The sequence below is a fragment of the Methylobacterium mesophilicum genome (genome assembly GCF_022179445.1).
GTDB classification, from domain to species: domain Bacteria; phylum Pseudomonadota; class Alphaproteobacteria; order Rhizobiales; family Beijerinckiaceae; genus Methylobacterium; species Methylobacterium mesophilicum.
The window spans coordinates 166,176-221,704 of record NZ_BPQU01000005.1 but is presented as its reverse complement, the minus strand read 5'-3'; the positions used below and the strand labels follow the sequence as shown (position 1 = coordinate 221,704).

Sequence of the window (55,529 nt, the reverse complement as noted above, 5' to 3'; positions counted from 1 at the left end):
AGGGTCAGCCCGTGCCGCTCGCACGCCTCGCGCTGCAGCGGCCAGGAGCCGTGCTCGCGCCCGCCGCGCAGGGAGATGATCGTGCGCACGCCCTCCGCCCGGAAGCGCGCCAGCTGGTGAGGGCCGGGCTGGGCCGAGCGCCAGATCCGGCCCGTGCCGACCCGGTGGCGGTTGAGATAGGCCAGCCGGAACACGCCGTGATCGATCAGCAGCATGTTCGCCCAGGCTTTCAGCCGGTCGCCGGGGCCGGCGATCGGCCGCTCGAAGCGGGCGATCCGGGCCATGCGACGCGCGTAGCGCGTCTCGGGCTTGAGGAAGCGGTTGAACACGATGAGGCTGCCGCGGAGTCGGGAGCCGGCTCTAACAGCCCCCCGGAAGCCCGGCAATTCGCCCGTCGGACCGACCGATCAGGGCCTTTCGCCACCCATCGCCGGAAAGTTCCAGAAAAACGGCGTCGATCTTGCCTTCACTCCGCCCGGATCGGGATCGAACCTGGGCGGACCGCGCGGGTTATCCGCAGGTCGCAAGGGGGAAGGCCGGAAGCCCATGAGCACGCGCACCACGAGCATCCGCCGGGCTCGCGAGGCCGACCTCGGCAGCCTGTCGACGGTGTTCGATGCGTCGTGGCGCGAGGCCTATCGCGGCCTCATTCCCGGCGTGGCGCTCGAGCGGCTGATCGCCGGGCGCGACCGGGCCTGGTGGCGCAGCGCGCTACGCCGGGGCCGCCCGATCGCCCTGGTCGAGACCGGGGAGCGGGTGGTCGGCTACGCCGCCTACGGGCGCACCCGCAGCCGGGCGCTCGGCACGGAGGCCGAGATCGACGAACTCTACCTGATGCCGGAATACCAGGGCATCGGCCTCGGACGCCGCCTGTTCAAGGCGGTGCGCAACGATCTCGCCGATCATGGGCTGACCCAGCTCGGCGTCTGGAGCCTGGAGGAGAACGACCGGGCCGGTGCCTTCTACGAGGGTCTCGGGGGCCGGGCCGGGCCGCGGGTGATGGACCGGGTCGCGGGCGTCGCCCTGCCCAAGGTCGGATACCTGTTCAGCTAACGTTTCCTGGGACTCGTCGCCGGCCCCGCGCCGATACTGATTTGCATCGCCGGGCCAGGCATCTAAGAGGTCCGGGAAGCGGTGCAGGCCGCATCCCGGAAGCGATACGCCATGAACATCGACGCCATCCCGCTCGGCAAGAAGCCCCCGCACGACGTCAACGTCATCATCGAGGTGCCGCTCGGCGGCGAGCCGATCAAGTACGAGATGGACAAAGAGTCCGGGGCGCTGGTGGTCGACCGGTTCCTCTATACGCCGATGTTCTACCCCGGGAACTACGGCTTCATCCCCCACACCCTGTCGGGCGACGGCGATCCCTGCGACGTGCTCGTGGCCAACACCCGCGCGGTGCTGCCGGGCGCGATCATCAGCGCCCGCCCGGTCGGCGTGATGGTGATGCAGGACGAGGGCGGCGAGGACGAGAAGGTCATCGCGGTGCCCTCGCGCCACCTGACCAAGCGCTATGACCGGGTCGAGAACTACACCGACCTGCCCGACATCACGATCCAGCAGATCCAGCACTTCTTCGAGCACTACAAGGATCTGGAGCCCGGCAAGTGGGTGAAGTTCGTCCGCTGGGGCGACAAGGAAGAGGCCCACCGGCTGATCGAGGAAGCGATCGAGCGGGCGAAGAACAAGAAGTAAGTTTTTCCAGGCAGGCCGCTCCCACCCCGGAGCGGCCTGTCGCGCTCAGTCGTCGATGCGGCGCAGGCCGGCCTTGTAGCGTCGGGCGTTCTCGACGTAGCGCAGGGCCGCCTGCCGCAACCCCTCCACCGCCTCGGCGTCGAGGGTGCGCACGGCCTTGGCCGGGGCCCCGACGATCAGGCTGTTGTCCGGAAAGTCCTTGCCCTCGGTCACCAGCGCGTTGGCCCCGACGAGGCAGCCCCGGCCGATCCTGGCGCCGTTCAGCACCGTCGCACCCATGCCGATGAGGCTGCCGTCGCCGATCGTGCAGCCATGGACGATGGCGCCGTGGCCGACCGTGACGTCCGTGCCGATCGTCAGCGGGAAACCGGGATCGACGTGCATGATCACGCCCTCCTGCACGTTGGTGCGGTCGCCGATCCGGATCGGCTCGTTGTCGCCGCGCAAGGCCGCGCCGAACCAGATGCCGACATCGAGGCCGAGATGGACCCGGCCGACCACCTGGGCGTCCGGCGCGATCCAGACCCGGGCGGGATCGGCGAGTTCCGGAGCATGGTCGTCGAGGGCGTAGAGCGGCATGGTTGGCTTCCGTCGCGGGGCTGATGTCTCGGGAGCGACGCGGCCGACGATGGGCATCGCCTGTCGCCGGAATGGCACAGGTCCGGGTCGCCTGCCAGTGCTAGGCTCGAGCGGCAAACCGGGGGCGAGGCGCGCGCTTGAAGCGGATCACGGCATCGATCGGGCTCGCCGGCCTGCTGCTCGCGCAATCCGCCGTGGCGGCGGACTGGCATGAGGGCGTCCGCAGGGGCGGCTTCCGGGCCACCTGCGAGGACCTCGCGACGCTCTGCTTCGCGGATGCCTGCGGGGGCGATCAGATCGATGCCGCCGAGACCTGCCGGGCGCGCTGCCCGAGCGCCGTGATCCTCAGCGTGGTGCCGGCCGCCTGCCGGATCCCGGGCGCCGGGCCCGACCCGATCCTCCGACGGCGCGGCTGAGATGCCAACAGGATCCGATCCGGGCGCGCCCCAGGATCGACAGTCATTCTCCAGAAAAAAACGCGGCCCTGCGGCAACGAAACGCGGAACCCGGCATTGATTGATCTAGATCAGTTCACCCGTCGCCACGACAACGCGGACCGTTCCTCGCCTCAACGCGAGACCGGAAGCAAACATCATGATTGAAGACGATCTCAACCCGCCGCATGTTGGCCTGAACGCGGATCCCATTCTGTACGGGGTCGCGGCCGGGTTGGCGGTCCTGTTTCCGCCGGTGCTTCTGCACGGGCAGGATCCGGCCGATCAAGCGGTAGCGTATGCCAGCGACGCGGATCCGGACACGCACGACGCGGATTGAACGACGCCGCGCGCGTCACGCCCGCCACGGTCCCTGACCATTAGGCGGCGAGGCGCCCGATCAGCAGCAACGTCGCCAGCACCGGAGCGGTCGCCGCAAGCCAGAGCGCGCCGGAATGGAGTGCGGGCGGTGCGGTGAAACGAAGGCTCTGCGACACGCCGGGGCGCAGGATCGCCCCACGCCCGAACCCGATCTGGACTGCCATGCGCCGCCTCCTCGATGCACGAGGAAGAGGGCCCGATCGCCCTCAAGGACGTCTGAATCACCGGCGGCGTTCGTAGAGTGTGGTGAATCCGGGCTTAAGCGTACCGATCCCGCCGAACCGACGGTCAGAGCGCCCGGTCGAACTTCAATTCGCCGTTCGGGCTCTTCAGCACGAGCTGGGAGCCGACCAAGTCCCACACAGCCGCGGTGCGCAGGGCGACGAAGAACGCCTGCTCGGTGGCCGCGAGACCCTTGTCGCAGCTCTTCTTGGTGAGGGCGAGCGGGCCCACCGCGAGGTGCTGATCCTTCAGCGGGAAGGCGGTCGCCGCGAAGGTGTTGCAACCGCCGTAGCCGCGAGCGCGGTACTGCTTGTCGATGATGAAGCTCGGGCGGTCGCCCCCGGTGAACGGCTTGCCGTTGAGGCTCACCGCCGTCCAGGTCGAATCGAGCGGGAAGATCTTCTCGCTCGCCTTGGTGCCCGGCACGTATTGCGGCTTCTTCTCCTCCTCGCCGCCGGGGCGGCGGTTGCCGCGGCCGAAGCCCGTGGGGGCGCCGCCGCCCATCTGGGCTTGGGCCTGCGTCGCTGCAGTCAGGTCCACGGCCATCACGGCACAGGCCAGGGTGGCGATCAGCACCGCTCTCATCGTTCTGCCCTCATCGTGCGCGCACGGCGCCAAGTCCATCGTCCATCCGGGGGACGCGACGCCCGTCCGACTCCCCCCTGAGTCGCACGGCGCGGTCGCCCCGAATCCATACAGCCCCGCGCATGCGACGGAATTTCAGCACAATTATGGTCACGGCGCATCGCGCGGCGCCCGGAAACGATCGGCGACGGATATCGTTGTCGATCATCCCAACGGGACCAACGACGGGTGGAGGACGACGTGGCAGGATCGGACGAGGGCGGGCAAGCCGGGGCGAGCACAGCGGCGATGAGCCCGGCGCAGTCGCGGGCGGCCCGGGGACTGCTCGGGTGGTCCGAGGCGGAACTGGCCGCAAAGGTCGGCCTCGACGAGCGGTTCGTGCGCGATTTCGAGAGTGGCTACGGCGACCCGCCGAGCGGGCAGATCGAAGCCCTGCGCAGCGCGCTCTGCACGGCGGGCGCGGTGTTCGACGACGTGTCGAATCCCGGTGTCCACCTGGCGGCCCAGGCCAAGGCCGACGAGGGCGTCCGGCTCGGCGCGCTCACCACGGAGAACGACCGGTAACGCCTGCTTCGGACGGCGCCGCTCATGGCGCGTTCAGCCGCCGGGGCCGATAGCCGGAGGGCAAGACCTGCTCGCCGTCCCAGGAGCGATCCGTGACCGTTCACGCCAGCCCCACGATCCGCAACGGCGCCCCGGGCGCCTCCGCGACGGGGACACGCTGATGCGGGCCGACGCCTTCCTGGCCGCATCCGACGCGCTTCCGGTGGCGGATCTCGCCAAACTGGTGGAGCGGGGCGGCCTCGTCGTGGTCGCGCCCCATCCCGACGACGAGAGCCTGGGCTGCGGCGGCCTGATCGCGGCGGCCCGCGTGGCGGGGCGGCCGGTGCATCTCGTGGTCGTGAGCGACGGGTGCGGCTCGCACACCCATTCCCGCCTGTACCCGCCCGCGGCGCTGCGCACCCTGCGCGAGGCGGAGACGCTCCGGGCGGTGTCGATCCTCGGCCTCGCGGCAGAGGACGTGACCTTCCTGCGCCTGCCCGATGCGCATGTGCCGAGCGACGGCCCCGAGGCCGAAGCGGCCGCGCACGCGGTGGTGCAGGCCGCGGCCCGGTGCGGTGCCGGCGCGGTCTTCGTGACCTGGCGACACGATCCCCATTGCGACCACAAGGCAGCCGCCGCCATCGTCGGGCTGGCCCGGCGGCAGATGCCGGGCGTCGTGGTCTACGAATACCCCGTCTGGGGCTGGACCCTGCCGCCGGACACCGAGGTCGGCCCGGCACCGGAGGGCCTGCGCCTGGACGTCTCGGCACATCGCGAGACCAAGACCCGGGCGGTGGCCGCGCACGCGTCGCAGACCACCGACCTGATCTCGGACGACCCCCAGGGTTTCCGTCTCGAGCCCGCCATGATCGCGCGGCTCTGCGGCCCCTACGAACGCTTCGTCAGGATCCCCGCATGAGCCGGCGAACCGAGACCCTCCCGGAAGATTACTTTGCCGGCATCTATGCCAGCGATCCGGATCCGTGGAAGTTCACGAGTTCGGCCTACGAGCGGGACAAGTACGCCGCGACGCTGGCAGCACTGCCGAGGCCGCGCTACCGCGCCGCCTTCGAGCCGGCCTGCGCGATCGGGGTGTTCACCCGCGCCCTGTCCGAGCGCTGCGACCGGCTGCTCGCGGCCGATCCGGTCCTTGCCGCGGTCGAGGCGGCCCGCGCGCGCTGTGCCGACCGGCCGAGCGTGGAGATCCGCCAGGGCGCGCTCCCGGCGGACTGGCCGGAGGGCCGGTTCGACCTGATCGTGCTGGCCGAGTTCCTGTACTTCCTCGCCCCGTCCGATCTGGCTGAACTGGTCCGGCGCGCCGGCGACGCGATCGAGCCCGGCGGCGACCTGGTGCTGGTCCACTGGATCGGCGAGACCGACTATCCGCAATCGGGCGACGAGGCTGCCGAGAGCTTCATCGCGCAGGCAGCCCCGTTCGCGGGCCTGCTGCATCAGGCCCGGACCGACAAGTACCGGCTCGACGTGCTGCGCGCCGGAGACGCGGCGTGAGCACCACGGTCATCACCCTGAACAAAGGCCGGGGGGCGCACCTCGCCCGTCTGCTCGAAGGCCTCGCGCGCGGCGCCCCGCCCGACGCCTGCATCGTGGTCGAGATCGGCGGCGACGACGCACCCCTGCCGGACCTGCCGTTTCCCGTCGCGCGCGTCCCGTTCCGACGGGACGGCTTGCCGCTCGCCGCCGCGCGCAACGCCGGGCGCCGGGCGGCCCACACCGACACGCTGGTCTTCCTCGACGTCGATTGCATCCCGTCGCACGGCCTGGTCGCCGGCCTGTCGGACGCGGTGGCCCAGCATGACGCCTTGATCTGCTGCGAGATCGGCTACCTGCCCGCCGGCGCGGTCACCGATGGATGGCGGGAGGGCGACCTCCATCGGCTCGGCCATCCGCACCCGGTGCGCACTTTCCCGGGTCCCGGCCTGGTGGCGCCGGCACCGCAGCCCGGCCTGTTCTGGTCCCTGGCCTTCGCGGTGCGGGCCGCGACCTACGACCGGATCGGCGGCTTCGACGAGTCGTTCTCCGGCTACGGAGCCGAGGATACCGACCTCGCGTTCCGGGCCGATGCGGCCGGGGTACCGATCCTGTTCCTCGGCGGCCCGCGGGCATACCACCAGCACCATGCGAGCTACGATCCGCCGCTGCAGCACTTCCGCGACATCGTCGCCAACGCCGGCCGCTTCCACGCCCGCCACGGCGTCTGGCCGATGGACGGCTGGCTCGACGGGTTCGGTCGCCTCGGCCTGATCGCGGCCGACCGGTCGAACGGGATCGTGGTCTACCGCGACCCGACCCCGTCGGAGATGGCGGCGGCACGGCTGCCGGACACGCGGCCGTTCTGAGGATGTCTTGAACGTCTTGCGTCGCGACCGATCATGCCGGCCGCGACGCAGGGCAAATCGCCCCTCCCCGTGGGGAAGGGCAAAGGCGGCCTCACGCCTTCATGGCGTTCGCCTTCTCGATCAGCGCCTCGGCCATGCGGATCGACGCGATGTCGATCAGGCGGCCGTCGAGGGAGACGGCGCCGCGGCCGGCCTTGGCGGCCTCCTGCATGGCTTCCAGGATGCGGCGGGCCTTGGTGACCTCGGCCTCGGACGGCGTGAACACCTCGTTGGCGAGGTCGATCTGCGAGGGATGGATCGCCCACTTGCCCTCGAAGCCCAGCGCGGCGCAGCGCTTGGCCGCCGACTTGTAGCCGTCCGGATCGGAGAAATCGCCGAACGGGCCGTCGATCGGGCGCAGGCCGTAGGCGCGGCAGGCCACCAGCATGCGGTTCTGGGCGAACAGCCACGGGTCCTGCCAATGGGTCTGGCGGTTGCCGGCCTCGTCCTTGTCGGTGAGCACCGAGAAGTCGGCGTTGACGCCGCCGATCACCGTGGAGCGGGCGCGGGTCGAGGCAGCGTAGTCGGCCACGCCGAAGGACATCGCCTCGAGGCGCTTCGACGACTGGGCGATCGCCTCGACGTTGGCCATGCCGAGCGCGGTCTCGATCAGCACCTCGAAGCCGATCTGCTTCTCGCGCTTCTTGGCCTGCTCGATCTGGGTGACCAGCACGTCGATGGCGTAGACGTCGGCCGGCACGCCGACCTTGGGGATCAGCACCATGTCGAGGCGCGGGCAGGCTTCGACGATGTCGACCACGTCGCGGTACATGTAGTGGGTGTCGAGACCGTTGATGCGGATCATCATGGTCTTGGTGCCCCAATCCAGGTCGTTCAGAGCCTGGATGATGTTGGTGCGGGCCTTCTCCTTGTCGTCGGGGGCGACCGCATCCTCGAGGTCGAGGAAGATCACGTCGGCGGTCGACTGGGCCGACTTCTCCATGAAGGTCGGGTTCGAGCCCGGGACGGCGAGTTCGGAGCGATGCAGGCGCGGCTTGGCCTGCTGGATCAGCGTGAAGCTCATGGGTGTTTCTCTCTCCTGGTGACGGTTCTGGTGCCGCCGGGGTGCGTAGGGATCGCCCTCCGGGAACAAGATGGGTCAGGTGTCGGGCTCAGACAGGGCACCCCACCTCACCCGGTCGAGCCGAAGCCGACCGCGATGCAGTTGATCGACAGGAGCAGGGCGGATTTCACCGCCTCGCGCCGGTCCTCGTCGGTCTCGGCCCGGTAGCGGGCCAGCAGCTCGACCTGCTCGCGGCCGACCTGGTTGATCGTCGGCAGCCGGCCCTTCAGCCGGTCGCGGAACAGCGGGAAGCGCTCGGCCAGCTCGGTTCCGCCGCTCACCCGCAGCACCATCTCACGGGTGAGCGCGTACTCGGCCTCGATCATCGAGAAGATCCGGTCCCGGACGCCTGCGTCCTGGACGAGGCCCGCATAGGCCCGGGCGATGTCGAGATCGACCATCATCAAGGTCTTCTCGACCTCGTCGAGGACGAGGCGGAACACGCGGGATTCCTGGAACAGGCGGCGCAAGGTCGCCTCGCCGTCCGGGCCGCGCACCTCGAGGAAGCTCGCGAGCCCCGAGCCGACGCCGTACCAGCCCGTGATCACGTGCCGGTTCTGCGACCAGGCGAACACCCACGGGATCGCCCGGAGATCCGAGAGCGAGCGGGCGCCGAACCGGCGTGCCGGACGCGAGCCGATATTCAGGAGCGCGATCTCGTCCAGCGGGCTCGCCGACTGGAAGTAGTCGACCAGCCCGTCGGTCTGAAGCAGCCGGACGTAGGCCGCCCGCGAGGCGCCGGCCAACGCCTCCAGGGCGTCGTCGTGGCCGACACTCGCCCGCTCGCCGTCACCCGCCAGGGCGTGCTCGAACACCGAGGCGGCGAGCAGCTCCATCTGGTAGGCGGCGGTGCCGCGGTTGGCGTACTTGAACGAGACGACCTCGCCCTGCTCGGTGGTGCGGAACCGGCCGCGGATCGAGCCCGGCGGCTGGGCCATGATGCCCCGGTGGGTCGGCACGCCGCCCCGGCTCACCGAGCCGCCGCGGCCGTGGAAGAACGCGATGCCGACGCCGAGTTCCTGGCCGAGGCGGGTGAGCTTGCTCTGCGCCTTGTACAGCTCCCAGTTGGCGGCGACGAAGCCGCCATCCTTGTTGGAGTCGGAATAGCCGATCATCACCTCCTGGACGCCGCCCTGCCAGCGGGTCGAGCGGCGCACCACCGGAACGGTCAGGAGTTCGCGCATGATCGCCGGGGCGGCGCGCAGGTCGTCGATGGTCTCGAACAGCGGCACGATCGCGAGCGGACAGATCTCCGGGCGGATCTCCGGGCCGGCGGCATCGAGGAACACGCCGGCCTCCTTGGCCAGCAGGTAGGCGCCGAGCACGTCCTCGACGGAGCGGGTCATCGACAGGACGAAGGCGCCGAACGCCTCCCGGTCGAGGGTCTCGCGCATCTCGGCGACCAGCGCGAAGGTCGCCAGCGTCTCACGGGCTGCGTCGGGCAGGTTCTCGAAGGAGCGCTCGGGATCCCGGGGCCGCACCAGTTCGGCGTCGAGCCATTGCCGCCACGCCGCGGTGCCGAGCGCCGGCGGCTCGCCGTCGCCGTTGCGCTGGCGCCAGAGCGCCTGGAGCGTGTCGGTGGTCCGGGTGGTGTTCTCGCGCAGGTCGAGGCGGACCGTGGAGAAGCGGAAGATCTCGACCATGCGGCGGACCGGCCGGACCAGGTCGCGGCCGAGCGCCCCGCACTTCGCGTCGTCCAGCCCGCGCTCCAGGGTGCGCAGGTCCTCGATCAGGCCGTCGGCGCTGGCGTAATCGGGGCCGGACGGGTGCTGGCCCTCGTTGCGGGCGATGGTCGCGTCGAGCTTGCGCAGGACGCAGGTGAGATACTGGCGATACGGCTCGCCGGGGTTGCGCCGGGCGATGGCCCGGGCCTGCCCGCTCTCGGCGAGCTGTCGGTCGAGCTCCCGGCGGAACGTTTCCGGCAGCGGCAGCGCGCGCTCGGTGAGCGAGAGCGTCCGGCCGAGCTCGTGCACGCCGTCGCGGTAGCGGTTGAGCGAGGCCAGCGCGTTGCGGTGCAGGGCCTGCCGGGTGACCGCCGCGGTGACGTAGGGATTGCCGTCCCGGTCGCCGCCGATCCACGATCCGAACTGGAAGAACGGCGGCACCCGGAACTGCGTGCCGGGATAGGCCTCGGCCAGGGACTCCTCCAGGGTGTCCATGGTCTCGGGCAGCATCTCGAACAGGGTCTCGTCGAAGAAGTGCAGCCCCCAGGCGACCTCCCGCTCGACGGTGGCCTTCTCCAGGTGCAGCTCGCCGGTCATCCAGACCAGCTCGATCTGATCGCGCAGCTCGTTCATGAGCCCGTTGCGCTCACGATCCGTCCAGCGCGGCATCTCCAGCTCGCGCAGCACCAGGTAGATCCGCCGGAACTTCTCCAGCACGGTCACCCGCTTGCCCTCGGTCGGATGCGCGGTGAGCGTCGGCCGGATGCGCAGGTCGCTGAGCAGCGCCTGGATCTTTTCGGGTGGGATGCCCTGGGCGCGGGCGTCCGAAAACACCTTGGCGAAGGAGCCGCTGAGCGAGGCCCGCCCCTCCGTCCGCTCGACGTGGCGACGGCGCCGCATCGCGGTGTTCTGCTCGGCGATCGAGATCAGGTGGAACCAGATGCCCTGCACCTGGAGCGCGCGCGCCAGCATCTCCGGCGAGAACCGCGAGATGTCGGCCGTGCCGTGCAGCACCGCCTCGAGATCGGGGTCGTGCCGGCGGGCGACGTCGAGCAGGGCCTGGAACAGGATGTCGAGGGCCTGCTCGGCCGCGGTGCCGGTGATCACCGGAGGCGCGAAGGCGCTGGCCTCGGCGAGGCCGGGCGATGCGTGGAGGGTACGGGTCATGGAGCCACCTCGTGGCGCACGTTTTTGAGAAGCCGCCGCGATATCCCCTCCCCCCTCTGCGGGGGAGGGTGGCCCCCGAAGGGGGTCGGGAGAGGGGAGCGACGGTGCCGGAGAGGTCGCGACGGGCTTCGCATCCTGAAGCGTCGCGCTGCCCCTCTCCCGCCCCGCAACCGCGGGGCACCCTCCCCCGCAGAGGGGGGAGGGGTAAGAAGGCTACGCCGCCCGAGCGAGCACGTCGGCCACAGTCTGGCCGAAGGAGCCGGGATCCGGCGCCACGGTCAGGCCGTAGGAGCGCATGATCTCGGCCTTCTCGGCGGCGCTATCGCCGGCCGCCGAGATGATCGCCCCGGCATGGCCCATGCGGCGGCCCTTCGGCGCCGTGAGCCCGGCCACGAAGCCGATCACCGGCTTCGACATGTTGTCCCGGATCCAGGCCGAGGCCTCGGCCTCCTGCGGGCCGCCGATCTCGCCGATCATCAGCACCGCGTCCGTGTCCGGGTCGGTCTCGAACAGGGCGAGGTGGTCGAGGAACGACGAACCGTTGATCGGGTCGCCGCCGATGCCCACCGAGGTCGAGATCCCCAGACCCAGCTCCTTGAGCTGCGAGGCGGCCTCGTAGCCCAGCGTCCCCGAGCGGGAGATCACCCCGACATTGCCCTTGAGGTAGATGTGGCCGGGCATGATCCCGAGCATCGCCTTGCCGGGCGAGATGATGCCGGCGCAGTTCGGGCCGACCACCATGGTGCGGCGATCCCGCGGGTAGCGCATCAGGTAGCGCTTCACCCGCATCATGTCCTGGGCCGGGATGCCGTCGGTGATCGAGCAGACCAGCCGCAGGCCGGCATCGGCCGCCTCCATGATGGCGTCGGCCGCAAACGGCGGCGCCACGAAGGTGATCGAGGTGGTGGCGCCGGTGGCGGCGACCGCCTCCTTGACGGTGTTGAACACCGGCAGGCCGAGATGCGTGCGGCCGCCCTTGCCCGGCGTGACGCCGCCGACGACGTTCGTGCCGTATTCGAGCATCTCCTTGGCGTGGAAGGTGCCCTTGTCGCCCGTGATGCCCTGGACGATGATCGGGGTGGTCTCGTCGATGAGGATGCTCATGGCGTGGTGTCCCCTCAGCGGTTCTTCTTGGCGGCGTCGCAGGCGTCGACCGCCTTGCGGGCCGCGTCCGACAGGGTGTCGGCGGTGATCAGGTCGAGGCCGCTGTCGGCCAGGATCTTCTTCCCCGCCTCGACGTTCGTGCCGGCGAGGCGCACCACCAGCGGCACGTCGATCTTGACCTCCCGGGCGGCCTGGATGACGCCCTCGGCAACCCAGTCGCAGCGGTTGATGCCGGCGAAGATGTTGACCAGGATCGCCTTCACGTTGCGGTCCGAGAGCACCAGCCGGAACGCCGTGGCGACCCGCTCCGGGGAGGCGCCGCCGCCGACATCCAGGAAGTTCGCCGGCTCACCGCCCGCGTGCTTGATCATGTCCATGGTCGCCATGGCGAGCCCGGCGCCGTTGACGATGCAGCCGATCTCGCCCTCCAGCCCGATATAGCTGAGGTTGTGCTCGGCGGCCTGCGCCTCGCGGGGATCGCCCTGCGACGGGTCGTGCATGTCGGCGATGCCCGGCCGGCGGAACATCGCGTTGTCGTCGAAGGACATCTTGGCATCGAGGGCCAGCACCCGGTCGTCCTTGGTGACGACCAGCGGGTTGATCTCGAGCATCGTGCCGTCGCAGTCGCGGAACGCCCGGTAGGCGTTCATGATGGTCTTCACCGCGGCCGAGACCTGCTTGATGTTCAGGCCGAGCTGGAAGGCGATCTCCCGGGCCTGGAACTGCTGCAGGCCCACCGCCGGCTCGACGACGACCTGGATCAGCGCCTCCGGCTCGTTGGCGGCGATCTCCTCGATGTCCATGCCGCCGCGCTGGCTGGCGATGACGCGTACGCGCTCGGCCTTCCGGTCCAGCACGTAGCCGAGGTAGAGCTCGCGCTCGAACGGGTCGGCGGTCTCGACGTAGACGCGCTGGACCGGCTTGCCCTCGGGGCCGGTCTGGAGCGTGACCAGGCGCTTGCCCAGCAGCTCCTTGGCGGCGTCGCGGACCTCGTTGTAGGTCCGGCACAGCTTGATCCCGCCGGCCTTGCCGCGGGCGCCGGCGTGGATCTGGGCCTTCACGGCCCAGAACGAGCCGCCGAGTTCGGTGGCGGCGTAGACCGCTTGATCCGGGCTGAACGCGATGGCGCCCTTCGGGACCGCCACACCGAAGCTCGCTAGCAGCTCCTTGGCTTGGTACTCGTGGACGTCCATTCGGCGCCTCCTCCGCGGTCGTTGCCGCCGTTTGACGCTGTCTACTTTAGTTGAGTGAGAAGATTACGCCCGTCAAATTTTTTGATCCGCGGGTTCAGGTCGGCTTTTTCGCGGATGCGGTAGGAATCGCATCCACTATCGCAGCGCAGCATCGCAGAAAAACAGCGAGGCCGGGCGCGTGATGCACCCGGCCTCGACTGTCGAACCACTTGCGTCCGCCACGGCGGACGCGGCGCGTTTCAGTTCACCTTGACCTTCACCACCTCGTAGACCTTCTCGCTCAGCGCGCCTGCCTCGCCGAGCAGGCTTTCGAGTTCCTGGAGCCGCTCGTCGGCGAACGCCCGGTCCTCGAGTCCCTTGGCGTTGACGTAGACGTTGAGCGCCGCGCTGCGCAGGCCGGCATAGGCCGACAGCACCGCCACGCCGGCATCCGAGACCACGTTGAGATTGCCCTTCTCGGCGGTGATCGCCGCGAGGTCGATGACCGTGCGGCAGGCCCGGCAGCAGGCGAGCGGCACGTCGGTGGCGGTCCGGAGCGCGGTCTGGATCGCCGCGGCGCGGGCCGCCTTCTCGTCGTCGGTGCCCTTGGGCAGGCCGTAGGCGCCCATCACGGCGTCGAACGCCTGGACGTCCTCGCCGATCATGCCGGTGAGCACGACCCGCAGGCCCTCCGACCGGGCGAGCACGTCCTTCAGTTCGGCCTCGACCTCGACGTACTTCTTCTTGCCGATGGTCAGGTTGCAGACCATCGACACCAGGGCCGCCCCCATCGCGCCGGAGATCGCGGCCGCGCCACCGCCACCGGGGGTCGGGGCGGCGCTCGCGAGCTCCGTCAGGAAGGTCTGGATGGTCGCCGTCTCGGGCGCCTGCTGCGTGTCCGACATGGGCGTCCCTCCCGTCAGGCCATCTTCTTGGCGAGCGCGTAGATCTCCTCGGCATCGAGCACCTGCTCGGTGCTCTCGAAGAGCTGGCCCACGCAGGCCCGGTGCAGCTTGAGCTTCAGGCCGCCGATGCCGAGGGCGCCGAACGCCTTCTTGCCGTTGCGGTCCTTGCCCTTGTCCATCACATCGATGCCGCCGACGCCGGTCGGGGGCTGGGCGTTGTAGTCGGCCACGAACTCGATCGCCGAGTCCTGCGCCCAGGCGGCCTCCGGCAGCAGCTCGACGCCGATGGCGCCGGCGGTGAACACGAGGTTCTTGCCCTTCACGAGCGCGATACGCGAGGCCTCGTCGGGGGTCGCGGCGGCCTTCACGTTGACCTTGAAGCGCTTGTTGATCTGCTCGGCGGCGGCCTGGGTCTTGTCCAGCGCGCGGCCCGCGATGGTCACGTCCGCACCCTCGCCGGCCAGCAGCGCGGCCGAGCGCATGCCCACCGGGCCGGTGCCGGCCAGGACGACGGCGGACTTGCCCTGGAGCGAGCCGGCGGCCTTGGCCACCAGGGCGACGCCCGCGGCGGCCGTGGTGTTGGAGCCGTTCGAATCCAGCATGCACGAGACCCGGAACGGGCCGAAGAAGCGCTTCTTGACGGCGGTGAACAGTTCCTCGCCGGCCGCCATGCTGCCGCCGCCGACGAAGATCGCCGTCGACTTCTTCTCGGAGCCGCCGCGGGTGTAGATCGTGCCGTCGACCAGGGCGCCGACGTTCTCGGGGGTCACGCCGCCGTAGCCGGTGATGTGGTCGGCGCCGCCGTCGTAGCCGACCACCGTGTCGAACACGTTCGGCATCGCATCGGTGTCGAACAGGAACAGCAGCTTCTTTGTCATGCTTTTTGGACCTTATCCGTCGCGCCGGTGCGGCGCCGTCGTGATGGTGTCTCGATCCGTTCCCAATCTTGAGGGGAGCGGACGACCTAAATGTAAGAAACCGGATCCGCGCGTCTCCCTCCCCTCTGCGGGGGAGGGTGGGCCGGCCGTCAGGCCGGGTCGGGAGAGGGGAGCCCGGCTTCAAGATAAGGCAGAGCAGGTGTGAGGGCCGGAGCTTTCTCCTGCACCGCCGCTCCCCTCTCCCGACCCCCTCCGGGGGCTTTCCCTCCCCCGCAGAGGGGGGAGGGAGAGCCCGAGCCCTACTCGACCACGTTCTGCGGCTTGCCGGCGACGAACGCCTCGACGTTGTCGACGAGCTGGTCGGCCAGGATCTGCATCGCTTCCTTGCTGGCCCAGGCGACGTGCGGGGTGACGATCAGGTTCGGCAGGTCGGCCTCGCACAGGATGTTGCCGTCTTTGGGCGGCTCCTGCGCGACCACGTCGAAGCCCGCGCCCGCGATGGTGCCGTCCTTGAGCGCGGCCAGCAGCGCGGCCTCGTCCACCAGACCGCCCCGGGCGGTGTTGATCAGGATGGCGCTCTTCTTCATCCGCTTGAGTTCGGCGGCGCCGATCATCCCCTTGGTGTCGGGGGTGAGCGGTACGTGCAGCGTGATCACGTCGGACTGCGTCAGGATCGTCTCGAAATCGACCAGGCCGTCCTGCGGGAACACGTCGTAGGCCAGGACCTTCATGCCCAGCGCCTCGGCGCGCTTGCCGATCGACTTGCCGAGTGCTCCGTAGCCCACGATGCCGAGCGTCGAGCCGGCGATGTCGTAGATCGGGTAGTCGAAGTAGCAGAACTGCGTAGACTTCGCCCAGTCGCCGCGCCGCACCGAGTTGGCGTAGGGCACGATCGCCCGCCGGAGCGCGAACATCAGCCCGACCACGTGCTCGGGCACGGTGTTGAAGGCGTAGTTGCGGATGTTGACGACCGTGATGCCCTGGGCCTTGGCCTGAGCCTTGTCGACCACGTCGGTGCCGGTGGCGGCCACCGCGATCAGCTTCAGGTCGGGGAGCTGCTTCAGGGTATCGGCCCGCATCGGGACCTTGTTGATCAGCGCGATCTCGGCGCCCTGGAGGCGGGACACCGTGTCCTCCGGCGTCCAGGTCGATTCGTGCTCGACGTAATCGTGCGGGAAGTTGAACGGTCGGACCGTCGCGTCGAGGGACTCACGGTCCAGGAACACGATCTTCTTGGTCATAGATCCCCTCTCGGGCAACGGGCGGCTTCCTCGGGATTCTTGTTCTTACTTGCGCGCCGGGGCGGGGCCGGCAACCCGGCCCCGCCCCGGCAGCGTGCATGGATCACGCCTTGTGAAGCGGATTCTCGCGCAGGTAGCTGGAGGCGGCGGCGACGCCGGAACCCGGCGTGACCTTCACGCCGCAATCCAGCAGCGCCATCTCGGCACCCGCGATGGCGCCCAGCAGCGACAGCTCGTTCAGGTCGCCGATATGGCCGATGCGGAACACCTTGCCGGCGACTTTGGACAGGCCGCTGCCGAGGGACAGGTTGTAGCGCTCATAGGCGTGGGTGATCACCTTGGCGGCGTCGACGCCCTCCGGCACCAGGATGGCCGTGACCGTGTCCGAGTTCCACTTGGGCTCCTTGGCGCAGGGCTTGAGGCCCCAGGCCGCGACCGCCTGACGGGTCGCCTCGGCGAGCACGTGATGGCGGTGGTAGATGTTCTCCAGCCCCTCTTCCTTCACGATCTCCAGCGCTTCGCGCAGGCCGTAGAGCAGCGGGAGCGCCGGCGTGTAGGGGAAGTAGCCCGTGGCGTTGGTGGTGAGCTGGTCCTTCCAGGCGAAGTAGACATGGCCGAGCCGGTCGTTCCGGCCGGCGCCGCCCTCGGCGATCTTCAGCGCCTTGGGGCTGATGCAGATCAGGCCGAGGCCGGCCGGCAGCATGAAGCCCTTCTGCGACCCCGCGATGGCGCAGTCGACGCCCCATTCGTCCATCTTGAACGGCAGCGAGCCGATCGACGAGATGCCGTCCACGAACAGCAGCGCCGGGTGGCCGGCGGCGTCGATCGCCTTGCGGACCGCGCCGACGTCGCTGGTGACGCCCGTGGCGGTCTCGTTGTGGACGACCATCACGGCCTTGATGGTGTGGTCCTTGTCGGCCCGCAGGGCCTCCTCGATCTTCTGCGGATCGGCGCCGGTGCCCCACTCCTCGTCCTGGACGATGACCTCGAGGCCGAGGCGCTGGGCCATGTCGACCCAGAGGTGGCTGAACTGGCCGTAGCGCGCGGTCAGCACCGTGTCGCCGCGGCACAGGGTGTTGGACAGGGCCGATTCCCAGATGCCGGTGCCCGAGGACGGGAACAGGATGATCGTCCCGTTGGTCGAGCCGAACACCATCTTGGCGTCCTGGAACAGCGGCTTCGTCAGCTCGGGGAAGCTCGGCGAGCGGTGATCCTCGGACGGCACGTGCATCGCGCGCAGGACGCGATCCGGGATGTTCGTGGGGCCCGGGATGAAGAGATGGTTGCGACCGGGGCGCCGGGTTGCGGCCATGGTGTTTCCTCCAAAAACTCTGTTGCGCGCGGGCGGACCCGCGCCGGTTTGTTCAAACGTTTTCGGCGCCTTCGGCGGCCGTCTCGAGCTTCCTGCGCGCGGTGCCGGCGGGCGCGGCACGCGCCGCGACTCCCGAACGTCATCCGTGTCATCCGTGGATCGGGGGGCTCAGCGGAGCGGCAGGCGGCGTCTTGCCGCTCGCGTCGCGGCGCGCCCCCGCGCCGGTCGCCTCCGAAATGCCGTCCCGGTCTACGGCGCCTCGTCTCAAGGCACCCTGGCCGCCCTCGCCGCCTTCCAGTCCGCGTCCGGCCCGGCTCATGCCGAGCCACCGGTCGTCTGGTATTATGAGGCGGCGAAGCTGGGAAGCAAAACCGGAAAAACTTCGGGATCTCGGTAAAAAAATTTTTTGTGCATCGCAACGTCAGCTATCCGCGTTTGAGGACTTCTGCTGCGGCGCACCAAGACACCCCACAGCGATTCGGGCCCGCGTCATCAAACTGAGACGTGATCGCGCTCTGGATCCCGGCACCGTTCGACCGCCGGGAGGGTGACGTGGCCGAGGAAGAGGAGATGCCGGTCCGGGTCCGGACGCTGTTCCTGTCCGACCTGCATCTCGGGACGCGCGGCTGCCAGGCCGGGCTCCTTCTGTCGTTCCTGAGGGATTACGACGCCGACACGGTCTACCTGGTCGGGGACATCGTGGACGGCTGGCAGCTGCGCTCCGGGTGGTACTGGCCGCAGGAGCACAACGACGTCGTCCAGAAGCTCCTGCGCAAGGTCCGCAAGGGCACCAGGATCGTCTACCTGCCGGGCAACCACGACGAGTTCCTGCGGGACTACGTCGGCACGAATTTCGGTGGCATCGAGATCGCCGAGACCGCGATCCACGAGGCGGCCGACGGGCGGCGCTACCTGGTGATCCATGGCGACCAGTTCGACATGGTGGTGCGGCACTCGCCCTGGCTCGCCCATCTCGGCGACGGCGCCTACACGCTGGCGCTGACCCTTAACACCGTGATCAACCGGATCCGGCGGCGCGCTGGCCTGTCCTACTGGTCGCTGTCGGCCTGGGCGAAGCTGCGGGTGAAGAACGCCGTCAGCTTCATCGGCCGGTTCGAGACCATCCTGGCCGAGGAGGCGCGCCGCCAGGGCGCCAACGGGGTGATCTGCGGGCACATCCACCACGCCGCCGACCGGGCGATCGGCGACCTGCGCTACCTCAACACCGGCGACTGGGTCGAATCCTGCACCGGCCTGATCGAGCATTACGACGGCCGGATCGAGGTGCTGCACTATCCCAGCATCCTGCGGGCGCGCGAGGCCGAAGCCGCACCGCGCCCCGTGGCGGGCCGGCGCGCGGTGGCGTGAGGAACCCACGCGTGAAGCTCCTCATCGCCAGCGACGCCTGGCACCCGCAGGTCAACGGCGTGGTCCGCTCCCTGGAGCAGATGGTCCGCCGGGCGCCCGAGCACGGCTTCGAGACCACGCTGCTCTCGGTGGCCGACTTCCGCTCCCTGCCCCTGCCCGGCTACCCGGAGATCCGCCTCGCCATGGCCGGGCGGGACCGGGTGGCGGAGCGCTGGGCGGCCGAACGCCCGAGCCACGTCCATATCGCCACCGAGGGACCGATCGGCTTCGCGGCCCGGCGGCACTGCCTGGCCAACGGCCTGCCGTTCACAACGAGCTATCACACGCGGTTTCCGGAATACCTCGCCGCCCGGCTGCCGGTGCCGGAGGCGTGGTCCTACGCGTATCTGCGCCGCTTCCACGGCGCGGCGCGCGGGACCATGGTCAGCACCGTCTCCCTGCAGGCGGAACTGGAGGCGAAAGGCTTCTCCCAGCTGATGCGCTGGACCCGCGGGGTCGACACCGAGCGGTTCCGGCCGGCCGCCCCCGGCGAGCCGCCGCCGACGGACCTCGCCGGCCTGCCCCGGCCGCTGTTCCTGTATGTCGGGCGGCTCGCCGTGGAGAAGAACCTCGCGGCCTTCCTGAGCCTCGACCTGCCCGGAACGAAGATCGTGGTCGGCGACGGGCCGGACCGGGCACGCCTGCAGGCCTTGGCCCCGGAGGCACGCTTCCTCGGCACCCGGACCGGGGCGGCGCTCGCGTCCGTCTACGCCGCCTGCGACGCCTTCGTGTTCCCGAGCCTCACCGACACGTTCGGCATCGTGCTGCTGGAAGCGATGGCCTGCGGCCTGCCGATCGCGGCCTTCCCGGTGCCCGGCCCCAACGACGTGCTGAGCGGGACCCGGGTCGGCATCCTCGACCAGGACCTGCGCGCGGCGGCCCTCGCGGCGCTTCGCCTGTCCCGGGCCGAGTGCCGGCAGGAGGCGCTGCGCCGGGGCTGGGACGTCAGCGCCGACCAGTTCTTCGGCAACATCATCGAGGCGCATGGCGGCCAGCGGGGGACCCGGAACGCCGCCTGAACGGTGACGGCGGCGGCGCGAGATGGCAGGACGGCGCCATCATGTCCGTTCAGAAACCGCCGCCCGCGAAACGAACAACACCCGCCCTCACCCAGCCGTTCGATCCGGCCCGGGCCGCGGATTATCCGGCGGTGATCGGCTGCGACGAGGTCGGGCGCGGCGCCCTGTGCGGCCCCGTGGTGGTGGCGGCGGTCTGGTTCGACCCGGCTGCGATCCCCCCGGCCCTGCTGGCGGCCCTCGACGACAGCAAGCGCGTGCCCGAACCGATCCGCGCGCATCTGGCGCCGCTGATCCGCGCCCATGCCCGGGTTGCCGTGGCGGCGGGTTCCCGGGCCCTGATCGACCGCATCAACATCCGCGCCGCGACCCTCGACGCGATGCTGCGGGCGGTGGCGCGCCTCGGGATCGCGGCGCCGGTCCTGGTCGATGGCCGGGACGCCCTGCCGGGCCTGCCGGGCCGGGCCGTGATCGGCGGCGACGGGCTGGTGCCGCAGATCGCCGCCGCCTCGATCGTCGCCAAGGTGTTTCGCGACGACCTCATGCGTCGCCTCGCCGAGCGCCATCCGGGTTACGGCTGGGAGCGCAACGTCGGCTACGGCACGGCCCTGCACCGCGCCGGCCTGACCACACTCGGCCGAAGCCCACACCACCGCCTCAGCTTCACCCGCGGGTTCGGCTAGGTTTCAAAAGGTCGAGATCTTTTGCGGATGCAGGGCAGCGCCCTGCAGTTCTCCGGGGCTCCGCCCCAGACCCCGCCAAAGGGCTCGCCCTTTGCAAACCCCGATTTTGCCGCCTTCGGACCGGATCACTGCGATGCGGGATCGCCAGGCAGCGCGTAGGCGACCACGTAGTCGCCGCGGTCGGGTGATTGGCGCGCGCCGCCGGCCGTGATCACGACGTATTGCCGGCCGGTCTTGGGCGACCTGTAGGTCATCGGCGCACCCTGGCTGCCCACCGGCAGGCGGCCCTTCCAGACCTCGCGGCCGGTCGCGGCCTCGAACGCCCGCAGGTAGTAATCCTGCGTCCCGGCGAAGAAGATCAGGCCCGAACCGGTCACCAGCGAGCCGCCGAGCGAGGGCAGGCCGATCGGGATCGGCAGGTGCATCTTGATCCCCAGCGGCCCGGTATCCTCCACCGTGCCAAGCGGGACCTGCCAGGCGATCCGGCGGGCCTTCAGGTCGATGGCCGTCAGCGTGCCGAAGGGCGGCTTCTGGCACGGGATGTTCAGCGCTGACACGAAGCGGTTGCGGACGGAGACGTAGGGGGTGCCGCGCATCGACGACAGGCCCATCTCGGTTCCGGCGGCCTTACCGGTTTCGACCTGCTCCCTCGGGATCAGCCGGTTCCACAGGCCCAACCGCATGTCGTTCACGATCAGGTAGTCCCGGGTCATGTCGATGGCGGTGCTGCCCCAGTTCATGCCGCCGAGCGAGCCCGGCATCTGGAGGGCGGTGTCGAAGCCCGGCGGGGTGAAGGTCCCCGCGTGGCGCATGCCCTTGAACTGTATCCGGCACAGGAGCTGATCGAAGGGCGTCGCCCCCCACATGTCGGCTTCGGTCAGGGTCTCGGCTCCGATCGACGGCATGTCCGAGTAGGGCTGCGTCGGCGCATAACGCTCGCCCGGCACGCTGCCCTGCGGGACCGGCCGCTCGGTGATCGGCGCGATCGGGGCGCCGGTCTCGCGATTCAGCAGGAAGATCTGGCCGTGCTTGGTCGCGGCGATCAGCCCCGGCACGGTGCCGCCCTTCCCGTCCGGCAGGTCGTAGAGAGCGGGTTGGGCCGGGACGTCGAAGTCCCACAGATCCTTGTGAACGAGCTGGACGTGCCAGCGCGGCCGCCCGGTCGCCGCGTCGAGGGCGAAGATCGACGAGTTGGTGGCGTCGTCCTGGGCTGTCCGGTGGCCGCCGAAGAAGTCGGGCGTCGCGTTGCCGGTGGGCGCGTAGATCAGGCCCAGGGCCGAATCGTAGGCCATGCTGGTCCAGACGTTCGGCGTGCCCCGCGTGTAGGTCTCACCGGGAGGCGGCAGGCGCGTGGTCGCCGGGTTGCCCGGATCCCAGGCCCAGCGCAGGTCGCCGCTGCCGACATCGTAGGCGCGGACTACGCCGCCAGGCTCCCCGGTCTCGATGTTGTCGGCGACCCGGCCGCCGACCACCACGAGGTCGCCGGCGATGAGCGGTGCGGCGGTCTGGGTGTAGAAGCCGGATTTGACCTCGCCCATGTCGGTCTTGAGATCGACCGTGCCGCCGTCGCCGAAATCGGTACAGGGCTGGCCGGTGGCGGCGTCCAGCGCGATCAGGCGCGCATCGATCGTGGCCAGCAGCAGGCGGCGGGAGCAGACCTTCGCGCCCTCGGCGGCGCCCGCGTCGTGATAGCCGAGCCCGCGGCACCGTTGCCATTGCGGCGCGCTCGCCTTCCGGTCGTAGCGCCAGCGCTGCGTGCCGGTGTCGGCGTCGAGGGCGACGACGATGTCGTTCGGCGTGCAGACGTAGACGGTGTCGCCGATCTGCAGGGGCGTGGTCTGGTCCTCCGCCCCGAAGCCGTTGCTGACGGCGATGTCGCCGGTGCGGAAGGTCCAGGCTGGCCGGAGCTTGGCGACGTTGGTGGCGTCGATCTGCGTCAGCCCGGCGAAGCGGGTGCCGCCGTTGGTGTTGCCCCAGGCCGTCCAGTCCACCTGCGGCCCCGCCTGCGTGGCCGGGTGCACAGCCGGGATCTCGGTCGCCGCGATGATCGGCACCGGCTGGAACGCCCGCAGCGTGGTCGCCGCCAGGGCCAGCGCCAGCGCGGCGGCGAGGCCCAGGGACGCCCGGCGCCATACGCCGCTGCCGGATCGATCGAGCAGCGGTGCGAACAGGGCGACCACGCAGGCGAGGACCGCCAGGGCGAACAGGCGCGAGACCAGCGGCCAGAACGCGAACCCGACCTCCCAGACCGCCCAGATCCCGGTCAGGACGAACGCCCCACCGTAGAGCAGCGCCCCGGCACGCCGACGTTGAGCAACCAGAACCCCGGAGACGAGCATCGCGGCGCCCATGGCCACGAAATACCAGCTGCCGCCGAGCCATACCAAGTATGCACCACCTCCGGCCAAAAATAGACCGATCAGGACTATGACCAATCCAAGCATGATCAGCACCCCATCGGTCATCGTTCTGGATCGACGCATCGAAAATCCTCAATCGTTCGAGCTTATCGCTTCTTTATCTTGAGTCTTGCGTAGGTCGACGATGATTTTACGATGAAAAATCCTGCAGGACGGCGGATATTTATCTTCTCGCCGAATTAAATCAGCGAGCCGACAAACGAACCCTTGCATAGACCACCGCGGATCAATGTCCGCTTCGCTTCGCCGCGCTGAACACGCCGGCCGGATCAGGTCTCGCAACCTGTGTCCAAGCCCGAGACACGGACTTCGGCGTGTCGCGACGGCGGCCCGTCAGCAGTCAGGCGGCTCGGACATCGGCCAGGAAGCGATCCACCTCCGCCGCGAGTTGCTCCGACTGGCGCGACAACCCGGTGGCGGAGGCCAGGACCTGCTCGGCCGCGGCGCCGGTCTGCTCGGCGGCCTGCGCCACCCCGGCGATGTTGCCCGTGACCTCCTGCGTGCCCGCGGTCGCCTGGGTGACGTTGCGGACGATCTCCCGGGTCGCCGCGCCCTGCTGCTCCACCGCCGCCGCGATCGTGGTCGCGACCGCGTTGATCTCCCGGATGCGGCTGGCGATCGTGCCGATCGCGTCCACGGCCTCGCCGGTGACGCCCTGGATCCGACCGATCTGGCTGGCGATCTCCTCGGTCGCCTTGGCGGTCTGGCTGGCGAGTTCCTTCACCTCGGCCGCCACGACCGCGAAGCCGCGCCCGGTCTCGCCGGCGCGGGCCGCCTCGATGGTGGCGTTGAGCGCCAGAAGGTTGGTCTGCGCGGCGATCGAGGCGATCAGCTGGACGACGTCGCCGACCCGGGCGGCGGCGGCGCTCAGCTCGGACACGAGGGTGGCGGTCTGGTCCGATTCGCCGACCGCACGCTGGGCCAGGATGGTCGAGCCCTCCACTTGGCGACCGATCTCCGCGACGCTGCTGCCGAGTTGCTCGGCGGCACTCGCCACGGTGCTGACGTTGGAGGCCGATTGCTCCGCCGCCGCCGCCACCGTGCCGGACTGGCTCGCGGTCTCCTGCGCGCTTGCGGTCATCTGCGAGGCCGTGGCTTGCAGCTCGGTGGCGGCGGACGAGACCTGGGTGACGATGCCGGAGACCGCCGCCTCGAAGGTCTCGGCCATCCGGTGCATGACCGCCCGGCGCTGATCCTCGGCGGCGCGGCGCGTCTCGTCCGCCTCGGCTTCGAGCTGTCGGGTCCGGAGCAGGTTGTCCTTGAACACCTGAACGGCGGCGGCCATGGCGCCGATCTCGTCCTGGTGCCTCGGAGCCGGGACCATGACGGATGCGTCGCCCGCGGCGAGCGCCCGCATGGCATCGGTCATCCGGCGAATCGGCAGCAGCACGCGTCGGACCACGACCAGGGTGCCGACGCCGGTCAGCAGGAGAGCCGCAAGCAGGAACAGGGCGATCCGCAGCAGGGAGGCGCGCGCCTCGTCGGTCAGCGCCTGGGCTCGGTCCACCAGCGCGTCGAGGGCCGCGCTCGCCAGGTCGGAGATCGTGTTGACCTCGGCGGTGTGGCGGATGCGCAGCTCGTCGATGGAGAGCCCGGTCGGCCGGCCCTGTGTGAGGGCCTCCGTGGCGGCCTTGCGGCGCGCCTCGGCCTCACCCTCGAAGTTGTCGGCCCTGGCCTTGCGGAAGGCGGCCCGGACCAAGTCCGAGGTCTCGTCGGCGGCGGCCGCCACGACGTCGGCCCAGGCGGCAGCCAGCCGCCCGCGCTCCTCGGCCGCGGCGACGATGTCGCCTTAAGTCCACGGGGTGCCGGCGGCGACGGCAGCTTCGATCCGGACGACCACGCCGCCGATCAGGGCCCGCGAGGCCCAGGCCGCGCGCTTGAGGTCGAGGTAATGCGCGAGGGTGGCGTCGCCGCGCGGGATGGCGGCATCGACCGCGTCGTTGGTGGCCAGGAAGGCGTCGAGCAGGGCCTGGGAGGCCTCCGCGATGGCCGGCAGCGTGCCGGTGGGTCGCTGAGCCGCCGGCACCGCCAAGGCGGCATCGACCTGCGGGCGCAGCTTGAGCGTGGCCTCGTAGGCCCGCTGAAGCGGCTCGACCTTCGCCACGACCGAAGGCGCATCCACATCCCGCGCGAGCGTCGCGAGCCGTTCGAGACCGCCCGCGATGGTCTCGCGCTGTGTGGCGATCAGCGCCACGTCCTTCGCGGGAATGGGGTCGGCGGCCTTCAGGGCCTGGAGCGTGCGGCCCCGCTCCATGCGGATGGCCAGGAGATCCTTGAGGAGCGTCCGGCTCGCCTCGGTCAAGGCCACCACACGGTGGCTCCGATCCGCCTGCACCTGGGCTTCACGAAGGGTGGACACCTCCGAGGCGATCAGCATGGCGCTCATCGAGAACAGCGTCGCGCACAGGATCTTGCCGATCGTGAGTGTCGTGAGCTCGAATCCGGCAAACATAAGGGGTTGCCCACGAGACATCGGCGTCGGTTCCGTCACGGTGTTGATGCGGCACCGATCGATTTTTGATCCCGATTTGGAACAGATCTAAAGATCTTACGTCGGCATAACCTCTGTGGATCCGAACGATGACGTTTGCAACTCGCTTTTATGACGGTTTTTATCAGTTATGCTGTGATGACTAGGATCTTTGTTAGTGATGTCTGCAGAATATATCTCGATCAAGCCCCGATAACGGCTGGACTTTCGACCGAATCCGGCACGCTGACATCTGCTTCCGGCGGCGGGCCGCTGTCATGAGCGAAGGCTCCGGTTCGTACGGCCTGCGTCGGTGGAGCCATTGCGGCCGTGACGCGCCGCCGCGCTTCAGAACAGGGCGAGCTGCGCCCCGGGCTTGCGGAACGCCGCCGTGTTCAGCGCCATGCGCCCGAACGCGAAGCCGAGCCGCCCGCCCGCGAGGCGGACCCGCCGGCCGATCATCTCGGCATAGGCCCCCTCGCCGCGAAAGCGGTGGCCGAAGCGGGGATCGTTCTCGCGTCCGCCCCGGGCCTGCGCCAGCAACGCGAAGGCCCGGGCCCGGCGCTCGGGATAGTGCTCGGAGAACCAGTCGGCGACGAGGTCGGCGACCTCCCCCGGCAGGCGCAGCAGGGCATGGCCGATGCGGCTGGCGCCGTGGTCGCGGGCTTGGGCCAGGATCGCCTCGATCTCGTGGTCGGTCAGACCCGGGATGATCGGCGAGACGTTGACCATCACGGGCACGCCGGCCTCGGACAGGCGCCGCATCGCGGCCAGCCGCTTCTCCGGCCGCGGCGCCCGCGGGTCGAGCAGGCGGGCGAGGCGCGGGTCCAGCGTCGGCAGCGAGACCGCCACGAGCACGAGGTTGTCCGCGGCCATCTCGGCCAGGATGTCGAGGTCGCGCAGGACGAGGTCGGACTTGGTGGTGATGCCGACGGGGTGGCGCGCGGCCTGAAGCACCTCCAGCACCGCTCGGGTGATCCGGTACTCCCGCTCCACCGGCTGGTAGGGATCGGTGGCGGTCCCCAGCGCGATCGTCTCCGGCTGGTAGCCCGGCGCGGCGATCTCGCGCGCGAGCAGCTTGGCGGCATCGGGCTTGGCAACGATCTGGGATTCGAAATCGAGGCCGGGCGAAAGCCCAAGCCAGGCATGCGTCGGGCGCGCGTAACAGTAGATGCAGCCGTGCTCGCAGCCGCGATACGGGTTCACCGAGCGGTCGAATGGGATGTCGGGCGAGGTATTGCGGGCGATGATCCGCGCGGCCCGCTCCAGCGTCACCTGCGTGCGCAAGGTGGCGGGTATATCGGGTTCCCAATCGGGATCCTGGAAGACCTCGCGGCTGGCTGCCTCGTAGCGGCTCGTCGGGTTCGCCGTGGCACCCCGGCCGCGTCGGGCCTCCGGAGGCAGCGTGCACGATCCCAGACGCACCGGGGCGACGGGTTTCGAGCCTTTGGGAATCTTAGCCATGCCAGGCGCCTCGTGTTTCACGTGGAACATAGCGCGAACACAGCGCCTCCGACGCCTCAATTTCAGGCAAACGCCGCCGAGCCCGGGCGAGACGCCGCGGCCCGGTTTACCGCCGCGCAGAATCGTCTATGGGCGCGCAGATGCTCTCCGCGGTGACCTACCTGGCCGACCCGGCCGATCCGGACGCGATCGACCGCCTCGCCGACACGCTCAGCGTGCTGGTGTCGGGCGTGGCCGGCGGTCTGGTCGGCGACGCCGTGATCGTGACCGGCCGGGACAGCGACGCGGCGGCCGCCATCGCGGACGCCACCGGGGCGGCCCTGGTGCTCCACCGGGGCAAAGATCCCTATGGGGCCGGGGCCGCGCAGGCGCGACGGGATTGGGTGCTGTGCCTGGAAGCCGGGGATGTTCCGGCCGAAGGCTGGATCCGCACCCTCGACCGCTTCATCGGCACCGCCCGGCCGGAAACCGGCCTCGGCCGCCTCCACCGCCCCGCCTCGGGCTGGGCCAGCCGCGCCGTCGGCCGGATCGAGGGGATCCTGGGCACGCGGCAGGCCCGGGCCGGCGACGTGGTGCGGCGTGAGGCGCTGCGGGCCGGCGCGGCGTTCGCACCCCGGCTCAAGGTCCGGCCGCTCATCGCCCGGATCGACCGGCCCTGATCGACAGAATGTCGCAGCTCGACTTGTCGTTATCGGCTTAATATTTTTGAAAACTCCTGGCGCGAAGGCAGGAAACTTGCTGAATTGGAGGCTATAGGCGCGCGCCGATCCCCGTTGCGCCGCCGGGAGGGATGCGACGATGGACTCCTCGGGCCTGATGGGGCGGAAGTCCGTCGACGACATCCTGGAGAGCGGCGAGGGCGAGCAGCAGCTCTCGAAATCGCTCGGGGCGCTGTCGATCACCGCGATGGGCATCGGCGCGATCATCGGCGCCGGCATCTTCGTGCTCACCGGCACGGCGGCGGCCCAATATGCCGGGCCGGGCATCATGCTGTCCTTCGTGCTCGGCGGCATCGCCTGCGCGTTCGTCGGCCTCTGCTACTCCGAGATGGCCGCGCTGATCCCGGTGGCGGGATCGAGCTACACCTACACCTACGCCACGCTCGGCGAGTTCTTCGCCTGGCTGATCGGCTGGGACCTGATCCTCGAATACGCCATGGGCGCGGCCACGGTGGCGGTGGGCTGGTCGGGCTACGTCACGAGCCTCCTGAAGGACGTCGGCCTCGTGATCCCGGCCCGGTTCGCGCACGCGCCGGGCACGGCGATCGACGGCGGCGGCACCGCCCTGTTCAACCTGCCGGCGGTGGTGATCGTGGCGCTGGTTACGATCCTGCTGATGCGCGGCACCAAGGAATCGGCGCGGTTCAACAACATCATGGTGGCCGTGAAGCTCACCGTGGTGGTGGCCTTCATCGCGCTCGGCTGGGGCCATGTCGACACCGCCCACTGGAGCCCGCTGATCCCGCCCAACGAGGGTACCTTCGGAGAGTACGGCTACAGCGGCATCCTGCGCGGCGCGGGCGTGGTTTTCTTCGCCTTCATCGGTTTCGACGCGGTGTCCACGGCCGCCCAGGAGGCGCGCAAGCCGCAGAAGGATATGCCGATCGGCATCCTCGGCTCGCTGATCGTCTGCACGATCCTGTACGTGCTGGTGGCCGCGGTCCTCACCGGGCTGGTACCCTACAAGGAGCTGAACGTCCCCGACCCGATCGCCAAGGGCGTCGACGTGATCGGCATCGGCTGGTTCGCCCTGTTGATCAAGCTCGGGGCGCTCACAGGCCTGACCACGGTGATCCTGGTGCTGCTCTACGGCCAGAGCCGGATCTTCTTCACGATGGCCAATGACGGGTTGCTGCCGAAGCTGTTCGCCCACGTCCACCCGACCTATCAGACCCCGTATCGCAGCCAGGCGCTGATCGGGACCGTGGTCGCCCTCGTGGCGGCACTGGTGCCGATCAACATCCTGGGCGAGATGGTGAGCATCGGAACGCTGGCCGCCTTCATCCTGGTCTGCGGCTCGGTGATCTACCTGCGGCGGACCGACCGGCACATGAAGCGGCCGTTCCGGGTTCCCGCCGTGCCGGTGGTGCCGATCCTCGGAATCCTGTTCTGCCTGCTGCTGATGGCCGGCCTGCCCCTCGATACCTGGCTGCGCCTGGTGATCTGGATGGCGATCGGGCTGGTCGTGTATTTCTTCTACGGCCGCAGGCATTCGGTCCTGCGCCGCAAGGAAGGCAACGCGGTCACGCCGTGATGCTGGCACCCCGCCGCAGGTGCTCGTCGAGCCGCGGCATGATCTCGACGAAGTTGCAGGGGCGGTGCCGATAGTCGAGCTGCTGCGCCAGGATGCCGTCCCAGGCGTCCCGGCAGGCCCCGGGCGAGCCCGGCAGCACGAACAGGTAGGTCGCCTGCGCGACTCCGGCGGTGGCCCGGGATTGCAGGGTCGAGGTGCCGATCTTGTCGTACGAGATGCGGTGGAACACCGCGGAAAAACCCTCCATCCGCTTCTCGAACAGCGGCTCCAGGGCCTCCGGGGTCACGTCGCGCCCGGTGAAGCCGGTACCGCCGGTGGTGATCACCACGTCGACCGCCGGATCGCGCAGCCAGGCCTCGACCTGCGCGCGGATCGCCGGGATCTCGTCCGGCACGATGGCCCGGGCGGCGAGCCGGTGGCCGGCCTCCGTGAGGCGCTGGCTCAGCGTGTCGCCCGAGCGATCGTCCGCCATCCGGCGGGTATCCGAGACGGTGAGCACCGCAATCCCCAGCGGGATGAAGCGGCGTGAATCGGGCTGATCGGCCATCGTGAGCGCTCTCCGGGACGGTCACCCGATATGGGCCGGCGGGCCGGACTTGTCGCCCCCCTCGGGCTGCCGCCTCGGGCGCCCCCGGCCGGGGCGGAAACCTCTCCGGGAACGCCGCATCTGTCCGCGCCCCTCGATCACCGCGCCCGTCGATCCGGCGATCGGATCGTCCCTGGCACGGTGGGAAGCGAACCGCATCGGCACGGCCTCCAGGCAATCAACCAACGCGACGCGGCATTTCCTCTTTGGAATAAAACTATTCTAAGGTTGCCGGCGCAATAATTTCGATCACGGAATTTTGAAATAGACCGATAGTTCAGGTGACGTCTTGGCTCAGCTGCGTGGGATGGGGCCAAGACTGAATCCCGCCGATGCCCATCGTTCAAGCCGCATGCCAAACGAGGAAAAATTAGTCCTTCTCCGTATCAAAAATATTGGCATTGCCAGCCATAAAGTCTTTGACTTTTCTTTCGACGAGATCACTGTGAAAAAGCCGGAGCGTTATCGTTCGTTACGACTCGTCGCAGACTGACACGATAGGCAGTCTTTCTCGCGCCGACATAGAAGCCGAGATCCTGTCCCGGTTCCGAAACGACAATCCGAGCGGGAGTTTTGCGCGCGAATCGGGTCGAGGTCTTCGTTCGGCGATCAGACCTATCGAACCTGGACGAACAGCGTCCGGGCTCGAACATCGATCCTATTCGCGTCCAACACCCCTCTCGCAAGTCATCAGCACCGCCCGGGATCGAGCACAGAACGGGCGATGCTCCGCACATGTTCCAGCGCATCCAGGTTGAAGTGTATCCCGGATGGCGGACACATCGTCATGACGCTGAATGGGGGAGCGCAAGATGATTTCCGTCTCTAGAAAATTAGGCGTCCTCGGGGGATTGAGCCGTCCTTCGACGATCAGAGATCACAATCTGATCAACCGTGAAGTTCTCGATCTGACCTGCAATCGCGCCACCGCAAACCTTATCACGTGGAGCTTCGATCCGGATACGATCGTTCATCTCCTCTCGCAGGACGGCTGGCCCGCGATCGCCCATCAGATCGAGGAAGCCGTAGCCAATCTTCTGCTGGAGGGCGTCGACGGGCTGATGATCACCAGCGACACCCTTCACTGCGTTCTCGAGCGGGAGTCGGTCCATCTCGCCGTGCCGGTGCTGCACATCCGGGACGCCTTGATCGAGGAGATCCGGCGGCTGTCCCTGAAGAAGGTCGGCTTCATCGGCACTTCCGTGACGATGAGCAACTCCTATTACGGGGATCTGATCCGCGGACATCACGACGTGGATGTGGTGCTTCCAAACCAGAACCTGTGGGTCAACATCGACTACTCAGTCTGCAATCGGATCTACAACGGCGAGTGCACGGCGCTCGAACTCGAAACTTACAACCAGATCATGACGGACTTCGAAGCGCAGAACGTCGACGGAATCGTCGTCGCCTCATCGGAGATCGCCCTGGCGTTCAACAAACCGCATGCGGTCCCGGTCCTGCACACGGCCCGGATCCATGCCGCGGCGGCGGCGCGGTGGTGTGTCGCCGGCCATGACATCGTGCGCCCGGCACTGCCGCGATACGACGAGTTGCGGTCCGTGTCGGCGGGATCGCACGACGTGGTCGCCGACGACACGTCAAAAATTCCCGTGACGCTGCCTTATTCCGACAGCCTGCCCTATCCCCACAACGTCAAGCGCAAAGGTAAGCGCAAGACCGGTGCATCGCTGCGGGCATCGGTGGGCGAACAGCGGGCGCCCGGCTCGTAGCGGCGGCCCTGCCGTCGGAGGATCGTAGCGCCGTGCGATCGGTGGTGTAGCGACGCGGCGCCGGCCCGTCCCGGCCGACGTGACTTGCCGCAGGCGACGAATCGCGGTGTCTTCGCGCGTCAGTGGCGCCGAAGGCACCGCAGTTCGGAACCCCACCCATGCACATGTACGGCAACTGGCGCTCCGCCGCGGCCTTCCGGGTCCGGATCGCCCTGAAGCTGAAGGGCCTCGCCTACGAGGAGACCTTCATCGACCTCGACGCCGGCGACCAGCACAAGCCCGAGTTCCGCAGGATCAACCCGCAGGGTGCGGTGCCGGCCCTGTTCGACGGGGACGGGCCGCCGCTGACCCAATCCCTGGCGATCCTCGATTACCTGGAGGAGACGCGGGGCGGCGTTCGCCTGCTGCCGGACGAGCCGCGGGCGCGGGCCCGGGCACGCTCCCTCGCCCAGGTCGTGGCCTGCGACACCCACCCGCTTTACGTGCCCCGCGTCCGCACGTTCCTGATGGAGGAGTACGGGCTGCCCCGGGAGCGGATGCTGGCCTTCCTGCGCAACGCGTTCGAGACCGGCCTGACGACCCTCGAGACCCGACTCGCCACCGAGGACGGGACCGGCCGCTTCTGCCAGGGCGACACGGTGAGCCATGCCGACCTGTGCCTCGTCAGCCTCTGGGTCGGGACCGGCATCTTCGGGATCGACACGGCCGCCTACCCGACGGTCGCCCGGATCGCCGAGGCCTGCCTCGCCCTGCCGGCGGTCGCCGAGGCGCATCCCCTGCGCCAGCCCGGCGCCCCCGCCGCCTGACCGGCGACGCCCGCGCGTGCTCTGGTCACGCGTGCGCTCGGCCGGCAGATGTGGCAAGCGGACCTCCGAGGCGTTTAATCCGGCCGGGGCGTCAATCCCGACCCGTGGGGAGAAAGGGTGTCGATGGTACCCGACGAGAACGAGTCCGGCCTGCATCGCGTCGTCGTGGTCGGCGGCGGGGCCGCCGGGCTCCAGTTGGTGACGAAGCTCGGCGACAAGCTGGGACGCGGCAAGCGCGCGCACGTCACCCTGGTCGACCGCGCCCGCACGCATATCTGGAAGCCGCTGCTCCACGAGGTCGCGGCCGGCAGCCTCGATATCGGCCACCACGCGGTCGATTACCTGCACCACGCCCACAAGCATGGGTTCCGATACCGAATCGGCAGCATGACCGGGCTCGACCGGGAGGCGCGCACGATCCGGCTCGCAGCGAGCCACGATCCCGAGGGCCGCGAGGTCACGCCGGAGCGCTCGGTGCCCTACGACACCCTGGTGATGGCGGTCGGCTCGACCACCAACGATTTCGGGACGCCGGGCGTCGCCGAGCACGCCATCGCGTTGGACACCCAGGACCAAGCGGTGCGCTTCCACCAGCGCCTGGTCAACGCGTCCCTGCGGGCCCACACGCAGGCCGGCCCGGTCCGGCCCGGCCAGCTCCACGTCACGGTGATCGGGGCCGGCGCCACCGGCACCGAACTCGCGGCCGAGTTGCACCGGACCTTCCGCCACGTTGTCGCCACCGGCCTCGACCGGATCGACCCGGGCAAGGACATCCGGATCACCCTGGTCGAGGCGGCCGAACGGATCCTGCCGGCGGTGCCGCAGCGCCTCTCGGTGGAGGTGATGCAGCTCCTCAACAAGATCGGGGTGGACGTTCGCGTGAAGGCGCGGGTGACAGAGGTGCGTGCGGACGGCGTGCAGCTGGCCGACGGCACCTTCATCCCGTCGGAGCTGGTGGTCTGGGCGGCCGGCGTGAAGGCGCCGCCGTTCCTGCAGGGCATCGGCGGGCTCGAGACCACCCGGACCAACCAGCTGGTGGTCGCCCCGACCCTGCAGACCACCCGCGACCCGGACATCTTCGCGATGGGCGACTGCGCCTACCTGGTCGAGGCCGGCTCGGATACGCCGGTGCCGCCCCGGGCGCAGGCGGCCCACCAGCAGGCCAGCCACCTGATCGGCCAGATCCAGGCCAAGATCGACGGCAAGCCCCTGAAGCCGTTCAAGTACAAGGATTTCGGCTCGCTGGTCTCGCTCGGGGAATACTCCACGGTGGGGAGCCTGATGGGCTTCGTCCGGGGCAAGAACATGCTGATCGCCGGACTGTTCGCCCGGATGATGTACCGCTCGCTCTACAAGATGCACGAGCGTGCCCTGCACGGCAGCGTCAAGACGGCGCTCGACGCCCTGGCCCGGGCGCTCACTCGCCGTACCGAATCACGGGTGAAGCTGCATTGAGGTCCACCGGCACCCAGGCGACACGGGGGCCGCAAGAGGAAGGACGAACGGTCGCTGGAATCGCGTGGATCTCGAACGCGTCCTAGGCGGCGGAATGTGAATTATAGTTGACATTCCGCCGCTTTCTGGGTCACGAGACCTAACATGTTCCAGGTGCGCCGCACCGGCGAATTCATCGCTTGGCTGAACGCTTTGCGGGATGTCCAGGCGCGGGCGCGGATCACCAAGCGGATCGACCGTATCGCTCAGGGCAACCTCGGCGATGCCAAGTCCGTCGGCGATGGCGTCAGCGAATTGCGGTTCTCTTTCGGGCCGGGATACCGAGTTTATTACACTCTGCGCGGTGATGTCGTCGTGATCCTGCTGTGCGGCGGCGACAAGGGCTCGCAGGCGCAGGACATCGAACGGGCCAAGACTATGGCGCGGGAGGTTTGACAATGGCGATAGAGACCAAGCCCTGGGATGCGGCCGAAGTCCTGAAAACCCCGGCCGACATCGCAGCCTATCTCGATGCCTATCTCGAGGACGGGACTCCGGAGGAATTGCTGGGCGCGTTGAACACGATTGCCCGCTCGCACGGCATGTCGGCACTGGCCCGCGAGACGGGCATCAGCCGCGAGGCGCTGTACAAAGCCTTCAGCGACAACGGCAATCCGACGCTGGACACCTTGTTGCGCGTCCTGAAAGCCCTGGGTGTGCGCCTCGCCGTGGCGGCGTGATCGATCCCTGAACAGTGAAAAAGGGGGCCAGCGATCCGGTCTGTCCTCACGCTCGACGCGTTCGCCCGGGCGCCTGTCGCGGCCGGACTTACCGCGGGCCAAGCAGCAGCCGGCGTGACGTTTGGGACAACCGCTTTGAACGAAGCCCTCGCCGGCATCATAGCACCGTGCTTATGATCCGGTCGCTCTCGGAGCAAAAGCCGTTCACGGGCAGATGAATTTCGCGCGGGTATTCGAGGGGGGCCGCATTTTCTCAGCCGAACCGGCGCCAACGTCGTCGGAACATGCTCTAAGCCGTCAACACGGCATCATCGTTTTCCGAAAGCCGGCATCGCCCGCTCGGAATGATGCGCCCGGATCCACCGGCACCCCGGCGACACGGGGGCCGCAACAGGAAGGACGCCCTATGATCCTCGTGAGCGTGATGTATCCGACCGGCCCGAACTTCGACATGGGCTACTATCTCGGGCACCACATGCCGCTGGTGCGCGAGCGCTGGTCGTCGCTGGGCCTCCACGAAGCGAAGGTGGTCAAGGGTGCCGGCACCCCGGACGGCGGCCCGGCCCCGTTCCAGGTGATGGCGCTGCTGACCTTCGAGTCGGCCGACGCGTTCAAGAAGGCCGTGGCGGCCCACGGCGAGGAGATCTTCGCCGACATCCCGAACTTCACCCCGGCGCAGGCCCAGGTTCAGATCAACGACTTTGCGGAGAGCCCGTGATCGATATCGTCAAAGCGGTGCAGCAGGCCGATCCGAGCCTCGGCACCTACGTGGTCGTGCTGCGCGCCGACGCCCGCGCCCTCGACGGCCCGGATCGCCTAACCCCCGAGGCGCAGGCCTGGATCGACGCGAACGCCCCGGGCGGCCGCCTCGCCCGGGTGCGGGTCCTGCTCGCCCCCTATCCGGGGGCAATGCCGGCCGAGCGCGACGTGAGCGTGGCCGCCTTCGCGGATGCCCGCCAGCTCGCGGCCTTCGCGACCACTTGGACCGGCGATCCGCTATCGGACGCCGAGGAGCCGTAGAACCGGTTCACGCCGCCCGCAATTGGCGGATCGCCCGGAGGGTCGTGGCCCGCTGCACCTCCAGGCGCCGGATCAGCGGCACGAGGTCGGCGCCCGCATGGGCGGCGGCCTCGACCTCGCGGCACAGGCTCGACAGCCCGACGAAACCGAGGAGCCCGGCCGCCGCCACCATGGCGTGGGCGTCGTGGGCGATCTGGAGGCGGTCGGTCTCGCTCGGGCGGAAGCGCTCGGACAGCTCGTTGGCAAGCAGATCCAGCAGCCCGCCGACCTGATCCGTACCGAAACTCGTCTCCATCTCGGCGAGCACCGCGGCGTCGAGCACCGCGGGATCGACGGCAACATTGCGCCGGGGCGTTTCCTGGCGGGCCCGGCGGCGGGCCCCGGGGGCGGTCCAGCGGCTGATCGTGGCGAACAGGTCGGCCCGGCGGAACGGCTTGCCGACATGATCGTCCATCCCGGCCTCGCGCAGCTCCGCGACCTGATCCGGCAGGACGTTGGCGGTCATCGCCACGATCGGGACGTCGCAGGCCGGCGGCGCCAGGGCGCGGATCCGCCGCGTGGCGGTGAGCCCGTCGACGCCGGGCATCTGCACGTCCATCAGCACCAGATCGTACGGGCGCCCCTCGGCCACCGACAGGCCGACGGCCGTGATCGCCTCGCCGCCATCGCCGGCGACCTCGACGGTGTAGCCCTGCGATTCCAGGACGGCGCAGGCGAGTTCCTGGTTGAGCGGCACGTCCTCGACCAGGAGCAGTCGCAGCGACGGCCCATCCGGAGGCGGCCGGGATTCGCCCGCCGGGCGCGGCGGCGACGGCGCCGTCCCGAGGCGGAGCGCGTCGACGGCCTCATTGCTGCGCGGCAGCACCAGGCGGAACCAGAAGGTCGAGCCCGCCCCCTCCCGGCTGTCCATGCCGATCTCGCCGCCCATCAGCGTGACGAGGTGCCGCGAGATCGCGAGGCCGAGGCCGGTGCCGCCGAAGCGCCGGCTGATCGAGCCGTCGACCTGGCTGAAGCGCTTGAACAGGCGCTCCTGCTGCGCCGGCGCGATGCCGATCCCGGTATCGGTGACGGCGAACCGGACCACGTCGCCGGGACCGCCCTCGGGCGCGATACCCTCGCCCTCCCGGCGCACGGTCACGATCACCGAGCCCTCGGGGGTGAACTTAACCGCGTTGTTGAGCAGGTTGAGCAGCACCTGCCGCAGGCGGCCGGGATCGCCGACCACGACGCGCGGAAGCGCCGGGTCGATCTCGGCCTCGATCCGCAATCCGCTCCGGAGCGCACTGCCGCGCACGATCGAGACCGTGCTGTCCACGAGCGCGGCCAGCGGGAACCCGACCGGGTCGAGGGTCAGCTCGCCGGCCTCGATCTTCGAGAAGTCGAGGATGTCGTTGACCACGGTGAGGAGGGCCGCCCCGGAACTGTGGATCAGTTCCAGCCGCCGCCGGTCCTCGTCGCGGATCGCGCTCTCGTCGAGGAGCAGGTCGGCGTAACCCAGGATGCCGTTGAGCGGCGTGCGGATCTCGTGGCTCATCGCGGCCAGGAACTCGCTCTTGGCCGCGCTCGCCCGCTCGGCGTCGGTCCGCGCGGCCTCCGCGTCCCGCGTGGCTTCCCGCAGGGCGGCCTCGGCGGCCTTGCGCTCGGAGATGTCGAGGTGGAGCCCGACCATGCGCTGCGGCTGGCCCTCGGGACCGAACAGGGTGCGCCCGCGCGCGTAGATCCAGCGCTCGCCCACCCGGAACTCGGCGACGTAGGCGGAGGACGATTCCACGGCGCGGCGGATCTCGTTCCAGACGTCGCCGACATCCTCGGCGTGGACCAGGGCGGTCCAGTCGGCCGCGGCCATCGTGTGCGCCCGGCCGGTATCGGGCAGGCCGTGCATGCGCGCGCTCTCGGGGCTCAGGGTGGCGAACCCCGTGCGCATGTCCCAGTCCCAGGTGCCCGCGTCGGCGGCGTCGAGGGCGATCCCCAGGAGCCCCCGCGCCTCCTCGACGGCGAGCCGCGCCGTGACGATGTCGTCGACGTCGAGGGCGGTGCCGAGCCACTCCACGACCTTGCCGTCGTCGGGATCGAGGTAGATCGGGATCAGGGAGATCTTGTGCCACCGGTAGGCACCGTCGTGCCGCCGGATCCGCCACTGGCCGCCGTAGCCGATCCCGGTCTCGATCGCCTGCTGCCAGGCCGCCTCCATGGCGGCGGCATCTTCCGGGTGGTTGCGGGCGAGGCGATCCACGCGCTCCAGCCCGATCGGCCCGTAATAGGCGTGGAACTGAGCGTTGGCGTAGGTCGCCTGGCCGTCGCCGACCCGCATGGTCCAGATCAGCAGCGGCAGGGTCTCGGCGAGACCGCGGTAGCGCAGCTCGCTGCGGCGGACGTCGTCCTCGGCGCGGCGCCGCTCGGTCACGTCGATGAGCACGCCGATCAGGCCGGTCACAGGCCGATCGCCGCGGCAGACGCCGCGCACGACCACGTCGCGCACTTCGCCGTCGGGCCGCAGCAGGCGCGCCTCGAAGTCGAAGCTCGCACCCCGGGCGATGGCATCCGCGACGATGCCCTCCAACCGCTCGCGGTCGTCGGGGTGGTAGACCTGCGAGAAGGCGGCGAGCGGCGGCGCCGGCTTCCGCGGATCGCGGCCGGCGATGGCGTACAGGCTCTCCGACCAGACCGGCTGGCCTTCGGCGAGGTCCACGCGCCAATTGCCGACGCTGGCGAGCTGCTCGGCCATGGTCAGCTGGTGGTTGGCCGCCGCCTGGGCCTCGGACCGGGCGTTGATCTCGCGGTGCTGCTCCCGGATCAGGGCCTCGCGGATCGCGGCCTGCGCGATTTCGTGGCTGCGCCGGACATCGGCCTCGGTGAGCCGCAGATGGGCGATCACGATCTCGGCGAGATCCCGGAACGCCGCCGCATCCGCCTCCGAGAGCCCGTCCCGGGGCTCCGGGTCGATCAGGCAGAACGTGCCGATCCGGAGTCCCGGCGCCAGGCTCAAGGGGATGCCGGCATAGAACCGGATCCCGTCCGGGACAGCGACCGGGGCGAGATCGCGGAACCGCGGATCGGCCTGGGCATCGGGTACGATCAGCATGGCGTCGCTGCGGATCGTGTGCTGGCAGAGGCTCTGGTCCCGCGAAATCGTCGTCGGCACGTCGGCGCAGGGCGTCTTCAGCCATTGCTGGGTGTCGCCGAGGAACCCGACGAAGGCGCTGCGCACGCCGAACAGGCGGCAGGCGGTACGGCAGACGGCGTCGAAATGCGGCTCGGGCGGGGTGCCGACGATGCCGAGGGCGTCCAGGGCCGCGAGCCGCGCCGCCTCATCGTCCGGGTGTGCTGTCACCGACCGTCTCCGGGAGCGGATATGCCGTTCGGCAATCGCCAGCGTCCTCGCAGGAGCGATGACCCGGCTGCGACCGTGTTTCAAGCGGGCCTGACGCCGCGCGCGATCCCGGTGCGATCACGCGGGCTGCCGATGTCGCCGATCCGGGGCATGCGTAACCGCGCGGCTTCGAGCGCCCAGACCATGCCGAGCATCATGTAGACGTGGCGCCACTTCTCGATGTCGATCTGGAACGCCTGGAGGAAGAACATCAGCAGGGCCGGCCAGACGATCTGGGCATGTGCCCGGACCGGCGATGGCCGCACCAGCAGGCGGAAGCCCACGAAGCTGGTGGCCAGGACCAGGCCGAGGAACACCACCCCGCCGAGCCAGCCGCCGTTGGCGAAGGACCCGATATAGGAGTTGTGCGGCTCGAGACCGAAGACCAGCCGCCAGTGCATCGGCCCCATCCCGAACGGGCGCTCCAGCAGCATCGCCAACCCGCGGACCTGGTTGCCGAAACGGCCGGTCTCGCCCTGGTCGTAGTCCTGGGTCAGGGCCGCCCGGGTCTCGAACATCTTGTGGACGTGCTCGACCGACAGGAGGCCGATCACCGCGATCGTCGCGAGCACCAAGGTGGCCAGCGTCAGGAGCACGATGCGGCGGCGCAGCCGGACGGAGCCGCTGCCGGCATAGACCGAGCCGACCATCAGCAGCACGGCGACGACGCTGCCGCCCCAGGAGCCGCGCGAGAACGACAGGAAGATGCCGGCCATGATGATCAGCAGGCCGGCCAGCGATACGAGCGGGCGCCGGGCGCTGCCGGTGAGCAGGCCGTGCATCAGGTACAGCGCGCCGAGCGTCAGGAACGAGCCGAACACGTTCGGGTCCTGGAAGGTGCCCGACGCCCGGTCGTACTTGTAGAACAGGTCCTCGATGCCGAGCCATTGCAGGTAGCCGACGATGCCCAGCGCCGCCGAGAACACGCAGCTCACCGTGTAGGCCTTGAGCGCCAGCTCCATGCGGGCGTGCGTGTCCTCCGAGAAGAACATCGCGAAAAACATGCAGGTGATCACGAGGTAGATCAGCTGGATCGTCCAGGTGACCGGGAACTCCTCGTTCAGGTACGGGAACAGCGCCGAGACGATCGCCACCAGGTAGAGCAGCAGCAGCGCGAGCAGCGGCACCGCCCCACGGTGCAGGCGCACGCCGAGGCAGAACCACAGCAGGATCGTGGGGATCGCCACCGCGTCGTAGGGCGAGGTTTCCGAGAACGCGAAGCAGGCGAAGAAGATGAAGGCGGCAAACAGCGCCTTGGCCAGCCCCTGGATGACCCCGAGGAGCGGGATCCCGGCGGGCAATCCCGACGGGACCGGGATTGCGGGCGCTGCTGTCTGAGCCATGGATACGCGGACTCCGCGGGCCGGTTACGCGGGCCCGCACATCCGGCAACCATGCCATCCAATGGTTGAGAATGGGCTTCGCCTCCGGGCGAGCCCGTCCCGGGTCGCGGGTTGCGTCAGCCCTTCAGCCGCTTGTTGCAGACCGAGTAGTAGCCGCCACCCTTCTGGATCCATTTCGCGTCGCCCAGCGTCCCGGCGGCTTTGGCCGCGTTGTAGCTGTCGAGGCAGGTATGCATCCGCGCCTTCCCGGCGGATTCGCTCGCGTATTTCGGATCGACGGCGGAGGGATAGGCGGCCGTCCCGGCCGGGGCCGCCGTCGGCCTTGCGGCCGGGGCTTGCGGCGCGGGAGCCGGGGCCGCGGGCTTCGTCGCACCGGGTGCCACGGGGTTCGGCACCGTGTTGGCCGTTGTGTTCGTCGCCTCGGCCCCGCATTCCGCCTTGCGGAAGTCGTTCCATTTCTGGCCGTTGAGCGTCCCGGCCTGCTTGGCGGCCTGATACTTGGTCGAGCAATCCTTGGTGGACAGGGCTGCGGCCGGCGTGACGAGCGCTGCGGCGCCGCCAGCAAGTATGGTGGCGGTCAGAAGTAGACGTACCATAGCGAAATCCCCCCGCGTCGATATCGAGCCAGGTAGATACGCTATATCGAGGACAATCGCTCCGACAATCGGTCGCTATACAAGTACCTGTGAACGCTGCGCCGGCAACCCGAGGCCGCCGACGGCGCGGAACCGCGACGCGCCGGCGACCCGCCGCCCGGGACCAGCCGGGCCGCCCTCGATCAGGCCCGGCAGGCTTCGAATTCCTGGCGAATCGCCACCGGATCGAGGTTGCGGCCGATGAACACCACCCGGGAGACCCGCTTCTCGTCCGGGCGCCAATCCCCCTGGACGTCGCCGTCGAGGATCATGTGCACGCCCTGGAAAACGAAGCGCTTCGGCTCGTTAGGAAAGGCCACGATGCCCTTGCAGCGCAGGATGTCCGGCCCCTGCACCTGGGTCAGGTTCGAGATCCAGGGCATGAACTTCTCCGGATCGACCTCGCCGTCGATCTTGGCCGAGACCGACTGGATCTCGGAATCGTGATGGTGATGGTGGCCCGCCTCCAGGAAATCCGGCTCCACCTCGAGAATGCGGTCGAGGTCGAACGCGTTGCGCTCCAGCACGGCCTCCAGGGGCACGGCGCAGTTCTGGGTGCGGTGGAGCTTGGCCAGCGGGTTGATGCCGCGGATCTCGGCTTCCACCCGGTCCAGATCCTCCGGCGAGACGAGGTCGCTCTTGTTGAGCAGGATCACGTCGGCGAACGCGATCTGGTTCTTCGCCTCCGGGGCATCCTTCAGGCGATCGGACAGCCACTTGGCGTCCGCCACCGTCACCACGGCGTCGAGGCGGGCGGCGTCGCCGACATCCTGATCGACGAAGAAGGTCTGGGCGACCGGGGCCGGGTCGGCCAGCCCGGTTGTCTCGACGATGATCGCGTCGAACTTGCCCCGCCGCTTCACCAGGCCGTCCATGATCCGGATCAGGTCGCCGCGCACGGTGCAGCAGACGCAGCCGTTGTTCATCTCGAACACTTCCTCGTCTGCGCCGACGACGAGGTCGTTGTCGATACCGATCTCGCCGAACTCGTTGACGATCACGGCGTAACGCTTGCCATGGTTTTCCGTAAGGATCCGGTTGAGCAGCGTGGTCTTGCCGGCGCCGAGATAGCCGGTGAGCACGGTGACCGGGATCTTGCCGGCGGCAGAACCCGATGGGGCGGAAGCAGAACTCATGTCGGTCATGGCGGATTCTTCGATCGGATCTGCGGGATGGATCGGGCTTGTGGCCCGGGAGCGTTGTCATATTGTAACAAATCCCGGCGAAGGAAGACGGAGCCACACGGTTTCGCGACCCGGCCCCCCGATCGATTGCGGATCAGCCAAGCTTTGCTCTAGGCACATGGTGCAGTTCGGGTCCGCCCGGACGGCACGCCTCGACAAGCGACTCCGATCACCATGAAACGGCCGGGGTCTGGGCCGAAGCCTGTCCTCATCGCCATCCCGGTCCCTCGCCCGGCCCCAGAAGACCAACCGCATGGACGCCCGCAATCCTCTGGACCAGGATGAGGCCCGCGCCGCATCCGCGCGCCGGCGCCGCACGCCCTGGCCCCTGATCGTCGTCGTGCTGGTCGCGGTCGCGGGCGGGCTGGCGCTGGCCGTCTCGGACCGCGCCCGCGAGGCCGTCTCGGGCGTCGTCGCCGGGCTGTTCGGATCGGGCAACCCGGATGCGGGGATCGAGGCCGAGAAGGCCGGGACGGTGGAGCGGGTGTTCCGGCCGAGCAAGGAACAGCGCGCCGCGTTCGAGATCCTGCCCGTGGCGACCCAGGTGTTCCGCCCCGAGGGCTCCGCGGAGGGGCGCATCGCGCTCAACGACGACGACAACGTGCCGGTGGTCTCGCCCTACGCGGGTCGGGTGACCAAGGTGCTGGCCCGGGCGGGCGACGACGTGAAGGCCGGCGACGTGCTGCTGACGCTGGAGGCCACCGATATGGTCCAGGCGCAGAACGACTATCAGGCCGCCCTGAACAATCTCCAGAAGCAGCAGGCCCTGCTGAAGCTCGACCAGACCATCGCGGCGCGCCAGCAGGAACTGTTCCAGGCCCACGCGGTGGCGCTGAAGGACTACCAGTCCGCGCAGAACGACGTCATCGCCGCCCAGAGCGACCTGAAGACCGCGGAGGCGTCCCTGGACGCCGTGCGGAACCGGCTGCGGCTCCTGGGCAAGTCCGACGCCGAGATCGTCGCCTACGAGAAGAACGGCCGCCTCAGCCCCGAGACCCAGATCCGGGCGCCGATCGCCGGCACCATCGTCCAGCGCAAGGTCGGCACCGGGCAGTTCCTCTCCGCCTCCAGCGACCCGGTCTTCGTGATCGGCGACCTGTCCACGGTGTGGCTCGTCGCCAACGTGCGCGAGAGCGAGATCCCGAAGATCCGCATCGGCCAGGAGGTCGAGGCGAAGGTGGCGGGCTTCGGGGCGCGGGTGTTCAAGGCCCGGGTCAACTACATGGCCGCAAGCCTGGACCCGGCGACGCGGCGACTCGCGGTGCGCAGCGAGGTCGACAACCCGGACCGGGTGCTGCGTCCGGAGATGTTCGCCACCTACACGATCATCACCGGCAAGGGCGAGCCGAGCCCGAGCGTGCCGGTCGCCGCGATCGTGTACGAGGGCGACCGCACCCATGTCTGGGTGGCCCGCCAGGACGGCGCCGTCGAGGCGCGCGACATCAAGCTCGGCGTGATCAACGGCGACAGCGCCCAGGTCGTCGACGGCCTGCATGCGGGCGAGCAGATCGTGACCCGGGGGGCCCTGTTCATCGACCGGGCGGCCACCGGCGACAAGGCGTCCTGAGCGGGAACCCGGGCGATGAACAGCCTGATCGTCTTCTCGCTGCGCCAGCGCGTGCTGGTCGTGCTGCTGTTCGTGGTGATGCTCGGCATCGGCTACGGCGCCTATACCCAGCTCAACATCGAGGCCTATCCCGACCCGGTGCCGCCGCTCGTCGACGTGATCACCCAGAACCCGGGACAATCCGCCGACGAGATCGAGCGCTACATCACCATCCCCCTGGAGGTGGCGCTCGCCGGCATCCCCAACGCTCAGGTGGTGCGCACGATCTCGCTGTTCGGCCTGTCCGACGTGAAGGTCCAGTTCAACTACGAGTACACGTACGAACAGGCGCTGCAGCGGGTGCTCAACCGCCTGTCGCAGGCCCCGGCCCTGCCCAACGGCGCCACGCCGCAGATCTCGCCGACGAGCCCGGTGGGCGAGATCATGCGCTACAAGCTGGTCGGCCCGGCGGGCTACTCGCCCATGGACATGAAGACCCTGCAGGATTGGGTGCTGCAGCGGCGGTTCAAGGCGATCCCGGGCGTCACCGACGTGACCGCGTTCGGCGGCAAGGCCAAGGAATACGAGGTCGCGGTCGACCTGAACCGCCTCCAGGCCCAGGGCCTGACCCTGGTCCAGCTGACCACGGCGCTGAACAACGCCTCGATCAACGTCGGCGGGCAGACCCTGAATGTCGGCCAGCAATCCGCGGTGGTGCGCGGCATCGGCCTGATCCGCGACATGGACGACATCCGGGACACGATGATCAGCCTCGTCAACGGCACGCCGGTGCTGGTGCGGGACGTGGCGGAGGTGCGCGTGTCGAACGCCCCGCGGCTCGGCATCGTCGGCCACGACGACCAGTCCGACGTGGTCGAGGGCATCGTTCTGATGAGCCGCGGCGGCCAGAGCCTGCCGACGCTGCAGCGGGTCGAGGCGGAGATCGACAAGATCAACGCCTCGACGATCCTGCCGCCCGACGTGAAGATCGAGCGGATCTACGACCGGTCGGGGCTGATCCACACCACGACCCATACGGTGATGCACAACCTCGTCTTCGGGGTGGTGCTGGTGTTCATCGTGCAGTGGTTGTTCCTCGGGTCGCTCACCAGCGCGATCATCGTGGCGGCCACGATCCCGTTCGCGCTCGGCTTCGCGATCCTGATCCTGGTGGTCCGGGGCGATTCGGCCAACCTCCTGTCACTCGGCGCGATCGATTTCGGCCTGATCGTCGACGCGACGGTGATCATGGTCGAGAACGTGTTCCGGCACCTCGCCGAGCCCGAGCATTCCGAGGGTCAGGAGGCGCCAGGGGGGCTCGAAGGCCGGCTCGGCATCATCGCGATCGCCGGCGTCGAGGTGAACCGGGCGATCTTCTTCTCGGCGATCATCATCATCGTCGGCTTCCTGCCGCTGTTCACGATGAGCGGCGTCGAGGGTCACATCTTCGGGCCGATGGCCAAGACCTACGCCTACGCCCTGGTCGGCGGCCTGCTGGCGACGTTCACGGTCTCGCCGGCCCTCTCGGCGCTGATCCTGCCGAAGAAGCTCGAGGAGCGCGACACCCTGATCGTGCGGTTCCTGCGCGCCGGGCACGAGCGCATCCTGGCCTTCGGCCTCAAGAACCGGGTGCTGGCACTCTCGGTGATGCTGGTGGTGCTGCTGGCCTCGGGGCTGGCCGCCCGGAACCTTGGACTCGAATTCCTGCCCCGGCTCGAAGAGGGCAACCTCTACGTGCGCGGCACCATGCCGTCCTCGATCTCGCTGGAGGCCGGCAACGACTACGTCCAGCGCCTGCGCAAGATCTTCCAGGAGGTCCCGGAGGTCGTCACGGTGATCTCGCACCAGGGCCGGCCCAACGACGGCACCGACGCCACCGGGTTCTTCAACGTCGAGATCCTGGCGCCGCTCAAGCCGATCGACCAATGGCGCAAGGGCCTCGACAAGGACAGCCTGATCCACGACCTGAGCAAGAAGCTCGAAGCCGAGTTTCCGGGGATCGAGTTCAACTTCTCGCAATATATCGAGGACAACGTCCAGGAGGCCGCCTCGGGCGTGAAGGGCGAGAACTCGGTCAAGATCTACGGCAGCGACCTCGCCCAGCTCACCAAGACCGCCAACGCGGTCAAGGCGGCGCTGGCCTCCGTGCCCGGCATCAGCGACCTTGCGGTGTTCGAATCGCTGGGCCAGCCGACCGTGCGGATCGACGTCGACCGCCACAAGGCCGCCCGCTACGGCCTGTCGATCGGCGACGTGAACACCACGATCCAGGCGGCGATCGGCGGCCAGACCGCGGGCGACCTCTACGAGTACGGTTCCGACCGGCACTTCTCCATGCGGGTGCGGCTGGCCAAGGAGTACCGCTCGTCGCTGGCCGGCATCCGCAACATCGCGGTGGGGGCCCAGAACCCTAACGGCGGCGTGATCCAGGTGCCGCTCTCCGAGATCGCCGACGTCGACCTCGTCTCGGGCGCCTCGTTCATCTACCGCGAGGACCAGGAGCGCTACATCCCGGTGAAGTTCTCGGTGCGCGGGCGCGACCTCGGCAGCGCGGTGATCGAGGCGCAGCGCAAGGTCGCCGAGGCGGTGGACCTGCCGCCGGGCTACCGGATGGAGTGGGTCGGGCAGTTCACCAACCTGAAGGACGCCGCGACCCGGCTCAGCCTGGTCGTGCCGGTCACCCTGGTGCTGATCGCGCTCCTGCTGTTCATCAATTTCTCGTCCGTGGCGGACATGCTGCTGACCCTGTCGGTGATCCCGATGGCGATGATCGGCGGCATCTTCGCGCTGGCGCTGACCGGCACGCCGTTCTCGATCTCGGCGGCGATCGGCTTCATCGCCCTGTTCGGCATCTCGACCATGGAGGGCGTGATCCTCCTGGCCTATTACAACCAGTTGCTCGACGAGGGCTGGCAGCGCAAGGACGCGGTGTGGAACGCCGCGATCGTGCGGATGCGCCCGGTGATGATGACCTGCGTGGCCGCCTGCGTCGGCCTGCTGCCGGCGGCGATCTCCACGGGCATCGGCTCGCAGGTGCAGAAGCCGCTGGCCCTGGTGGTGGTCGGCGGCATCATCCTGGCGCCCAACCTGATCCTGGTGGTGGTGCCGGTGCTGATCTCGCTGTTCTCGCGGCGGCACCCGAATCCGAACGGGCGGGCCGTGACCGGGCACCGGGTGGCGGCATGAGCCGGGCGAGAGCGACGCGTGCCGGGCATCGTCACGTGGCCCGGGCGCCACAGCGCGGCTCCGGCGCACAGGATCGCGGCACCGTCGGATTGACTTGGTCGTCCGCGGGGACGCTCTACCGAGGGAGGGGTTTCGGGGGCATGATGGTGGCGTTGGCGCCGAATCGGTGCGGTCGTGCGGCCATCATGCTGGCGGCGGCCGTGTCCCTATCGGCTTTGTCCCTGTCGGCTTGTGCGGTCGGCCCGAACTTCGTGCCGCCCGAGGCGCCCCCGGTCGGCCGCTACACCCGGGAGCCGCTCCAGAATCCCTCGGCCGCCGACAACATCCGCACCCGCCAGGGCGGATCGGCGGACCAGAGCTTCGTTTCCGGCGCCGACATTCCCGGCCAATGGTGGACGCTGTTCCATTCGAAGGCGCTGAACCAGCTGGTCGAGCAGGCGCTGGCGAACAACCCGACCCTGGAGGCCGCGCAGGCCTCGCTCCGGATCGCGCAGCAGAACGTGCTGGCCCAGAAGGGCACGCTCTATCCGAGCCTGACCGCCACCCCGCAGGCGCAGGGCATCCTGGCGCCGGGCCTCGACCTGCAATCGCCGCTCAACAACGAGAGCCGGTACCTCTACAGCCTGTCCACCCCGCAGGCGGTGGTCGCGTACAATCCCGACGTGTTCGGGGGGAACCGGCGCCAGATCGAGTCCCTGGAGGCGACGACCGAGAACCAGCGCTTCCAGCTGGAGGCGGCCTATCTCAGCCTCACCGGCAACGTCGTCGCCGCCGCCATCCAAGAGGCGGCGCTGCGGGCGCAGATCGACGCCACCCGCAAGGTGATCCAGGCGCAGACCGAGGTGCTGCAGCTGTTCAACAAGCAGCTCTCGCTCGGCCAGATCGCCGGGGCCGACGTGGTCCAGCAGCAGGCCGCCCTGGCCCTGTCGCAGCAATTGCTGCCGCCGCTCGAGAAGCAGCTGGCGCAGCAGCGCAACCTCCTCACGGCGCTGGCCGGGCGCCTGCCCTCCGACGAGATCGCGGAGACCTTCCAGCTGTCGGCCCTGCGGCTGCCGACCAAGCTGCCGGTGAGCCTGCCCTCGCGCCTCGTGCAGCAGCGCCCCGACGTGAAGGCGGCCGAGGCCCTGGTGCAGCAGGCGAGCGCCAGCGTCGGCGTCGCCGTGGCCAACCGCCTGCCGCAATTCAGCCTGACCGCCACGGGCGGTTCCAGCGCCGTGCGGCTCGCCCAGGTCGCCAATCCCGGCGCGGCGTTCTTCACGATCATCGGACAGGCGACGGCGCCGATCTTCGACGCCGGCACCCTGTTCCGGCGCCAGCGGGCAGCGGAGGAGACGCTGACCCAGGCACAGGCGCAGTACAAGGCGACGGTGATCACCGCGTTCCAGAACGTGGCGGACGCCCTGCGGGCGCTCCAGGCCGACGCCAAGGCGGTGGCCGCCGCCGATGCCGCGGTGAGCGCGACCAACCAGAGCCTCGGGCTGATCCGCAAGCAATACACGGCCGGCGCCGTCACCTCGACGCAGGTGCTGATCGCCCAGCAGGGCTACCTCTCGGCGCTGGTCACCTCGGCGGCCGCCCGCGCCACCCAGTACGGCGACAGCGCGGCGTTGTTCGTGGCGCTCGGCGGCGGCTGGTGGAACCGCAACGACGTGGCCCCGCCCCCGCCCGAGACCGACCCGCTGAAGTTCCTGTAAGGCGCGCCCTCGAGCCTCACACATCCATCGCGATGGCGTCCTGCAGCATCTGGTCGGCGGCGCTCATGACCTTCGTGTTGGCCGTGTAGGCCTGCTGGGTCTCGATCATCTTCGAGAACTGGTCCGAGATGCCGGCATTCGACTGCTCCACCGAGCCGGCCGCGATGGTCGCGCCCGCGAACCCGAAGCTCGGCGCGCCGGACTGGCCGTTGGCCACGTAGGTGCCGCCGTCGAGGGAGGTCAGGTTGTCCTGTCCGCCGAACTGCGCCAGCGTCAACGAGCCGAGCGGCACGGTGCCGCCGTCCGCGCCCGTACCGGTGAGGGTGCCCGCGGGCGAGACCGTGAGGCTCGCCAGGGTGTCGGTCCCGGTTGGAACCTGTACGGGCGCGGTCGCCGCCGGGCCGGCGAACAGGTAATAACCCGCGCCGTTGACCAGGTAGCCGTTCGCATCCGGGTCGAAATCGCCGCGGCGGGTATAGCCGGTCTCGCCGGTGAAGCTCGGACTCTGCGGCGTGCCGGTGTTCGACCGGACCACGAAGTAGCCGTTCCCCGAGATGGCGAGGTTGGTCGCGACCCCGGTGGACTGGATCGTACCCTGGAGCCCCAGGGTGTTGCGCGTGCTGGTCGCGACGCCGCCGCTCGATTGCGCCTTGGCGGTGGTCTGGGCCAGCATGTCGGCGAAACTCGTCTCGGTGGTCTTGTATCCCGCGGTCTGGGTGTTGGCGATGTTCCCGGAGATGTTGTTGAGCGCCAGGGACTGCGCCGAGGCGCCGGACACCGAATTCGAGAGCGCGTCGAACAAGCCCATCGGAGTCCCCCCTTCGCGAGACCGGCGCAGAAGCAGATCCCAAGAAGTTTTTGCCCGCAGCAGGGTTAAGCGGCGGTGTGTCAGCGAATGTTGCTGCGTGCGCCGGACCAAGCGCCCCGATTCAAGCGCCGATCACGCTCACGACGATCTCCCGCCGATGCGGCCGGTCGCGGTGCTCGATCAGGTAGATCCCCTGCCAGGTGCCCAGGGCCAGACGCCCCTCGACCAGCGGGATGCTCAGGGCCGAATCGGTGACCAGCGTGCGGATGTGGGCCGGCATGTCGTCCGGCCCCTCGGCGCCGTGGACGTAGGGCGTGCCGCGTGGCGCGAAGCCGTCGAGGGCCGACATCAGGTCGGTCTGCACGTCCGGGTCGGCATTCTCCTGGATGGTCAGGGAAGCCGAGGTGTGCCGGCAGAATACCGTGACGAGCCCGTCCCGGATCCCGCTGCCACTCACGAACTCCGCGACCGCGCCGGTGAAGTCCGTGAAGCCCTGTCCCGGAGTCGCGATGGTCAGGCGGCCGCTCGCATGGCGCTCCACCGCGCCGGAGGCCAGCGGCTCGACCGGACCGATCTTCCCCTGCTTCATGTCCCCGACTCCATCAACGTTGCCCCGGGCGCGATCTCGCGCTCGCCGCGGGCCAGGATCCGCTCCAGCACGTCGATCCGGTCGGCCTCGGCGGCGGGCTTGTCCCAACGGATCCGGCTGACCCGGGGGAAGCGCATCGCCACGCCGGACTTGTGCCGGGTCGAGCGCTGGACGCCCTCGAAGGCGATTTCCAAAACGAGCCCGGCCTCAGGCCCATGGGTGACCTCGCGGACCGGACCGAACCGCTTGGTGGTGTTGTTGCGGACGTAGCGGTCGAGCTTGGCGAGTTCCGCGTCCGTGAAGCCGTGATAGGCCTTGCCCACCGGCACCAGCTCGTCCCCCCCCTCGGGGGCCTCCCGCCAGACCCCGAACGTGTAGTCCGAGTAGAACGACGAGCGCTTCCCGTGACCGCGCTGCGCGTACATCATCACGGCATCGACGACATGGGGCTCGCGCTTCCACTTCCACCAGGGGCCCTTTGGGCGGCCCGGCAGGTAGGGGCTGTTGCGGCGCTTGAGCATCACGCCCTCGATCGCGTCCGCGTCCTCGCCGGCCCCCACCGAGGCCGGATCGGCCCGGGCGGCGGCGAGCGCCTCCCAATCCGCGAACGGGACCAGCGGCGAGATGTCGATCCGCGCGTGGTCGAGGCGTGTGACCAGCGCCTCCAGCTTCTCCCGGCGGGTCGCGAACGGCTCGGCCCGCAGGTCGTCGCCGTCCAGCGTCAGGAGGTCGTAAGCCCGGACATGGGCCGGGAACTCTTCCAGGAGCTTGGCCGTCACGGCCTTCCGGTTCAGGCGCTGCTGCAGGACGTTGAAGCTCTGGACCCGGCGCTCGCGCAGGATCAGTAACTCGCCGTCGAGTGTCCCCGTGAAGCCGATCGCCTCGGCGAGGTCGGGGAACGCCCCGGTGATGTCCTCGCCGGTGCGGGAATAGACCTTCGCGACCTGCACGCCCGCCCGGTCGCGCCCGCCGACGAGCTGGACACGGATGCCGTCCCACTTCCACTCGGCGGAAAAGGCCTCCGCTTCGAGCTTCTCGAGATCGGCCTCCTCCTCGATCGGATGCGACAGCATCGGCGGTCGGAACGGTGCCGGGTTGAGGGTCTCGGGCCGCTCGGCCCGCCCCTCGACCCAGGCGAACAGGGTCTCGAACGGCGGCGTCAGCCCGTGCCAGACCTCCTCCACGGCATCCGCCTCGTGGCCGCCCAGCGCGCCGACCGCGGTCTTGGCGAGCCGCGCCGAGACGCCGACGCGCAGGTTGCCGGTAACGAGCTTCAGGAGCGCCCAGCGCCCGGTCTCGTCGAGGGCGTCGAGCCATTCGGCGAGGTGGCGGGACAGGTCTTTCTTCGGGATGGTGCTGAGCGTTTCGACGACCTCGGCCAAGCTCGGCGGAGGCGGATTGTTATGACCGAGACCAGCGGGCGCCTCCCCTCCCCCCACTGCGGGGGAGGGTGGGCCGGCCGTGAGGTCGGGTCGGGAGAGGGGAGCGCCGCTGCCGGAAGAGTTGCGACGGACCTCATATTCAGAATCGTCGCGCTGCCCCTCTCCCGACCCCCTTCGGGGGCCACCCTCCCCCGCAGAGGGGGGAGGGAGATCCCGCGGCACCGGCCAGATCAGCGCCGTGGTCTCGGCGAGATCGCCGACGTAGTTGTGCGACAGCCGGAACAGCACCGGGTCGATGCGCGCCTCCACCAAGCCGCGTATCAGGGCCGGCTTGGCTTCGCGAAAGTTCAGCGTGCCGGTCATGGCGCCCAGCGCGTAGCCGCGCTCCGGATCCGGCGTGCGCGCGAAAAAGTCCTGGAGCAGGCGCAGCTTGGCGTTGCGGCGCGGCTCGTAGGCGAGGCGGTCGAGGAGGTGGGCGAAGTCGTTCACGCGGCCACCTCCGGCTCGGCGACGCCTGCGGGGGCCGGCTCCGCCTCACCGTCGTCGCCGTACCCCAGCAGGTGCAGCGGCTTGGCCTTGATCCCTTGCGTCCCGCACCAATGGACCAGCGCATCCTCCTGGCCGTGGGTGACCCAGACCTCCCCGGCGCCGGTGTCCCGGATCGTACGGCACAGGTCCGGCCAGTCCGAATGGTCGGAGATGACCAGCGGCAGCTCGACGCCCTTCTGGCGCGCGCGGGCGCGGACCCGCATCCAGCCGGACGCGAAGCAGGTCACCGGGTCGGGAAACTTGCGCGACCACAGGTCCTGCATCGCGCTGGGCGGACAGATCACGATGGCCCCGTGAAGGTCCTTGCGGTCGGCGGCCACGACCTTCGGGGTATCGCCCAGGGGGATGCCCTCGCGCTTGTACAGCTCGGTCAGCTTCTCCATCGCGCCGTGCAGGTGGATCGGCCGGTCCCAGCCCTCCTCGCGCAGCAGCGCCATCACCCGTTGCGCCTTGCCCAGCGCGTAGGCGCCGACGATGTGGGCGCGCTCCGGGAACAGGGCCACGGAGGCCATCAGCTTGCGGACCTCGTCCCGCGTGTCCGGATGCGTGAAGACCGGCAGGCCGAAGGTCGCCTCGGTGATGAACACGTCGCAGGGCACCACCTCGAACGGCAGGCAGGTCGGGTCCGGCGCCCGCTTGTAGTCGCCCGACACCACGACGCGGACGCCGTCCCGTTCGATGGCGATCTGGGCGGAACCGAGCACGTGCCCGGCGGGGGCGTAGCGCACCGTGACGTCGCCGACGCGCAAGGCCTCGCCGAGCCGGGCCTCCTGGCGCTGGCGGCAGAAATCCTCGCCGTAGCGCACCGCCATGATCCGCAGGGTTTCCGGCGTCGCCAGCACGTGGCCATGGCCGGCCCGGGCATGGTCGGCATGGCCGTGGGTGATCAGCGCGCGCTCGACAGGCCAGGTCGGATCGACGTGGAAGCCGCCGAGCGGACAGTAGAGGCCCTCTCGGGTCAGGGTGAGGAGATCGCTCGCGCGTGTCGGCATCGGGTCCGCTGCTGCCGGTGGAGTCCGCCGGTGGCCCCGGTATATAGGCGCCTCCGACCCGGCAGACGCATGGCCACGCAACACAGTTCCGGCGACCTCCTCGCCGACCGCCGCTATCGCTACGCCGAGGCCTGCCTGGCGGATGGCGACCATGCCGGGGCCGCCGACCTCGCCGAGCAGGCGCTGGAGATCGCACCCCGCTACGCGCCGGCCTGGCTGGTGCTGGGCCGTGCCCGGGAAGGGCTGGCCGTCGGGGGCGACGACCCGGCCCTGAGGGCGGCCGCGACCCGGGCCTATGCCTGTGCCCTCGACATCGACCCCGACGATACCCTCGGCGTGCGGGCGCACCTCGTCCGCTTGGGGGAAGGCGGCGGCCTGCCGGCCCTGTCGCCGGCCTATGTCCGGGCCCTGTTCGACGGCTACGCCCCGCGCTTCGAGCGCCACCTCGTGGACGGGCTGGGCTATGTCGGCCCACAACTGCTCCACGATGCCCTGCCGCCGGACCCTGAGCGGTTCGACGTGGCGCTCGATCTCGGCTGCGGCACAGGCCTGATGGGCGCGGCGATCCGTGACCGGGTCGGGCACCTCACCGGGGTGGATCTGTCGCCCGGCATGCTGGCGGTGGCGCGGACCAAGATGCAGCGCGGCCTCCCGCTCTACGACCGTCTGGCCGAGGGTGACCTGGCGGCCTTCCTGGCGGCCGAGCCGTCGGACTCCGCCGACCTCTGCCTGGCGGCGGACGTGCTGATCTACGTGGCGGATCTCGCGCCTGTGCTGAAGCAGGTCGCTCGCGTGCTTCGGCCCAGGGGCCTGGCCGCCTTCACGGTGCAGTCTCATGACGGCGACGGCGGCCTCCTGGGCGCGGACGGGCGCTACGCCCACGCCCACGCCCACGTCACCGCGGCGGCCTCCGGCGCAGGCCTGGAGGTCTTACGGCTGCACGAAGCCGATGTGCGGCGCGAAGGCGGCCGGCCGGTGCCGGGCCGGGTCGTCGTGCTGCACCGCACACGCCAATGATTCCCCCGGCATGAAACTGCTTGGCTGTTCGTCCATTGTCTGTCGGCCGCACGACAGGCGGCGATGGGATCGGGGATTGGCATGGCGGATTTCGGCGGCAGGGATGATGGGCGCGCACCGGAGCGCAAGCCCGACCTGCCAGCGGACCGGTCTTTTCCGGCGGATCCCCGGACGCGCATCTCCTTCGCCATCGCGCTGGCCATGCTGGCAGGATGCGCCGATTCCATCGGCTTCCTGGAATTCTCGCAGCTGTTCATGTCGTTCATGTCGGGCAACACGACCCGCTTCGGCGTGGCGGTGTCCAACGGCGACTGGGAGAACGTCACCCGGGTCGCCAGCACGATCAGCCTGTTCTGCTTCGGCGCCTTCCTGGGCACTCTGATCGCCGCCTGGGTCGGCCGCTGGCGGCTGGCCGTCCTGCTGACGCTCCAGGCGCTGCTGCTCGCGGGCGGCCTGCTGATGCCCTGGGGCACCTTCGCCTATCCGCTGCACGCCTACCCGATCGTGCTGGCCCTGGGCCTGCAGAACGCGACCCTCCAGGACGAGGGCGGCCGGTCGCTGGCGCTGACCTACGTGACCGGGGCGGTGGTGCGATTCGGGACGGGCTGCGCCAACCTGCTGCTCGGCACGGTGGCCCCGTCGTTCTGGATCCAGGCACCGCTCTGGGCCGGTCTCAGCACCGGCGCGGTGCTGGGTGGCCTGCTCGATCTCCGCTACGGCGAATCCGCCTTCCTGTTCCCCGCCGGCCTCGCTGCCATCCTGGCGCTGATCGCGATCGCGCTCACCATCGCCAAGCCCGGCAGCACCCTGGTCGCCGGCTCGTCGCCCGCCCCCGACGCGAGCCCGAAAGCGGAGGTGATCGACGCGATTCACTAGGTCGCTCGCCGCGGAAGCGGAGGCTCGCTCGGCGTGAGCGAGCGCGTCACATCAGGGACGTAGAGCCGGCTCGGCAGCTTATCCGAGCTGGAAGCGGGCCGGCTCAGCCCTCGGAATCCCGGTAGCTGCCGCGCCCCTGTTTGACCACGGCGCGGCTCTTCTTGGCTCCGATGCGCCGCTCCTTCGAGCCCTTCGTGGGCTTGGTCGCGCGGCGGATGGGCGGCGGCGGCTTGGCCGCCTCGGTGACGAGATCGACCAGCCGTTGCAGCACGTCCGCCCTGTTGCGCTCCTGGGTCCTGTGCCGCTGCCCGGACAGGACCAGGACGCCGTCCTTGGTCAGGCGCCGGCCGGCGAGCTTGTACAGGTTCGCTCTGACCCGCTCGTCGACCGAGGGCGAGGCCAGGACCGACCAGCGCAACTGGACCGCGGTCTCGACCTTATTGACGTTCTGTCCGCCCGCCCCGGAGGCGCGCATGAAAGACAGCTCGATCTCGTCGTCCGCGATGACGATCCGCGCGTTCACCCGCAGGGGCATAATGAGCTCCGGTCCACGCCCCGGTGCGAGGCCGGCAGTTGGCAGCCGCCTGTGTGCCAACACACCGGCGCGAGCGAGAAACCCATGATCTCTGGGATGCGCGCCGGAACCACGATCGCCATATCCCTCGTACCGGCCCCCGGGCCGCGCCGGACCGGCGAGGTCCGGCTTCAGGCAGCTTCGGCCGGGGTCCGGGCGCGCAACGCCAGTGCGTGCAGGCCACGCCCGAAAGCCTCGTCCATGAGAGCGTTGACCAGGCGGTGCCGCTCTACGCGGCTCTTGCCCTCGAACGCCGACGCGACGATGTCGAGCCGGTAATGGGTCTCGCCCCCGGGCCGCGCGCCGGAATGGCCCGCATGCAGGTGCGATTCGTCGATCACGTCGAGGTGAGCCGGCGCGAGTTCCGCGCGCAGCTTCGCCTCCATCCAGCCCCGAAGGGTGCCGTCC

At 69.5% G+C, this 55,529-nt stretch carries 53 protein-coding genes (2 of these 53 cut by a window edge); 26 read left to right on the top strand and 27 right to left on the bottom strand.

Annotated elements, in window-relative coordinates:
* On the bottom strand, positions 1 to 329 hold the start of the coding sequence (locus MFF40_RS08415) for a tyrosine-protein phosphatase (protein ID WP_238260153.1). Its footprint begins 397 nt before the window's first position; the window shows 329 of its 726 coding nt (coding positions 1-329); its start codon is at positions 327 to 329; its stop codon lies beyond the left edge, outside the window.
* A 217-nt stretch (positions 330 to 546) separates the two neighbouring features.
* Here MFF40_RS08415 and MFF40_RS08410 point away from each other — a divergent pair, with 217 nt between their 5' ends.
* Together MFF40_RS08410 and ppa are read left to right on the top strand one after the other, a co-directional pair.
* The gene (locus MFF40_RS08410; RefSeq protein ID WP_147898680.1) at positions 547 to 1,053 is read left to right on the top strand and encodes a GNAT family N-acetyltransferase; all 507 of its coding nucleotides are present in this window, start codon (positions 547 to 549) and stop codon (positions 1,051 to 1,053) included.
* Between the two features lie 111 nt (positions 1,054 to 1,164).
* Positions 1,165 to 1,698, top strand: coding sequence for an inorganic diphosphatase (ppa, locus tag MFF40_RS08405; protein WP_147856529.1), 534 nt, complete (start codon positions 1,165 to 1,167; stop codon positions 1,696 to 1,698).
* A 45-nt stretch (positions 1,699 to 1,743) separates the two neighbouring features.
* Here ppa and MFF40_RS08400 read toward each other — a convergent pair whose 3' ends face one another.
* Complete coding sequence (locus tag MFF40_RS08400) at positions 1,744 to 2,277, bottom strand: gamma carbonic anhydrase family protein (RefSeq protein ID WP_147856528.1); 534 nt, start codon at positions 2,275 to 2,277, stop codon at positions 1,744 to 1,746.
* 137 nt (positions 2,278 to 2,414) lie between these two features.
* On the opposite strand from MFF40_RS08400, the gene MFF40_RS08395 reads away from it, so the two are divergent.
* Positions 2,415 to 2,693: a hypothetical protein gene (locus MFF40_RS08395; RefSeq protein WP_238260151.1), complete on the top strand. Its 279-nt coding sequence runs from the start codon at positions 2,415 to 2,417 to the stop codon at positions 2,691 to 2,693.
* A gap of 178 nt (positions 2,694 to 2,871) precedes the next feature.
* On the top strand, positions 2,872 to 3,051 hold the full coding sequence (locus tag MFF40_RS08390; RefSeq protein ID WP_147856785.1) for a hypothetical protein: 180 nt from the start codon (positions 2,872 to 2,874) through the stop codon (positions 3,049 to 3,051).
* A gap of 40 nt (positions 3,052 to 3,091) precedes the next feature.
* Here the strand turns inward: MFF40_RS08390 and MFF40_RS08385 are convergent, their stop codons facing one another.
* Complete coding sequence (locus MFF40_RS08385; protein WP_187277878.1) at positions 3,092 to 3,256, bottom strand: hypothetical protein; 165 nt, start codon at positions 3,254 to 3,256, stop codon at positions 3,092 to 3,094.
* 124 nt (positions 3,257 to 3,380) lie between these two features.
* Complete coding sequence (locus MFF40_RS08380) at positions 3,381 to 3,899, bottom strand: META domain-containing protein (RefSeq protein WP_147856784.1); 519 nt, start codon at positions 3,897 to 3,899, stop codon at positions 3,381 to 3,383.
* A gap of 240 nt (positions 3,900 to 4,139) precedes the next feature.
* On the opposite strand from MFF40_RS08380, the gene MFF40_RS08375 reads away from it, so the two are divergent.
* The 4 genes from MFF40_RS08375 to MFF40_RS08360 all read left to right on the top strand — a co-directional run bounded on the left by MFF40_RS08375 (position 4,140) and on the right by MFF40_RS08360 (position 6,799).
* The gene (locus MFF40_RS08375) at positions 4,140 to 4,463 is read left to right on the top strand and encodes a helix-turn-helix domain-containing protein (protein ID WP_238260149.1); all 324 of its coding nucleotides are present in this window, start codon (positions 4,140 to 4,142) and stop codon (positions 4,461 to 4,463) included.
* A gap of 160 nt (positions 4,464 to 4,623) precedes the next feature.
* Positions 4,624 to 5,361 carry a PIG-L deacetylase family protein gene (locus tag MFF40_RS08370; protein WP_147856782.1) on the top strand — a complete coding sequence of 246 codons (738 nt, stop codon included), beginning with the start codon at positions 4,624 to 4,626 and terminating at the stop codon, positions 5,359 to 5,361.
* A complete protein-coding gene (locus MFF40_RS08365) occupies positions 5,358 to 5,951 on the top strand; it encodes an SAM-dependent methyltransferase (RefSeq protein WP_147856781.1) in 594 nt (197 codons plus the stop codon). Before MFF40_RS08370 ends, MFF40_RS08365 begins: the two co-directional genes overlap by 4 nt.
* The gene (locus tag MFF40_RS08360; RefSeq protein WP_238260147.1) at positions 5,948 to 6,799 is read left to right on the top strand and encodes a glycosyltransferase family 2 protein; all 852 of its coding nucleotides are present in this window, start codon (positions 5,948 to 5,950) and stop codon (positions 6,797 to 6,799) included. The genes MFF40_RS08365 and MFF40_RS08360 overlap by 4 nt, the downstream gene beginning before the upstream one ends.
* 91 nt (positions 6,800 to 6,890) lie before the next feature.
* Here MFF40_RS08360 and MFF40_RS08355 read toward each other — a convergent pair whose 3' ends face one another.
* From MFF40_RS08355 to MFF40_RS08320, 8 genes are all read right to left on the bottom strand, one after another.
* Entirely contained in the window at positions 6,891 to 7,862 is a 972-nt protein-coding gene (locus MFF40_RS08355; protein WP_147856921.1) for an HpcH/HpaI aldolase/citrate lyase family protein, read from the bottom strand.
* Positions 7,863 to 7,969: 107 nt separating this feature from the next.
* On the bottom strand, positions 7,970 to 10,732 hold the full coding sequence (locus MFF40_RS08350) for a phosphoenolpyruvate carboxylase (protein WP_147898684.1): 2,763 nt from the start codon (positions 10,730 to 10,732) through the stop codon (positions 7,970 to 7,972).
* A gap of 213 nt (positions 10,733 to 10,945) precedes the next feature.
* Entirely contained in the window at positions 10,946 to 11,836 is an 891-nt protein-coding gene (gene sucD, locus MFF40_RS08345) for a succinate--CoA ligase subunit alpha (protein ID WP_147856025.1), read from the bottom strand.
* 14 nt (positions 11,837 to 11,850) lie between these two features.
* A complete protein-coding gene (locus MFF40_RS08340; protein ID WP_147856026.1) occupies positions 11,851 to 13,029 on the bottom strand; it encodes a malate--CoA ligase subunit beta in 1,179 nt (392 codons plus the stop codon).
* 239 nt (positions 13,030 to 13,268) lie between these two features.
* A complete protein-coding gene (fchA, locus tag MFF40_RS08335; RefSeq protein ID WP_147856027.1) occupies positions 13,269 to 13,913 on the bottom strand; it encodes a methenyltetrahydrofolate cyclohydrolase in 645 nt (214 codons plus the stop codon).
* Positions 13,914 to 13,927: 14 nt separating this feature from the next.
* Complete coding sequence (locus MFF40_RS08330) at positions 13,928 to 14,791, bottom strand: NADP-dependent methylenetetrahydromethanopterin/methylenetetrahydrofolate dehydrogenase (protein WP_147856028.1); 864 nt, start codon at positions 14,789 to 14,791, stop codon at positions 13,928 to 13,930.
* 299 nt (positions 14,792 to 15,090) lie between these two features.
* Positions 15,091 to 16,032: a D-2-hydroxyacid dehydrogenase gene (locus MFF40_RS08325; protein WP_147856488.1), complete on the bottom strand. Its 942-nt coding sequence runs from the start codon at positions 16,030 to 16,032 to the stop codon at positions 15,091 to 15,093.
* Between the two features lie 103 nt (positions 16,033 to 16,135).
* Positions 16,136 to 17,344 carry an aminotransferase class V-fold PLP-dependent enzyme gene (locus tag MFF40_RS08320; RefSeq protein WP_147856487.1) on the bottom strand — a complete coding sequence of 403 codons (1,209 nt, stop codon included), beginning with the start codon at positions 17,342 to 17,344 and terminating at the stop codon, positions 16,136 to 16,138.
* Between the two features lie 570 nt (positions 17,345 to 17,914).
* On the opposite strand from MFF40_RS08320, the gene MFF40_RS08315 reads away from it, so the two are divergent.
* From MFF40_RS08315 to rnhB, 3 genes are read left to right on the top strand one after another with little or no spacing between them, the layout of a single operon-like run.
* The gene (locus tag MFF40_RS08315) at positions 17,915 to 18,712 is read left to right on the top strand and encodes a UDP-2,3-diacylglucosamine diphosphatase (protein WP_378996477.1); all 798 of its coding nucleotides are present in this window, start codon (positions 17,915 to 17,917) and stop codon (positions 18,710 to 18,712) included.
* A gap of 11 nt (positions 18,713 to 18,723) precedes the next feature.
* Complete coding sequence (locus tag MFF40_RS08310; protein WP_147897893.1) at positions 18,724 to 19,770, top strand: glycosyltransferase family 4 protein; 1,047 nt, start codon at positions 18,724 to 18,726, stop codon at positions 19,768 to 19,770.
* Positions 19,771 to 19,811: 41 nt separating this feature from the next.
* Complete coding sequence (gene rnhB, locus MFF40_RS08305; protein ID WP_147856909.1) at positions 19,812 to 20,450, top strand: ribonuclease HII; 639 nt, start codon at positions 19,812 to 19,814, stop codon at positions 20,448 to 20,450.
* Between the two features lie 125 nt (positions 20,451 to 20,575).
* Here rnhB and MFF40_RS08300 read toward each other — a convergent pair whose 3' ends face one another.
* The 4 genes from MFF40_RS08300 to MFF40_RS08285 all read right to left on the bottom strand — a co-directional run bounded on the left by MFF40_RS08300 (position 20,576) and on the right by MFF40_RS08285 (position 26,804).
* Positions 20,576 to 22,933 carry a membrane-bound PQQ-dependent dehydrogenase, glucose/quinate/shikimate family gene (locus MFF40_RS08300; protein WP_238260146.1) on the bottom strand — a complete coding sequence of 786 codons (2,358 nt, stop codon included), beginning with the start codon at positions 22,931 to 22,933 and terminating at the stop codon, positions 20,576 to 20,578.
* Between the two features lie 277 nt (positions 22,934 to 23,210).
* Positions 23,211 to 24,599 carry a methyl-accepting chemotaxis protein gene (locus MFF40_RS08295; protein ID WP_238260145.1) on the bottom strand — a complete coding sequence of 463 codons (1,389 nt, stop codon included), beginning with the start codon at positions 24,597 to 24,599 and terminating at the stop codon, positions 23,211 to 23,213.
* A 60-nt stretch (positions 24,600 to 24,659) separates the two neighbouring features.
* Positions 24,660 to 25,322 carry a hypothetical protein gene (locus MFF40_RS08290; RefSeq protein ID WP_238260144.1) on the bottom strand — a complete coding sequence of 221 codons (663 nt, stop codon included), beginning with the start codon at positions 25,320 to 25,322 and terminating at the stop codon, positions 24,660 to 24,662.
* Between the two features lie 366 nt (positions 25,323 to 25,688).
* Complete coding sequence (locus tag MFF40_RS08285) at positions 25,689 to 26,804, bottom strand: PA0069 family radical SAM protein (protein ID WP_238260143.1); 1,116 nt, start codon at positions 26,802 to 26,804, stop codon at positions 25,689 to 25,691.
* Positions 26,805 to 26,932: 128 nt separating this feature from the next.
* Here MFF40_RS08285 and MFF40_RS08280 point away from each other — a divergent pair, with 128 nt between their 5' ends.
* Complete coding sequence (locus MFF40_RS08280) at positions 26,933 to 27,463, top strand: hypothetical protein (RefSeq protein WP_238260142.1); 531 nt, start codon at positions 26,933 to 26,935, stop codon at positions 27,461 to 27,463.
* 139 nt (positions 27,464 to 27,602) lie between these two features.
* Positions 27,603 to 29,057, top strand: a complete 1,455-nt coding sequence (locus MFF40_RS08275) for an amino acid permease (RefSeq protein WP_147897898.1) — start codon at positions 27,603 to 27,605, stop codon at positions 29,055 to 29,057.
* On the opposite strand, the gene moaB is transcribed toward MFF40_RS08275, so the two are convergent.
* Entirely contained in the window at positions 29,047 to 29,604 is a 558-nt protein-coding gene (gene moaB, locus MFF40_RS08270; protein WP_147897899.1) for a molybdenum cofactor biosynthesis protein B, read from the bottom strand. The genes MFF40_RS08275 and moaB overlap by 11 nt on opposite strands.
* A 328-nt stretch (positions 29,605 to 29,932) precedes the next feature.
* Between moaB and MFF40_RS08265 the strand changes: the two genes are divergently transcribed.
* The 8 genes from MFF40_RS08265 (at position 29,933) to MFF40_RS08230 (ending at position 35,376) form a co-directional block, all read left to right on the top strand.
* Entirely contained in the window at positions 29,933 to 30,136 is a 204-nt protein-coding gene (locus MFF40_RS08265) for a hypothetical protein (RefSeq protein WP_238260141.1), read from the top strand.
* Positions 30,137 to 30,455: 319 nt separating this feature from the next.
* Positions 30,456 to 31,376, top strand: a complete 921-nt coding sequence (locus MFF40_RS08260) for an aspartate/glutamate racemase family protein (protein ID WP_238260140.1) — start codon at positions 30,456 to 30,458, stop codon at positions 31,374 to 31,376.
* Between the two features lie 158 nt (positions 31,377 to 31,534).
* On the top strand, positions 31,535 to 32,182 hold the full coding sequence (gene maiA, locus MFF40_RS08255; protein WP_147897902.1) for a maleylacetoacetate isomerase: 648 nt from the start codon (positions 31,535 to 31,537) through the stop codon (positions 32,180 to 32,182).
* 123 nt (positions 32,183 to 32,305) lie between these two features.
* Positions 32,306 to 33,637 (top strand): NAD(P)/FAD-dependent oxidoreductase, encoded by a 1,332-nt coding sequence (locus MFF40_RS08250; protein WP_147897907.1) that lies wholly within the window; start codon positions 32,306 to 32,308, stop codon positions 33,635 to 33,637.
* Positions 33,638 to 33,781: 144 nt separating this feature from the next.
* Positions 33,782 to 34,072, top strand: coding sequence for a type II toxin-antitoxin system RelE/ParE family toxin (locus tag MFF40_RS08245; protein WP_147897903.1), 291 nt, complete (start codon positions 33,782 to 33,784; stop codon positions 34,070 to 34,072).
* Positions 34,073 to 34,074: 2 nt separating this feature from the next.
* Positions 34,075 to 34,356, top strand: coding sequence for an addiction module antidote protein (locus MFF40_RS08240; RefSeq protein ID WP_147854436.1), 282 nt, complete (start codon positions 34,075 to 34,077; stop codon positions 34,354 to 34,356).
* Between the two features lie 406 nt (positions 34,357 to 34,762).
* Positions 34,763 to 35,074: an EthD family reductase gene (locus tag MFF40_RS08235; RefSeq protein ID WP_147854437.1), complete on the top strand. Its 312-nt coding sequence runs from the start codon at positions 34,763 to 34,765 to the stop codon at positions 35,072 to 35,074.
* The gene (locus MFF40_RS08230) at positions 35,071 to 35,376 is read left to right on the top strand and encodes a hypothetical protein (RefSeq protein ID WP_147854438.1); all 306 of its coding nucleotides are present in this window, start codon (positions 35,071 to 35,073) and stop codon (positions 35,374 to 35,376) included. The genes MFF40_RS08235 and MFF40_RS08230 overlap by 4 nt, the downstream gene beginning before the upstream one ends.
* Positions 35,377 to 35,383: 7 nt before the next feature.
* Here the strand turns inward: MFF40_RS08230 and MFF40_RS08225 are convergent, their stop codons facing one another.
* From MFF40_RS08225 to MFF40_RS08210, 4 genes are all read right to left on the bottom strand, one after another.
* Complete coding sequence (locus MFF40_RS08225; RefSeq protein WP_147897904.1) at positions 35,384 to 38,707, bottom strand: GAF domain-containing hybrid sensor histidine kinase/response regulator; 3,324 nt, start codon at positions 38,705 to 38,707, stop codon at positions 35,384 to 35,386.
* A gap of 80 nt (positions 38,708 to 38,787) precedes the next feature.
* Positions 38,788 to 40,089, bottom strand: a complete 1,302-nt coding sequence (locus tag MFF40_RS08220) for an O-antigen ligase family protein (RefSeq protein ID WP_238260139.1) — start codon at positions 40,087 to 40,089, stop codon at positions 38,788 to 38,790.
* Positions 40,090 to 40,205: 116 nt separating this feature from the next.
* Positions 40,206 to 40,685: a hypothetical protein gene (locus tag MFF40_RS08215; RefSeq protein ID WP_147897905.1), complete on the bottom strand. Its 480-nt coding sequence runs from the start codon at positions 40,683 to 40,685 to the stop codon at positions 40,206 to 40,208.
* A 182-nt stretch (positions 40,686 to 40,867) separates the two neighbouring features.
* Positions 40,868 to 41,869 carry a CobW family GTP-binding protein gene (locus tag MFF40_RS08210; protein ID WP_147854641.1) on the bottom strand — a complete coding sequence of 334 codons (1,002 nt, stop codon included), beginning with the start codon at positions 41,867 to 41,869 and terminating at the stop codon, positions 40,868 to 40,870.
* Between the two features lie 292 nt (positions 41,870 to 42,161).
* Between MFF40_RS08210 and MFF40_RS08205 the strand changes: the two genes are divergently transcribed.
* The 3 genes from MFF40_RS08205 to MFF40_RS08195 all read left to right on the top strand — a co-directional run bounded on the left by MFF40_RS08205 (position 42,162) and on the right by MFF40_RS08195 (position 48,334).
* A complete protein-coding gene (locus MFF40_RS08205; protein WP_147854640.1) occupies positions 42,162 to 43,475 on the top strand; it encodes an efflux RND transporter periplasmic adaptor subunit in 1,314 nt (437 codons plus the stop codon).
* Positions 43,476 to 43,490: 15 nt separating this feature from the next.
* Positions 43,491 to 46,640, top strand: a complete 3,150-nt coding sequence (locus MFF40_RS08200; RefSeq protein ID WP_147854639.1) for an efflux RND transporter permease subunit — start codon at positions 43,491 to 43,493, stop codon at positions 46,638 to 46,640.
* A 143-nt stretch (positions 46,641 to 46,783) separates the two neighbouring features.
* Complete coding sequence (locus tag MFF40_RS08195; RefSeq protein WP_147854642.1) at positions 46,784 to 48,334, top strand: efflux transporter outer membrane subunit; 1,551 nt, start codon at positions 46,784 to 46,786, stop codon at positions 48,332 to 48,334.
* Between the two features lie 16 nt (positions 48,335 to 48,350).
* Here MFF40_RS08195 and MFF40_RS08190 read toward each other — a convergent pair whose 3' ends face one another.
* From MFF40_RS08190 to MFF40_RS08175, 4 genes are all read right to left on the bottom strand, one after another.
* Positions 48,351 to 49,142: a flagellar hook basal-body protein gene (locus MFF40_RS08190; RefSeq protein WP_147854638.1), complete on the bottom strand. Its 792-nt coding sequence runs from the start codon at positions 49,140 to 49,142 to the stop codon at positions 48,351 to 48,353.
* Positions 49,143 to 49,263: 121 nt separating this feature from the next.
* Positions 49,264 to 49,731: a secondary thiamine-phosphate synthase enzyme YjbQ gene (locus MFF40_RS08185; protein ID WP_147854637.1), complete on the bottom strand. Its 468-nt coding sequence runs from the start codon at positions 49,729 to 49,731 to the stop codon at positions 49,264 to 49,266.
* A complete protein-coding gene (locus tag MFF40_RS08180; RefSeq protein ID WP_238260137.1) occupies positions 49,728 to 51,602 on the bottom strand; it encodes a cisplatin damage response ATP-dependent DNA ligase in 1,875 nt (624 codons plus the stop codon). The genes MFF40_RS08185 and MFF40_RS08180 overlap by 4 nt, the downstream gene beginning before the upstream one ends.
* Positions 51,599 to 52,654: a ligase-associated DNA damage response exonuclease gene (locus tag MFF40_RS08175; RefSeq protein ID WP_147853758.1), complete on the bottom strand. Its 1,056-nt coding sequence runs from the start codon at positions 52,652 to 52,654 to the stop codon at positions 51,599 to 51,601. Before MFF40_RS08175 ends, MFF40_RS08180 begins: the two co-directional genes overlap by 4 nt.
* Before the next feature lie 69 nt (positions 52,655 to 52,723).
* On the opposite strand from MFF40_RS08175, the gene MFF40_RS08170 reads away from it, so the two are divergent.
* Together MFF40_RS08170 and MFF40_RS08165 are read left to right on the top strand one after the other, a co-directional pair.
* Positions 52,724 to 53,671 carry a class I SAM-dependent DNA methyltransferase gene (locus tag MFF40_RS08170; protein WP_147853759.1) on the top strand — a complete coding sequence of 316 codons (948 nt, stop codon included), beginning with the start codon at positions 52,724 to 52,726 and terminating at the stop codon, positions 53,669 to 53,671.
* Positions 53,672 to 53,752: 81 nt separating this feature from the next.
* The gene (locus MFF40_RS08165) at positions 53,753 to 54,547 is read left to right on the top strand and encodes a YoaK family protein (protein WP_147853760.1); all 795 of its coding nucleotides are present in this window, start codon (positions 53,753 to 53,755) and stop codon (positions 54,545 to 54,547) included.
* 103 nt (positions 54,548 to 54,650) lie between these two features.
* Here the strand turns inward: MFF40_RS08165 and arfB are convergent, their stop codons facing one another.
* Positions 54,651 to 55,082, bottom strand: coding sequence for an alternative ribosome rescue aminoacyl-tRNA hydrolase ArfB (gene arfB / locus MFF40_RS08160; RefSeq protein WP_147853761.1), 432 nt, complete (start codon positions 55,080 to 55,082; stop codon positions 54,651 to 54,653).
* 170 nt (positions 55,083 to 55,252) lie between these two features.
* Positions 55,253 to 55,529 carry the 3' portion of a BolA family protein gene (locus tag MFF40_RS08155; protein ID WP_147853762.1) on the bottom strand. It continues 20 nt past the right edge of the window, so only the last 277 of its 297 coding nucleotides appear in the window; the start codon falls outside the window, past its right edge; the stop codon is at positions 55,253 to 55,255.

What these genes read in the sequence shown, in the direction of transcription:
- MFF40_RS08410 (WP_147898680.1), top strand. Translation starts at nt 547, where the DNA reads ATGAGCACGCGCACCACGAGCATCCGCCGGGCTCGCGAGGCCGACCTC.
- ppa (WP_147856529.1), top strand. Translation starts at nt 1,165, where the DNA reads ATGAACATCGACGCCATCCCGCTCGGCAAGAAGCCCCCGCACGACGTC.
- MFF40_RS08400 (WP_147856528.1), bottom strand. Translation starts at nt 2,277, where the DNA reads ATGCCGCTCTACGCCCTCGACGACCATGCTCCGGAACTCGCCGATCCC.
- MFF40_RS08390 (WP_147856785.1), top strand. Translation starts at nt 2,872, where the DNA reads ATGATTGAAGACGATCTCAACCCGCCGCATGTTGGCCTGAACGCGGAT.
- MFF40_RS08385 (WP_187277878.1), bottom strand. Translation starts at nt 3,256, where the DNA reads ATGGCAGTCCAGATCGGGTTCGGGCGTGGGGCGATCCTGCGCCCCGGC.
- MFF40_RS08380 (WP_147856784.1), bottom strand. Translation starts at nt 3,899, where the DNA reads ATGAGAGCGGTGCTGATCGCCACCCTGGCCTGTGCCGTGATGGCCGTG.
- MFF40_RS08370 (WP_147856782.1), top strand. Translation starts at nt 4,624, where the DNA reads ATGCGGGCCGACGCCTTCCTGGCCGCATCCGACGCGCTTCCGGTGGCG.
- MFF40_RS08365 (WP_147856781.1), top strand. Translation starts at nt 5,358, where the DNA reads ATGAGCCGGCGAACCGAGACCCTCCCGGAAGATTACTTTGCCGGCATC.
- MFF40_RS08355 (WP_147856921.1), bottom strand. Translation starts at nt 7,862, where the DNA reads ATGAGCTTCACGCTGATCCAGCAGGCCAAGCCGCGCCTGCATCGCTCC.
- MFF40_RS08350 (WP_147898684.1), bottom strand. Translation starts at nt 10,732, where the DNA reads ATGACCCGTACCCTCCACGCATCGCCCGGCCTCGCCGAGGCCAGCGCC.
- sucD (WP_147856025.1), bottom strand. Translation starts at nt 11,836, where the DNA reads ATGAGCATCCTCATCGACGAGACCACCCCGATCATCGTCCAGGGCATC.
- MFF40_RS08340 (WP_147856026.1), bottom strand. Translation starts at nt 13,029, where the DNA reads ATGGACGTCCACGAGTACCAAGCCAAGGAGCTGCTAGCGAGCTTCGGT.
- fchA (WP_147856027.1), bottom strand. Translation starts at nt 13,913, where the DNA reads ATGTCGGACACGCAGCAGGCGCCCGAGACGGCGACCATCCAGACCTTC.
- MFF40_RS08330 (WP_147856028.1), bottom strand. Translation starts at nt 14,791, where the DNA reads ATGACAAAGAAGCTGCTGTTCCTGTTCGACACCGATGCGATGCCGAAC.
- MFF40_RS08325 (WP_147856488.1), bottom strand. Translation starts at nt 16,032, where the DNA reads ATGACCAAGAAGATCGTGTTCCTGGACCGTGAGTCCCTCGACGCGACG.
- MFF40_RS08320 (WP_147856487.1), bottom strand. Translation starts at nt 17,344, where the DNA reads ATGGCCGCAACCCGGCGCCCCGGTCGCAACCATCTCTTCATCCCGGGC.
- MFF40_RS08315 (WP_378996477.1), top strand. Translation starts at nt 17,915, where the DNA reads ATGCCGGTCCGGGTCCGGACGCTGTTCCTGTCCGACCTGCATCTCGGG.
- rnhB (WP_147856909.1), top strand. Translation starts at nt 19,812, where the DNA reads ATGTCCGTTCAGAAACCGCCGCCCGCGAAACGAACAACACCCGCCCTC.
- MFF40_RS08300 (WP_238260146.1), bottom strand. Translation starts at nt 22,933, where the DNA reads ATGCGTCGATCCAGAACGATGACCGATGGGGTGCTGATCATGCTTGGA.
- MFF40_RS08290 (WP_238260144.1), bottom strand. Translation starts at nt 25,322, where the DNA reads ATGTTTGCCGGATTCGAGCTCACGACACTCACGATCGGCAAGATCCTG.
- MFF40_RS08285 (WP_238260143.1), bottom strand. Translation starts at nt 26,804, where the DNA reads ATGGCTAAGATTCCCAAAGGCTCGAAACCCGTCGCCCCGGTGCGTCTG.
- MFF40_RS08280 (WP_238260142.1), top strand. Translation starts at nt 26,933, where the DNA reads ATGGGCGCGCAGATGCTCTCCGCGGTGACCTACCTGGCCGACCCGGCC.
- MFF40_RS08275 (WP_147897898.1), top strand. Translation starts at nt 27,603, where the DNA reads ATGGACTCCTCGGGCCTGATGGGGCGGAAGTCCGTCGACGACATCCTG.
- moaB (WP_147897899.1), bottom strand. Translation starts at nt 29,604, where the DNA reads ATGGCCGATCAGCCCGATTCACGCCGCTTCATCCCGCTGGGGATTGCG.
- MFF40_RS08260 (WP_238260140.1), top strand. Translation starts at nt 30,456, where the DNA reads ATGATTTCCGTCTCTAGAAAATTAGGCGTCCTCGGGGGATTGAGCCGT.
- maiA (WP_147897902.1), top strand. Translation starts at nt 31,535, where the DNA reads ATGCACATGTACGGCAACTGGCGCTCCGCCGCGGCCTTCCGGGTCCGG.
- MFF40_RS08250 (WP_147897907.1), top strand. Translation starts at nt 32,306, where the DNA reads ATGGTACCCGACGAGAACGAGTCCGGCCTGCATCGCGTCGTCGTGGTC.
- MFF40_RS08245 (WP_147897903.1), top strand. Translation starts at nt 33,782, where the DNA reads ATGTTCCAGGTGCGCCGCACCGGCGAATTCATCGCTTGGCTGAACGCT.
- MFF40_RS08240 (WP_147854436.1), top strand. Translation starts at nt 34,075, where the DNA reads ATGGCGATAGAGACCAAGCCCTGGGATGCGGCCGAAGTCCTGAAAACC.
- MFF40_RS08235 (WP_147854437.1), top strand. Translation starts at nt 34,763, where the DNA reads ATGATCCTCGTGAGCGTGATGTATCCGACCGGCCCGAACTTCGACATG.
- MFF40_RS08220 (WP_238260139.1), bottom strand. Translation starts at nt 40,089, where the DNA reads ATGGCTCAGACAGCAGCGCCCGCAATCCCGGTCCCGTCGGGATTGCCC.
- MFF40_RS08215 (WP_147897905.1), bottom strand. Translation starts at nt 40,685, where the DNA reads ATGGTACGTCTACTTCTGACCGCCACCATACTTGCTGGCGGCGCCGCA.
- MFF40_RS08210 (WP_147854641.1), bottom strand. Translation starts at nt 41,869, where the DNA reads ATGACCGACATGAGTTCTGCTTCCGCCCCATCGGGTTCTGCCGCCGGC.
- MFF40_RS08205 (WP_147854640.1), top strand. Translation starts at nt 42,162, where the DNA reads ATGGACGCCCGCAATCCTCTGGACCAGGATGAGGCCCGCGCCGCATCC.
- MFF40_RS08200 (WP_147854639.1), top strand. Translation starts at nt 43,491, where the DNA reads ATGAACAGCCTGATCGTCTTCTCGCTGCGCCAGCGCGTGCTGGTCGTG.
- MFF40_RS08195 (WP_147854642.1), top strand. Translation starts at nt 46,784, where the DNA reads ATGGTGGCGTTGGCGCCGAATCGGTGCGGTCGTGCGGCCATCATGCTG.
- MFF40_RS08190 (WP_147854638.1), bottom strand. Translation starts at nt 49,142, where the DNA reads ATGGGCTTGTTCGACGCGCTCTCGAATTCGGTGTCCGGCGCCTCGGCG.
- MFF40_RS08185 (WP_147854637.1), bottom strand. Translation starts at nt 49,731, where the DNA reads ATGAAGCAGGGGAAGATCGGTCCGGTCGAGCCGCTGGCCTCCGGCGCG.
- MFF40_RS08175 (WP_147853758.1), bottom strand. Translation starts at nt 52,654, where the DNA reads ATGCCGACACGCGCGAGCGATCTCCTCACCCTGACCCGAGAGGGCCTC.
- MFF40_RS08170 (WP_147853759.1), top strand. Translation starts at nt 52,724, where the DNA reads ATGGCCACGCAACACAGTTCCGGCGACCTCCTCGCCGACCGCCGCTAT.
- MFF40_RS08165 (WP_147853760.1), top strand. Translation starts at nt 53,753, where the DNA reads ATGGCGGATTTCGGCGGCAGGGATGATGGGCGCGCACCGGAGCGCAAG.
- arfB (WP_147853761.1), bottom strand. Translation starts at nt 55,082, where the DNA reads ATGCCCCTGCGGGTGAACGCGCGGATCGTCATCGCGGACGACGAGATC.